Here is a 57,274-nt window from a genome sequence, read left to right on the forward strand (position 1 = left end):
AGCCGGCATAGGCGGATTCTCGTTTGGCAGGCAAGACGGAGGGAAAGGCCTCGAGGGAGTCAACGATCTCCACCTGGGCCTCATCATTGTGACGGGCACGCTCCAGCAGGGTCGGCAGGGCCGCCATGTTGTGGGTGCCAAAGACAGCGTCCACCCACGGTGCGTGATCGAGGACAGTGTCCTTATCTTTCTGCGCCAAGCAGCCACCGACGGCAATTTGCATGCCGGGGTGGTTCTCCTTGGTCTTCTTCAACGCGCCTAGTGTTCCATACAAGCGCTTATCAGCGTTTTCACGGACCGCGCAGGTGTTGAATACGACAAGATCGGGTTCGACGTCAACAGGTGCGGCGATGTAGCCGGCCTCTTCGAGAAGGCCGGAAATGCGCTCGGAATCATGCACGTTCATCTGGCAGCCAAAGGTGCGCACCTCATAGGTGCGGGGCTGGTGTTCAGTTACAGGGGTGCTCACGTGGGGACATTCTAACGGCCACGTCCCACTACTCCTAATGCCTCGCACAGCCCCAAGCGTTATGCATTCGTTACCTAAAGGACCACCATCCCCTATCTCCACACCCTATTCTTCTACCTATGATCCAGTTCACTTTCACTAAGGGGGTGTGGCATGCCTGACACGCGGCGTCCCATGATTGAAATCTCCGGAGTCAACAAATACTTCGACGATTACCACGCTCTCCGCGATATCAACTTGGAGATCGACCGCGGAGAGGTGGTCGTCGTCCTCGGCCCCTCCGGTTCGGGAAAATCCACGCTCTGTCGCACGATCAACCGCCTCGAAACCATCGAGGAAGGGAGCATCTCTATCGACAGCACCCAGCTCCCAGAAGAAGGCCGTGAGCTAGCCAAGCTGCGCGCCGACGTGGGCATGGTCTTCCAGCAGTTCAATCTCTTTCCACACAAGACCATCAAGGACAACGTCACCTTGGGGCCGATCAAGGTTCGCAAGATGAAGAAGTCGGAGGCTGAGGACCTCGCCATGCAGCTGCTGGAACGCGTGGGTATTGCCAATCAGGCAGAGAAATACCCTGCCCAGCTTTCTGGTGGCCAGCAGCAACGCGTGGCTATTGCACGCGCTTTGGCCATGCGCCCCAAGGTCATGTTGTTCGACGAACCTACGTCCGCGCTGGACCCAGAAATGGTCAATGAGGTCCTCGACGTCATGACTGACCTCGCTAAGGAAGGCATGACCATGGTCGTGGTCACCCACGAAATGGGCTTCGCGCGCCGGGCTGCTGACCGCATCCTCTTCATGGCGGACGGCAGCATCGTCGAAGATACCGACCCTGAATCTTTCTTCACCAACCCGCAGTCGGATCGCGCCAAGGACTTCCTCGGCAAGATTCTTCAGCACTGACCGTCACTACCTCCACTACCCCACACAACTTTCCATCTCACTCTATTCAAGGAGAATCTCATGTCCCGCACCTTTACCCGCGTCACCGCCACTGTTGCTGCCCTCGCTGCTTCGAGCTCACTGCTCGTTGCCTGTGGTGGCGATTCCGCTGATTCCGCCGGTGGCGGCGAAGGCCTGCTTGCACACATCGAGGCAGGTAACGTCACGCTCGGAACCAAGTTCGACCAGCCAGGTTTGGGCCTGCGCGAGGGCGATGGCTCCATGACCGGTCTCGATGTGGACATCGCGACCTATGTGGTAAACCACATCGCCGAGGCCAATGGCTGGGAAGAGCCAGAGATCGAATGGCGTGAGACGCCGTCTGCGCAGCGTGAGACCCTCATTGAGAACGGTGAGGTCGACCTCATCACCGCCACGTATTCCATCAATGCCTCACGCGCCGAAAAGGTCAACTTCGCAGGCCCTTACCTCGTTACGCACCAGGCACTGCTTACCCAGGAAGACAACTCGGACATCACCGGTCTTGACGGCCTCGACGGCAAGATTCTCTGCTCAGTAACCGGCTCGACTCCAGCCCAGAAAGTCAAGGAAGCTCTCCCCAGCGTTCAGCTGCAAGAGTACGACACCTACTCCTCCTGTGTGGAGGCTCTAAGCCAGGGCAACGTGGACGCCATGACGACGGATGCCACGATTCTCAATGGTTACGCGGCTCAGAACCCGGGCAAGTTCAAGGTGGTGGAGCTGGACAAGGACGGCAAGCCGTTCACTGATGAATACTACGGTGCGGGTCTAAAGAAGGACGACCAGGAAGCTACCGACGCCGTCAATAAGGCATTGGAGGAGCTGCATTCCTCCGGTGAATTCGACAAGCTCGTGTCGAAGAACTTGGACAAGGGCGAGGGTATCGACGAAGCCACCATCGGTGACCTTTCCTTCCTCGAATCCTAAGCACTAGTCACTTACGCCTTCCCGTAGTCTGCGCCGAGGCCACTCTGTTCCTCGGCGCAGACGTATTCCTAGGAGAATCTTATGGACTCCATGTGGGCTGCTCTTGGCCCTAATCTTTGGCCGGCCTTTTGGCTCACCATCCAACTGACTTTCTGGTCCGCCATTGGCGCGATGATTCTGGGCACCATTCTCACCGCAATGCGTGTCTCCCCGGTCAGCATTTTGCGGTGGATTGCCACTACATACATCACAATGGTGCGCAATACCCCACTCACGCTCATTATTCTGTTCTGTTCTTTTGGTCTTTACCAAAACCTGGGCTTAGCGCTGGCAAGTAGGGATTCTTCGACATTCCTTGTGGACAATAACTTCCGCCTCGCCATCTTGGGCTTCATCCTCTACACCTCAGCTTTCGTAGCGGAGTCGCTGCGCTCCGGCATCAACACCGTGGACTTTGGTCAGGCTGAGGCAGCTCGTTCATTGGGCCTAAGCTTTACACAGACGTTCAGCACCATCATTTTCCCGCAAGCGGTCCGCGCAGCGATTGTCCCACTGGGCAACACGCTTATCGCGCTCACTAAGAACACAACTATCGCCTCAGTGATTGGCGTAGCCGAAGCGTCACTGCTCATGAAGTCCACGATTGAGATGCATGCGAGCCAGCTGTTCCTCATCTTCTTCATCTTCGCGGTCGGCTTTATCCTCCTCACCCTGCCCATGGGACTGGGGCTGGGCAAGCTTTCTGAGACTCTGGCGGTGAAGAAATAATGTCTGTACGTGCAACAGTGCTTTACGACGCCCCTGGTCCCAAAGGCAAGCGTCGCAACCTCATCTACACCATTATCACCTTCGTACTTTCTGCAGCGGTTCTTTATTGGGTGCTGTCCACCCTGCATGAGCGTGGCCAGCTCGCGTCCGAGTTATGGTCCCCGTTTCTCAATAGTCAGACGTGGACGACGTACCTTATCCCTGGCTTACGAGGAACTATCTTCTCCGCAGTGGCCTCGATCATTTTCGCCATCATCTTCGGCGTGATTTTCGGGCTCGGCCGCTTGAGTGAAAACGTCATCATCCGCACTGTGTGTGGTGTGGTCGTCGAATTCTTCCGCGCCATTCCCGTGCTGTTGCTCATGATTTTTGCCTACCAGCTTTCTGCCATTTACGACGTCGTGCCGTCTAAGCACCTAGCATTCAGCGCCGTAGTCTTTGCCCTGACTCTGTACAACGGCTCGGTGGTGGCAGAGATTCTTCGCTCGGGCATTAAGTCCCTGCCCAAGGGCCAAACGGAGGCTGCCCGCGCACTAGGCCTTTCGCACAACCAAACGATGTTCACCATCCTGCTCCCGCAGGCCGTGGCCGCTATGCTGCCGGCATTGATTTCGCAGATGATCATCGCGCTCAAGGACTCTGCCTTGGGCTACCAGATTGGCTACGTCGAGGTGGTGCGCTCCGGTATCCAATCGGCGTCCTATAACAAGAACTACCTAGCCTCGCTCGTTGTCGTCGCCATCATCATGATTCTCATCAACTGGGGGCTCAGCCTTCTGGCCGAGCGCATCGAGCGCCAGCTGCGCGCTGGTCGTGCCCGCAAAAACATTGTGGCGAAGGTCCCTGAGCAGCCGGACCAAGGCCTCGATACCAAGGACAACGTCAACGTGGACTGGCACTCGAAGGGTTACACGGAAATCCGCAACCCCGCCGAGTAAACCTGTTGTTCTACAGCAGTTAGCGGGGTGCGGCTCAGGTCAGTTCAGCGATGCGGGCATCCAACGCCTCGATGGATATCCGCATCGTCAGGCTGTGGCTGTAGCCGCGGCGTGCCAGCGTCCCCACTATTCGTCTGAGGAACTTTTCGCGCTCATGCCGGTCCGCAGGCACCTTCTTGAGCGTCCGCGCCTTCTTCTCCGCCACCTTGCGGGCAATTGCTTCTTCCGATTCCTCGGTGATGTGTTCCAAAGCCACCGCACGGTCAGCAGCATCGACGCCTTTATCCTTGAGCTCCATGTTCAAGGCGCGTGCAGATTTACCACGACGCACATGCCGTTGACGTACCCACTCGCGTGCGAAGCTCTCGTCATTAATAAGGCCCACACCCGCAAGATCATCAAGGACCGCATCGATAACATCCGGCTCGAACTCTGCCGCAAGGAGGCGTTCGCGTAGTTCTTCGCGCGAACGCGCCCGCTGGTCAAGAAGCCGTAGTGCTCGGGAGCGCACTGAGGCCTTTGCCTCCTCGGCCTCGGCATCAATGAGCTGTCCGCCCGCAGCACCCGATTCATAGTCTTCGAGTGCTTGGCGCAGCTTCTCTATCTTCTCCAGTGAGGGTTGGACCATCTCCGACGCGGCTTAGTCGTCGTCGAAGTCGACGTTCGGAACCAAGCCGACGGACTCATCAGTCAGCGGATCATCTGCGCCAGGAACATCCATGGCTACGTCATCCCCAGCCTCAGCAGCAGCGGACCCCACGCCAAGCTTGACGAAGATCTTCTTCTCAATCTCATCCGCCAAGTCTGGGTTCTCCTTCAGGAAATTGCGGGCCTTCTCCTTGCCTTGGCCCAGTTGGTCGCCTTCATAGGTGAACCACGAACCAGACTTCTTGATGAAACCGTGCTCGACGCCCAGATCAATGATGGAGGATTCGCGTGAAATACCTTCGCCATACATGATGTCGAATTCCGCAATCTTAAACGGCGGGGAAACCTTGTTCTTCACGATCTTCAGTTTGGTGCGGTTACCAATGGCGTCTTGACCATCCTTCAGAGTCTGAATGCGGCGAATGTCGCAGCGCACAGAGGCGTAGAACTTCAGCGCCTTGCCACCGGTGGTGGTCTCCGGCGAGCCGAACATCACGCCAATCTTCTCACGCAGCTGGTTAATGAAGATGGCGGTCGTCCCAGAGTTGTACAGTGCACCGGTCATCTTGCGCAGTGCTTGGGACATCAGGCGAGCCTGCAAGCCCACATGGCTGTCACCCATCTCGCCCTCGATCTCCGCCTTCGGCGTCAGTGCTGCTACGGAGTCAATGACGATGATGTCAATAGCGCCGGAACGCACGAGCATGTCCGCAATTTCCAGTGCCTGTTCACCCGTGTCCGGCTGAGAAACCAACAGGTTGTCTGTATCCACACCCAACAGACGTGCATACTCAGGATCGAGGGCGTGCTCAGCATCGATGAAAGCCGCGATACCGCCTTCCTTTTGTGCGGAGGCAATAGCGTGCAGAGCCACCGTGGTTTTACCAGAGGACTCAGGACCATAAATCTCCACGATTCGTCCGCGCGGGAATCCTCCCACACCCAAGGCAATATCGATGGCAGTGTTACCGGAAGAAATAGCCCGGATTGGCGGGCGGTCATCGTCGCCCAAGCGCATAACAGCGCCCTTGCCGAAATCCTTTTCAATCATGGACATTGCGGCGTCAAGGGCTTTCTGACGATCGTCACCCTTGCTTGCTGCCGAGGACTTCTTCTTCGTAGCCATTTACTTCCTCACTACTTTGTCGAGTGTTTTACGATGAGCGATAACTGGTGTGATAGCTGATTTTTAGTGTGGTTTTCGTGCCGCTGACGCGGGAGCCACCAATTTAGACTGCCGCACAGAGGCTTCGGTTCCCAGGTTTGTCAACAACTGCGGTTTCGCTTTTGTTTCACACCACGACGGTACTCTAACGCCCCTAGCGGACTCCCCTCACACAATACACACACAAGTGTTCGATTTGCGACTCTCATCCCTGGCATGTCGAACTACTATTGCTTCACCCAGGGGCCATCCTGTTCGGAGCGCACAAAGGTCACTTCTTCGCTTGCCGGCAGCACGGCAACAACACCGCCCATGTTTCGACACACGTCAAGATCGTCTTCGGGAGCGAAAGTGGTGACATACTTGGAAAATCCCGAGCCTTCAGTGTCGCGATAAATCTCCACGGTGCCACGGGATGGTGGATACCACTCATCATCTTCATCAGAGCCTCCCTGCCAGGTTCCGCCACTCGCTTCATCAACATCGGATTCAGTGGCACCTGAGCAAATAAAAATCACGCGCTGATACTGGGTATCGAAGATATCACCGACAGGCATCGTGACTTCTCCCACTTCACCGTCGGCAACGCCTGCAGCCGCATCGATATTCTCGATCACGTTTGCAGAGTTGATAAGCGAACACCCCGACATCACAGCGGAAACCACCACGATGACTGCACCGCCGCACACTGCCTTGCTTGCCCGTAATTTATTCATGCCCGAAGAGTACCCCATATGGGGTAGTTTCGTCGGCCAAAAGTCAAGCTTGAACAGTGTTCAAAACAGTCCATTTGCTGCTAACTTCTCCTACTAGATAAACTTTGGCCCATGAAAAAGAATTCTGTCGCTCTCGACATCGCTTACGTCGCAGTCTTTACCGCACTCATCATCGTTTTCGCGTTTGTGTCTATCCCCACCCCAACCACGGGCGTGCCGATCGTCATCCAAAACGCCGTGATTATTCTTGCCGGCCTCGTCCTAGGAGGTCGCCGTGGCTTCTTCGTAGGCCTCCTCTTTATGGCCCTCGGCCTTGTGGGCCTACCAATCTTGGCCGGTGGCCGCAGCGCGCTCAGCGCCATCGCTGGCCCAACTGTGGGATACCTTATCGGCTACATCATTGCCCCCGCCATCGCGGGACTCATCGCCTACCGCGCACCGCGGAATAAAGGCGGCATGATGCTCACGCTCGCTATCGCCGGCATCATTGGCCTTGCTATCCAGTATCTCTGCGGCAGCCTCGGTCTCATGGTTCGCTCTGATATGTCCTTTGGTGCCGCAATTGTGGCCCAGGGACCTTTCATCGTCCCAGACCTCATCAAGGTGGCCGTCGTGGTCGCCATTGCGTCCGGTGTCCACGCGGCTTTCCCGGATCTCATGGGGCGTCGTGCTCAGAAACCACAGCCACACACCCAGAACTAAGCTGCCGCCGTGCCTCAGATTGATTTTCACAACGTCTCCGTTTCCTTCGACGATAAGAAGGTCCTTGATAGCGTTTCGATGACGTTAAACGAGCAGCGTATCGGCATCATCGGCGCCAATGGCGGCGGCAAATCTACCCTCGTTCGCCTCATCAATGGCCTCGGGGAGCCTACGGAAGGCAGCGTGCTGGTGGACGGGGTGGACGTCGCCAAGCACGGCAAAGACGTTCGCCGCAAGGTGGGCTTCGTCTTCTCTGATGCAGAGAACCAAATCGTCATGCCCAATGTACGGGATGACGTGGATTTTTCGCTGCGCAGGCTCAAGTTATCCAAAGAGGAACGAGCTGCGCGGGTTGATGCTGTACTTGATCGCTTTGGATTGACCCCACTGTCTGACCAATCTCCCCATACGCTGTCGGGCGGACAAAAGCAGCTGCTCGCCCTCGCTGCCGTCCTCGTCATGGAACCCACCGTCATCATTGCCGATGAACCCACGACATTGCTGGATTTACGTAACCGCGACCGCATTCGCCGCGAATTCAACAGCCTTCAACAGCAACTGATTGTGGTAACCCACGACCTGGACTTTCTCTCAGACTTCGACCGCGTGCTATGCATCGATAATCATCACATCGCCGCTGATGGCCCTCCCGATGAGGTCATCCCCTTTTACACCAATCTCATGGCCTCACGCCCGCTCTAGGATCATGCCCAAGAACATCCCACTCGGCTTTTATGTCGACGCAGACACGATTATTCACCGCATCCCTGCTGCGGTGAAGTTCCTTACCCTTATCGCCTTCATCCTCGTCACCTCGTTAGCAGTGAAGACGGTTGCGTGGGCAGCCTTAAGCCTTGCTATTCCTCTTGTGTTCTTCCCCGTCGCTCGTATCCCCCTCCGGGTGGCAGTAGGTCAGCTCGCTCCCCCGCTCTATTTATTGGTTGCGCTCGCGGCTTTTCAGTGGTGGCAAAAAGATCTCACCTCGGCAGCGATCATGTTTCTTACGATCTATGCGGCCGTCACTGCGGCCGTGCTGCTCACCCTCACCACGAAGGTTTCGGAGATGATGGATTCCTTCGACCGCGCTCTCGCACCTCTTGGCAAACTGGGTGTGCCCGTAGAGAACATCACGCTGGCAATGTCTCTCACCATCCGCCTCCTGCCACTCATGCTTGGCACTGTCCTCGAAGTACTTGACGCACGAAAAGCCCGGGGTGCCACGGCCTCACTGACCGCATTCGGTACCCCGGTTATCATTCGTTCTATTCGCCGCGCCCGCGCTATGGGCGAGGCCCTTCACGCACGCGGCGTCGGCGACTAGAAAATCTCAGCTCTTACTCGCCACGCAGCTCACGCAGGCGGGCCTGGACAGCATCATCGGCCGCGCTCGGCTGGGCGTTGTTCTCACCCGCACCAATAGCCTGCTGAGAGTTGCCCTCCACAGCCTTGGTGTTATTCATCTCTGCGCGAATCTGCTCGAGGCGCGAGTGGCCAGCAAGTTGCACACCTGCCTGCTCGATTTCCTGCATGCGGTTAGATACGGAGTTCTCAGCCAGCTCTGCCTGGCCCAGCGCCTTGGAGTAACGGCGCTCGATCTTGTCGCGCACGGCATCGAGGGACGGAGAATTGCCGTTAGCAGTAAGCTCGTTCATCGAGTTCAGCGACTCGGACACCTTCTCCTGCATCTTGGCCTGCTCCAGCTGGGACAGCAGCTTCGAGCGCTCATTGACCTTCTCACGCAAGGCCATGCCATTGCGCTCGACTGCCTTCTTAGCCTGATCTGCCTGCTGCAGTGCCTGATCGTGCAGCTTCTTCGTGTCTTCCACGGACTGTTCTGCAGTCACGAGCTGGGCGGCGAAAGCCTCAGCGGCATTCTCGTACTCCGTAGCCTTCTGTACATCGCCCTCAGCGCGGGCCTTGTCCGCGAGGTTCAGGGCATTGCGGGTATTCTGCTGCAGCTTCTCAATTTCGCTCAAGCGACGGTTGAGCTGCATCTCCAGCTGACGCTGGTTACCAATGACCGCAGCTGCCTGCTGGGACAGCTCTTGGTGCTGACGCTGCGCTTCTTCGATGGCCTGCTCGATCTGTACCTTCGGATCCGCGTTCTCCTCAATCTTGGAATCGAAGAGAGCCATCAAGTACTTCCACGCCTTTACGAATGGGTTCGCCATGACAGAAGATGCCTTTCTCAGCAGTTAGGAATGTTCACGTTGATAATTTACGCCACTCACCGAGTGGATGTTCTACCCGCCCAATAGTAGCGAAGCCAATGGAAATGCGTCGCCGATTAAATCCAGATGTGGGATTGGACTTAAAGTTCCGATGCAGCCGGCGCAGTGGAGGCTAGCTCTTCATCCATCGACGGCAATGCCATGTATCCGGCTGCCTCAATGAGGACATCAGACACGCTGACATCGAGCGCATGGCACACCGATGCCAGAAGCTCAGAGGAAACCTCTTTGCGTCCGCGCTCCAACTCCGAAAGGTACCCCGGGGACACACGTGCCACACCTGCGAGTTCACGCAAGGTCACGCCTTTATCTGCACGGAAGGCTCGCAGCGTCAACCCCAGCGCCTCACGAAGAAGCGGCTCTGGAGCTCGCTCTGCGGTCCGCGCTACTGCCGGAGTGGGTTTTTCAAGAAGTGCAACTGAAGTGTTCATCACTCGGTATAACGGCCGAGCGCCTCATCTTGTTCCCAAAATCGCCTACTTTTCTTGAATAGTTGATAGAAGCAGGCTCAAGGCCGACTCCACGGCGGCCGAACGAATGGCGTTTCTTTCCCCCTCATCGAGTTCGATGAGAACGCCGCGCTTAACGACGTCCCTCCGGTACAGCCCCACATACACCGTCCCCGCAGGTTTTCCCTCCTGCAGGTCTGGCCCAGCCACGCCGGTAAGCCCGATGCCCCAGTCAGCGCCGGTTTCCATACACGCTGCGTGTGCCATCTCCACGGCCGTGTCTGCGGAGACAACTCCCTGTTCTTCGAGGCGGTCTACCGACGTGTGAAGGAAGTGCGCCTTCACCTCAGTGGCATACGTGACCAACCCGCCGCGCAAAACTGCAGACGCCCCAGGCACGCTAGCTACACTCGCCGCTGCGAGACCGGCAGTGAGGGACTCACAGAACGCCACTGTCTCCCCGCGTTCGCGAAGTATTGCGACAAGGTCGCTCTCAACGCCCATTGGCTTGCCCTGCCTTGTTTTCTTTGTAGCCGTCGACGAGGTACTGAATACCTGTGACGACGGTGACGATGACAGCGGCAATCATAACGATAAAGCTGGGGAGGTCCATCCAGCTGGGCAGCGGGCACAGGTAGAGTGCTACCGCCAATGTCTGCAGTGCCGTCTTGAGCTTTCCGCCTTGGGAAGCCGGCACGACCTTACCTTGACGCAGCAGGACGAAGCGCCAGATCGTAATGCCAAACTCACGAACAAGAATCAGAACGGTCACCCACACCGGCAACACGCCAATGATGTTGAGGCACACAAAGGCCGCGGTCATGAGCGCCTTATCCGCAATGGGATCAGCGATCTTTCCAAAGTTGGTGACAAGACCCCGCGACCGCGCAATATCACCGTCCAGCTTGTCCGTGATCATAAGAAGCACGAAACAGCCGAAGGCCCACCAGTCGTGCCCGCCAAGCACGAGCCACACGAAGAGCGGGATGAAAAGGATACGCACACTCGTCAGGATGTTAGGCAGGTTCCAATTGGATACCTCGGGGTTAACATCCGTGGCATGAGATTGGTTTTGCGCATCCTGGGAATTCTTCACGCCCATCATCCTACCGTGAGCACCTCGTACTCAGTGCCACATCGTCACAATCGAGGTATCACGGCCTCCCCCACACGCTTAACCGCCTTCTCGCGTATGCGGGGCGCACTAGCATGGACTACATGAAGTATTTCGCAGTGTCCTATGAGTACAACCCCAAGAACCCGATCATCGCCCAGACCCGACCTCAGCACCGCGAGTTCATCGGCGCGTTGCACGAGAAGGGCCAAATCTGTGGTTCCGGCCCGTTCACCGATTCCAAGGGTGGCGCACTCATCGTGCTCCAATTTGAAGATGAGTCCATCGAGGTAGCTCAGGTCATCGAGCTCATGGACCAGGATCCCTTCTACACGGAAGGCGCGGTCACCGGCCGAGCCTTCCGCGAGTGGAACCCAGTCATTAATTCCTTCTAGGTCCCACGTCGAGTCGGTCTTACCTGGAGCGTCGGTCTTGGCTGACACGCCTCATTAGGGCAGCTCAGACTTAGGAAGCTCGTCCGCCTTGCCAACGAGCTCGCCTTCATGGTTGCGAACAATCTTGTTGCCAAAGTCATCCCAGTCATAGTGGTTGTGGGAAATTACCACACCACCTTGGGCTTGATCGCGCTTGTCTTTCCACACCGAAAGCAACACCGTGATGCCGAGAACTCCGACGATGACCAAAAGTGAGGTAAGAGTCGTAATTTCCGGAACCGCGCTGACGTTTTCGCCACCATTGATAAACGGCAGGTTGTTTTCGTGCAGGGCGTGGAACAGCAGCTTGACGCCGATGAAGAGCAGGATAATACCCAGGCCATAAGGCAGGTAAACAAGGCGGTCCAGCAAGCCATCAATGAGGAAGAACATCTGGCGCAGACCCATCAGGGCAAACGCGTTGGTGGTGAATACCAGGAAGGGCTCCGACGTAATGCCATAGATGGCGGGGATGGAGTCGAAGGCAAACATGACGTCGATAAGCCCGATGGCCGCCAAGGCCACAAAGAGCGGGGTCAGAGCAAACTTGCCCTTCTTTTCACCGGACTCTTCTCGGTGAGTGAGTTTGTCGCCGTGGTAGCGCGGGGTCACGTGTACCACCTTGCGCAGCCACTTAACCACCAGCATGTCATTGGGATCGGTCTCAGGCGTGCCATTTATCTCATCAATGAGCAGCTTCACCGCTGTATAGATGAGGAAGATTGCGAAGATGTAGAAGACATCAGACCAGGCAGCGATGATAGCCGCGCCCATCAAAATGAAGGCGAGTCGGAAGATCAGCGCCAGCACGATGCCAATGAGCAGCACCTTCTGCTGGTACCTGCGGGGAATTTTGAAGGAACCCATGATGAGAGAGAAGACAAACAGGTTGTCCACACTCAGCGCCTGTTCCGTTACCCAACCGGTATAGAACTGCGCTGCATGTTCGCTATCCCACAACACCCACACGACGCCGCCAAAGACGACGGCCATCGCCATGTAAAACAGGGTCCAGCCGCCGGATTCCTTAATGGTCGGCTCATGTGGTGAACGAACATGACTGTAGAAATCGAAGATAAAGAAGCCCAGGATCACAGCGATGGTGATGGCCCAGACCCACAGTGGTACGTGCATAGTGCCCTATCCCTCCGGTCGGCGTGGCTACAAAGACCGGAGGTCTCCCCCGCTAGCAGCCTCCATACAGGGCGTTACCAGCCGACGCGACCGGGAACTGTCTCGCAGTTGCCGTGTTGACGATCAGCGCCGAAGAGTGGGGTACTCCCCTCCAAGACTTGTCCTATCCTACACGTAATCTAGAACGCGCCTGCAGAGGGGTTGGCGTTGATCTGAACGGTGCGCGTGTCGTCGTCGCTAGACGCTTCGGTACTCTCACCGTCAGCCTCGGCGTCCTGAATCTCCTTCGGAGCCTCGGCAGGATCAGCGCCCTTGATCATCCAGATGATGGTGTCGAGCTCCTCCGGCTTCACTAGCACCTCACGTGCCTTGGAGCCCTCGGACGGGCCGACCACACCGCGGGATTCCATGAGATCCATAAGGCGACCGGCCTTGGCGAAGCCGATACGCAACTTGCGCTGCAGCATCGACGTCGAGCCCAGCTGGGAGGTGACCACTAGGTCGACGGCCTCGAGGAGGTCGTCCATGTCCTTGCCGATCTCCTCGTCGATCTCCTTCTTAGCCTCGGAGGTCTTGTCGTCCGTCACGCCCTCGGTGTAGTTCGGGGTGCCCTGAGCCTTGGCGGCGTCGACAACCGCCTGCACCTCGTCGTCGGAAACGAAGGCACCCTGCATACGCACCGGGCGTCCGCCCTGCGGGATGAAGAGGCCATCGCCCATACCAATGAGCTTCTCTGCGCCTCCCTGGTCCAGGATGACGCGGGAGTCCGTCAGCGAGGAGGTTGCGAACGCCAGACGGGAGGGCACGTTGGTCTTGATAAGGCCCGTCACCACGTCCACGGACGGACGCTGCGTCGCCAGCACCAGGTGGATGCCAGCCGCACGCGCCTTCTGAGTGATGCGGACGATGGAATCCTCAATCTCCTTCGGAGCCGTCATCATGAGGTCAGCCAACTCGTCGACAACGCAGACGATGTACGGGTAGGGGCGCATCTCTCGCTGCGATCCAGCCGGTGCCTGGTACTCGCCGCTGCGAACCTTGCGGTTGAAGTCCTCGATCTTGCGCACGCGAGCTGCCTGCATATCCATATAGCGCTGCTCCATCTCCTCCACCAGCCACTGCAGTGCGGCCGCAGCCTTCTTCGGCTGCGTAATGATCGGAGTGATGAGGTGCGGAATACCCTCGTACGGCGTGAGCTCCACCATCTTCGGGTCAACGAGGATGAGGCGCACGTCTTCCGGCGTCGCGCGCGTGAGCAACGAGACGAGCATGGAATTCACGAATGCCGATTTACCGGAACCAGTAGCACCGGCGACAAGCAAGTGCGGCATCTTCTTCACGGAGAAGGACGTGTACTCGCCTTCGATATCCTTGCCCAAACCAATGAGCATGGGGTCGTGGTCAGCGCGTAAGGCTGGGGAATCGAGCACATCGCGCAGGCGCACCATCTCACGATCAGCATTCGGCACCTCGATACCCACGGCGGACTTGCCCGGAATCGGCGTCAGCAGGCGCAGGTTGTCCGTCGCCACGGCATAAGCCAAGTTGGACTGCAGGTTCGTGATCTTGGAAACTTTCACACCTGGGCCCAGCTCAATCTCGTAGCGCGTAACTGTCGGTCCACGGCTAAAGCCAGTGACCTGGGCGTTGACCTTGAATTCCTCGAAGACCTCAGTGATGGCCTCGATAATGCGGTCGTTGGCTTCGGTACGAGCCTTGGCTGGCTTACCGGCAGTGAGCAAGTCCGTCGTCGGGACGTCGTAGCCTCCGCCGAGTGCTGTGTCTTCAGCACCGCTCGGTTCTGCCGGGGTTTCCTGCTGTACCGGCGGCTCTTCATCTACCTTGGCGCCGGTCGTTGCATCGCGTCCAGAACGCTGCTGGAAGAGGCGCACTGCCTCGGAATGCGCGTCGGACACGACATCACCGCTAGCGGCAGCCTTTTGGGCCGCGCTTGCCGACGTCCCCGCTGCCGCCGCACCGAGCGCTGCGCCAGCCGCCCCGCCGACATCCACGCGCGGACGCTTCTTGGGGGCAGGCTTCGGTGCCGGAGCAGATTCAGGCTCTGGTTCCGGAACTGCAGGGAACTCGTCTGTGTCATCAATCTGAGCCGTGCGCTCAGAGTCGAAGGACGGACGGCCGTGTTGGATCGGTTCTTGCTGAACCGGCTCGTTCTGCACAGGCTTTGCGGACGCCGCGGAATCGAAGGACACCGTGGCATGCTCGTCCGGCTCCGCTACAGGGTAGGCCTGTACCGGGCGCGGACGCGGTCGAGGACGCGGAGTATAAGACTGGCGTTCGGGGCGCTCGCGCCCCTCGGCAATCGCATCGATGTCATCGGTGACGTAGCCGTAATCATCCTCGGGGACGTCGTCAAGCAGCTCCTCTTCCCTGCCCTGCTTGCGGTTACGAATACCATCCACTAGGCCGGAGAACTGCGCTGCTACGAAGTCATAGGCTTCACGCAGGGTAATGCCCGTGACATTGAGAGCTCCATAAACGATGAGCAGGAACAACAGAGGCACGGCCACGTAGCTGGAGAAAGCCGCAACGAGCAGCTCACCGATTCCGAAGCCAATGGCGCCGCCTGCTTCACCGGCCGCATTATTCTTCCACGTTAGGTCTGGGAGACCAGCAAAAATATGAATCAGACTGAGCATGCACACGATGATGAGCGACGTTCCGCCCACGACACGCGGCTTAAAATGTCCGGCAGGGCCTGAAAAATCCATCATGAGCGCGATGGCGACCGCCAGGAGGCCCACAGGCAGGACATACGCACCCGCGCCAATGACGTAGCGCACGGCATCGGTCAGGTATTCACCGATGATGCCCGCGACCTGGAACCACGTGGCACAGGCCAGGATGATGGCGATGCCGATGAGCACTAGGGCCACAGCATCCGGGTTCGAGATGCGAATGCTCTTCTCCGTTGACGTCGGGCGATCCATGACAGTGGTAGCTGCGTCCCCATCAACGTCGCGCGCGCGGGTCACTTTGCTCTTCTTCGACGCTGCCTTAGCTGCTGCTTCATGTGTGGTGTTCGTAGCCTTCTTGTTTTTCGCGCGCCCAGAAATTGCCCCTGGCTCCCTCAACTCGTCGTAATCCTCGTACGCTTCTGCTTCATAAGCGTCATAGGCATCATAGTCACCGTCGTAGACATTCTCGTCTCGGTCACTGTAATCAGCCGGTTTCAAACCAGCCAAGCCATGGCCGACGCCTCTCGCCATGCCACCCATTCCGCGGGCGGTTGCGCCAAAAACGGTTCCTAAGCCTCGCCCTACGGCACGAAAGGCGCTGCCGGTCCTCTCTTCGGAGGTCTCAGCAGCGCGAGTTGCAGACGTCAGCGAGTAATTGCTTCGGCCGGACGGCCGCGAGCGATCAGCGGCGCGACCTCGACCGGAAGCGCGAGACGGAGCGTTTTTGACAGACATGTCTGCCACTCTAGTAGCAAATGCACCATTAACAACATAAGCCACACGCGTGTGGCGGAATTTCCAGCGGGTTCAGTCTAGAGACTTGACCTTGTGATGGCGCTCTTCTCCCCCACAATCTCGACGTGAGCAGCATCGCGTCCAAACGCCCACAACAAGATTTCGGACACGGTGCCACGCACACGAACGACAGCGTCGCCCTGCTCCGCGACACCATGTTTATCCGCTGCCACGATGGGCGGGAAACCACTCGGCTCTAGTACCACGGGAAGACTCGACTGTGATAGCAACCCTGCCCCCATCGTCTTCAAGGTAAGAAGCAGTTCTTTCTGCGCAGCATGGGAAAATTCACGCGCTTCGGTACGTCCATTCGCGCGGCGAATGTCCTCGTGATGCACAAAGTGCTCAGCCGAATTAACTAGCTTGTCGGCGTAGCGGAAAGGGTTAAGTTTGCTTGCCCCACTCCCCCAGTCATCCACCAGCTCGTCATAATCGCGTTTGAGCGCTTCCTCCGTCGCCTTATCCAAGCGCGAAGAGAGAGCCGGCACGAAGAGCCCAGCGGAAGCATCAAGACGGTTTTCGCGCACCCACAAGTGTGCGGCGAGGTCGCGGGTAGTCCACCCTTCACACAGCGTGGGCGCGTCGGGGCCTAACTCATGAAACAGCGCCACCATCTTGGCGCGCTCAGCAGATGAAAACGACATGCGCCCCAGCATACCTACCGATGGCAGGAACGCTGGGGCGCAATCGTCGCTGTTTTAGAGCGACTCGCGGGAGGCTTGTACCTCTTCGTCGTCCGGCAACAGGATATCCGAGTTGGTCGGAACGATCGTCGGCAGGATAACCGGCTCACGCTTGTACTTCGAAGACATGAGCTTCGCTACCTTGCGGCGAATCTTCTGCACCATACGGTAGGTATCGTTCTCACCCTCTGCGGCGAGATCGTTCATGGTATCCTCCACCATCTCTGCGACCTCCGGCACGATGCCGCGGTCGTCATCAGAGAAACCAGTAGTGGAGACCGTTGGGTGCTCGAGCAGACGCGAGGTGCGGTTGTCGATCACACAGGTAATCGACACCACGCCTCCTGCACCCAAGTTGGTGCGGTCTGCCAAGGTGTCCGCGTCGACGTCACCCATGGACACACCATCGACGTAGAGGTTGCCCACCGGGATCTGGCCGACGACCTCGGCGCGGCCATTGCGCAGGTCAACCACAACACCATTCTGGGCAAGGACTACGCGATCACGGGCAACACCCGTGGAGATTGCGAGCTCCTTGTTCGCGCGCAGGTGGCGCCATTCGCCGTGAACCGGCATGGCGTTCTTCGGACGTGCTGCGTTGTACAGGAACAGCAGCTCACCACCGTAGCCGTGGCCGGAGGCGTGAACCTTGGCCTCCTTATTGGTGATGACCTCAGCACCAATCTGGGACAGCATGTTGATGACTCCGAATACTGCCTCCTCGTTACCCGGAATGAGGGAGGAGGAGAAGATGATGAGGTCACCATCACGGACCGTGATCTGACGGTGCTCGCGACGAGCCATGCGGGACAAAGCAGCCATCGGCTCGCCCTGGGTACCCGTGGTGATGAGCAGAACCTTGTGCGGAGCCATCTTGGCTGCCTCATCGATCGGGATGATGGTGCCGCGCGGAACCTTGAGGAAGCCCATCTTTTCCGCGATCTCCATGTTGCGCATCATGGAACGGCCGTTGAATGCGACCTTTCGGCCGGCAGCCACGGCGGCGTCGATAGCCGCCTGCACGCGGTACACGTTCGACGCGAAGGACGCGATGATCACGCGCTGCTTGGCTCCAGAAACCAAACGCTTAAAGGTTGCCGGAATGTCACCTTCAGAGGCAGAAACACCCGGGATGTTGGCGTTGGTGGAGTCACACAGCATGAGGTCCACGCCCTCATCGCCGTAACGCGACAGTGCCGGGAGGTCAGTCGGGCGGTTATCCAACGGAGTCTGGTCCAGTTTGATATCACCGGTGTGAATGATATTGCCGGCCGGGGTACCCAGCATGACACCAAGCGCGTCCGGGACCGAGTGGTTCACTGCCCAGAAGCGGCAGCGGAACGGGCCGTAGTTCACATCAGATTTCTCGTTGACTTCAACGAACTTCGGCTTCTGGCGGTGCTCCTTACACTTTGCAGCGATGAGCGCGATGGTGAAGCGCGACGCCACGATCGGGATATCCGGGCGCAGCTTCAAAAGCCACGGGATAGCGCCAATGTGATCCTCGTGTGCGTGGGTCACCACGAGGGCCTTAACCTTGTGAATCTTCTTCTCAATCGGACCAAAGTCCGGCAGGATGAGATCCACGCCTGGCTCACCGGAGGACGGGAAGAGCACACCACAGTCGATGATGAGCAGTTCATCTTGGTACTCAAAGACGGTCATGTTGCGACCGATCTCAGAGATACCACCCAGAGCGTAAATGCGCAGGGCATCCTTTTGCTGCTTCGGAGGTTCCGGCAAACGCTTGGTCAGGTCCGCGCCCTGCATGGATTTAGGCACATTGCGGCGACCACGGTTGTTATTGCGGTTGCGGCCGTTGTTGCGGCCACCATTGTTGTTGCCGTTGTTGCCGTTGTTGTTAGCGCCGCCATTGCCACCGCGACCACGGCCACGGCCGCCGCGGGAACCACGGGAGCGGGAACGGCGGTTGCCGTCCTCAGAATTCGAGTTATTCGAGTTATCAGACTCGTTCGAATTAGTGCCAGTCGCAGCCGATTCATTCGGCGCTTGGAAAACCGGCGAAGCCGCCTCATTCGAGGCGGTCTCAGTCTCCGCAGGCGGACCCGCCTTGCGGGTTACCTTGCGGGAACGGTTACGGGATTCAGTCATTCTTAAAGGACTCCAGCCTTCTCCAAATCGTGGCGGAGAGCCTCAACCTCCTCCGCGTCAGCCGCGGATACCGGAAGGCGAGGGTCCCCTACTTCAATACCCTGCAGACGCAGGGCAGCCTTAACAAGAGTTGCTCCGCCCAGACGGCTTTGCGCCTGGATGAGCGGGGTTAAAGTTTTCGCGTTAATCTCTCGTGCACGTGCGATATCGCCTTCATCGAAGGCCACGTAGAGATCAGCCAGGGCGCGCGGTGCAAGGTGACCAATCACGGAAATGACTCCTGAAGCACCAAGGGCAAGCCAAGGCAGGTTGAGGCCATCATCCCCGGAGTACCATGCCAAACCGGTCTCCTGGATAAGCGGTGCGGCCGCAACAAGGTCGCCTTTAGCGTCCTTGACGGCCTGAATGTTCGGCACGTCCGCGAGACGGAGAATCGTCTCCGTTTCAATCGGGATGCCCGAGCGGCCAGGAATGTCGTACAGACAAATCGGAAGATCCACGGCGTTAGCCACGGCAGTGAAGTGCGCGTACACACCAGCCTGGGAGGGCTTGGAGTAGTACGGGGTAACAACCAAAAGGCTATCCGCACCTGCATCAGCAAAGGCGCGTGCCGCCTCGACGCTGGTAGCGGTGTTGTTGGTTCCCGCACCAGCACAGAGGGTGGCTCGGTCCCCTACCTCTTCCTTCACAGCCGCAAACAGCTCCAGCTTTTCATCCAACGACGTCGTAGGTGACTCACCCGTAGTACCCGAGAGGATGAGCGAGTCGACGCCGTTATCAACAAGATGAGCTGCTAGGCGACGCCCTGCAGACACGTCCAGCGCACCGTCCTGGTCAAACGGGGTGACCATCGCTACGCCCACGCGTCCGAAAGTGTCGACGCCTGTCTGTGCTGTCATACCTGTGCTCATAGGCGTCAAGATTACCCGCTTTGCACCTTATTAGCTGAATCGGGGCGTTGCGCGAGTCTTAAATTTCTCCTTAGGCGTAAGGACTCGACGCCATTTCGGTGCCATCGCTCAGGGTGGTGATATTGAAATCGTCGAAAAGCACCGGCGATTGCTTCCTCAACAGCTTCAGACATGCCACCGCTAGCTGCCGCATCTCCGTATCCGCCTGTTCCGTCGCCCGCGCGCCGATAAAGTGACGCCACGCCCGGTAGTTGCCGGTCACGACGATGCGAGACTCCGTCAGGTTGGGTAGCACTGCACGGGCGGCCTGGCGTGCCTGCTTCTTGCGCAGCAATGCATTCGGTTCCTGCTCGAGCTTCGATTCAAGAGCATCGAGAAGCTCTTCGTAGACGAAACGCGCATCATCGGCTGCCTGCAGAGTCAATCGGGTAAGTTGTTCATCCTCCGCAATGAGTTTCGGCAGCACCACTTCAGCCTCTTCAGAATGAACAAAGCGCTGCGAGAGTTGCGAAAAAGAGAAATGTCGGTGCCGAACTAGCTCGTGCGTTGCCGAACGCGACAAGCCGCGGATATACAGCGTCGCGGTTGCGTGCTCGAGCAGCGCATGATGCCCAACCTCGAGGATGTGATGCAGATAAGCCTGGTTCGAAGCAGTACGTGGGTTCGGCTTGTCGAAGGACTCATAACAAGCTCGCCCAGCGAACTCGACAAGAGCCTCGCTTTCCGACGCCTCCCCGTCCACCTCCCAGTCCACTCCCTGCGGCGCGTGGAAAGCAGTGGCCGCGATGAGCTGGACATCAAGCTCAGTGACCTTAGCCATTACAGCTCCAAGTACTTTTCCAGGCCCACGGTAAGCCCCGGGTGGGACGCGATTTCCCGCACACCCACGAGCACGCCTGGAGTGAAAGAGGAACGGTCATAAGAGTCCTGCCGGATGGTCAGGGACTGACCTTGAGTGCCGAAAATTACCTCTTCGTGCGCCACCATTCCTTGCATACGGACTGCGTGAACATGGACGCCGTCAACATCCGCGCCGCGCGCTCCGTCGAGGGACTGCTCGGTCTTGTCCGGCATTGCATCCAATCCAGCCTCTTTGCGAGCCTTCGCAATGCCCTGTGCGGTATGAACCGCGGTGCCGGACGGCGCATCGAGCTTGTTCGGGTGGTGATACTCAACCACCTCAGCGCTGTCGAAGAATTTTGCAGCTTGTGCCGCGAAGACCATGGTCAGCACAGCCGAAATAGCAAAGTTCGGAGCGATCAACACGTGGCCCGCACCGTCTCCCTTTGTCCATTCCTCCACTTGCGCCAGACGCTCGGCGTCGAAGCCCGTGGTCCCCACGACGGCGTGAATGCCATGCTGAGTACAGAATTCAAGGTTGCCCATAACGGAAGCAGGCTGGGTGAAGTCAACGGCTACCTGCGCGCCAGCTTCGACTAGCTTCTCAAGCGGAGTATCGCGATCGATTTCAGCAACAAGCTCCAGATCCTCTGCAGCGTTGACACCCTCCACGATTGCTTGTCCCACGCGGCCCTTAGCGCCGAGGACACCCACCTTGATAGTCATTCACAATCCCTTCATCTCTGTTCGTTCTGTTAGCCATGACCAGTCTATCCCTGTCGACATCTAGGGCTCAGAACGGGGCACGCGGCGCTAACTCCCCTCGCCTACACCATTCACCTACCCCCGTTGTTGTGTATGAGTAAAACCTATATCCCCAGCTCGACAAGAGTCGAACGCATAACCTAAAGCGCCACTTGACACCCCCACGTATCTTGATTTGTGAAGTTTATCCCCGCAGGCTATAGACCTGATGCGGTGACACCACTAGGATTGGGTGTAGAACACTTCTTCTAACTAGATCATTTTCGGGGATACGCCAATGAGCACCACCACCATCCGCCCGGACGCCTTTTTTAGTATTACCAACCCTCATAACCCACACGCCGTTGCCCGCAGCATTGCCAGGAAAGCCACCTACCAGGCCTGGCTTAGTGGCAAACCCCAACTTGAAGACGATATCGACACCACCGCACTCAGCCTCGTCAACACCTGGGCACTAACCGAAGGACACATCAAAGCAGGACTAAGAGCCCTCCACCGCCTGGATACCCTGCCGAAGGTCAAGGCCTTGCAAGAAGAGCACTATGTGCTTGATATCGAATCCCTTATCGCTATTGACCAACCCATGTCAGCCCTTGCCGGGCCTACTACTGCCACACTAGCGCTCATTGATGGCATGCTGGCAGACTATTTCACCCCCACCAAACCCAACCAGGCCTTTCCTACTCGTAGTCAAATTCGCCGCAAAGTCCGCGACTTATGCAAAGCACTCGATGACACCATCGCCTATCGGGACACCCGCCCGAAAGACACCTACACGTTCTACTCCAACGGCACTACAGCGTGGCTTGAACTTGGAGTCGATGAGAACACCGGCATCAAACTCGATGCCTTCATCCGCAAAACCGCCGCCCACGAAGGCCTAAGCCTTACCGAGGCCGTAAAGAAACTTCTCAGCGGTGAAATCACCCCACCGGCAACCGTTATCCTCAATACTTATAGAGCCTGCGATGTTGACAACGCCCCAACCTATATTGAGGGCTTTGGGTGGAAAGCCACCCCCATGCCACACGATAAACAACGCGACCTGACAAAACCTAGTGAGGAAACAGATTCCTATCGCCCAGGTGTGGGAATGCGCAAAGAAGTCGAAGGCAGAGACGGCACCTGCCGCATCAACGGATGCACTGAACCAGCCCACCACACCCAGCTTGACCACCGGCACAACTATGCCGATGGTGGTGCCACTCACCCCAGTAACTTGGCGTGTTTGTGCCAGAAGCATCACAACATGAAAACCGATGGCACTCTTCACTACCTTCTGGACCCAAATAGCGGGGATATCATCTGGCTATTTCAAAACGGCACCTGGTGCATCACCGAACCAGAAGGACCCCTAGCACCTAAACAAAAACGCTGGGCCCAAACAGTAGGCCAACACATCACCACCACCCGCACACGCATAAGAGAAGAAGCTCAAAGACTCAAACAAGCCCTCGACGACTACCACCAACAACAAACCCAAGCACAAGAAACAGAAGCTCAAACCGGCGAGAACACCGACCCCACCGACGACATCCCCTTCTAAACCCCAGCCGTCGAATCAAACGACGAAGATAAGACTCACCCCCGCACAACCTCGGTCGTCGAATCAAACGACGAAGACAATCCGAAAACTTGCTCAATAGCTCAGGACTCGAAAACGTCTCGTCGAATCAAACGACGAAGGGTCGCGGGAGCCGAGGGCCGGAGGGAGATAGAGAAAAGCCTCCCTAACGGTAAAAAGTCGGCGCAGATTCTTGGGCGGAACTTTTAAGAGTTAGGGAGACTAGCCGGCCAGAGAATGCCCCGCGGGGTCCAGCGGGGTTAGGCAGTGATGCCCACGTGCTGCTGCTCGTTATGATGGTCTAGGAAGCTGGATCCTGCTGTCACAGCTGAAGGGAAAATATGACTCGCTCTATTGGACCGACCACCGTCATCGGGGTCATCATTGCCGGATGTGCGTTGATCATCAGCGCATGCTCTGATGGTGGTTCGCACACCACAAATTCACCTGCTTTTAGTTCGGTTGAATCCAGTCCGCGAGTTTCTGAAGCTCCAGCCAGTGACAAAGTGACCCCAAAGGACTCGGGAGCGCAAAGCAGCTCGGAGGCGATGACTGCAGCACAGTTTGCGGGCATGGGTACAGCAGCGCTGGAAAATCAGCACCACATGCCCGAACGGCTGGGAGATCTCACGCCAACTAATGTGCGCGTAGGTGCCCATGATGGGTTTACCCGCGTAGTCATTGATCTTGAAGGGGACGGTGAACCGGGCTGGTTTACCACCTACACGGAAAGCCCAACTCAGCAAGCCTCCGGTTACCCGGTTGAGGCAAAAGGAAACATTTTTCTCGACCTCGGAATCGAGGGTACTCCTTGGCCATCTACGCCTGAGCTTGAGGAACGGCATATTCAGCAGGGAACTACTCCTGGAACTGGAATCGTGAGCGAAGTGGTCTACACCAGCTCATTTGAGTCACAATCGCAATTCATCGTCGGTCTGCAGAAGAGGACGCCGTACTCGGTGACATTTCTCGAGGCCCCCAAACGACTTGTACTTGATTTCCAGGACTAGCAGCTAGCACCCAACAAGCTAAGAGCCCCGCCCTCGCAGCCCATGAACGAGCTGGAGAGCGGGGCTCTGGCTTATGCGGTTTGGGAATTAGTCTTCCTCAACCGGAACCAGGGAAATCTTGCCGCGGTTATCGATGTCCGCGATTTCGACCTGGATCTTGTCGCCGACGTTGACCACGTCTTCGACCTTTTCGATACGCTCATCGCCGCCCAGCTTCGAGATGTGCACCAAGCCGTCGCGGCCCGGGGTCAGGGATACGAAGGCGCCGAAAGCGACAGTCTTCACCACGGTGCCAAGGAAGCGCTCGCCTACTTTGGGAAGCTGCGGGTTGGCAATGCTGTTGACGCGCTCGATGGCAGCCTCAGCGGCCTCGCCGGTAGCAGCAGACACGTAGACGGTACCGTCCTCCTCGATAGAGACATCAGCACCGGTTTCCTCAGTAATGGTGTTGATGGTCTTACCCTTCGGACCGATGAGCTCACCAATCTTGTTGACCGGGATGGTCACCGAGGTGATACGCGGGGCAAGGCCGGACATCTCGTCCGGTCCCTCGATAACCTCAGCCATGGTTTCGAGGATGGCGGAACGGGCATCGCGGGCCTGCTCGAGAGCGTCGGCAAGCACGTGCGAAGGAATGCCATCCAGCTTGGTATCCAGCTGCAGAGCGGTGATGAACTCGGAGGTACCTGCGACCTTAAAGTCCATGTCGCCGAAAGCGTCCTCGGCGCCGAGGATATCGGTCAGCGCAACGAACTTCTCCTTACCCTTGACCTCACCGGAGACAAGGCCCATAGCGATACCAGCCACCGGAGCCTTGAGCGGAACACCTGCGTTGTACAGGGACAAGGTGGAGGCACACACCGAACCCATGGAAGTTGAACCGTTGGAGCCCAAAGCCTCGGAGACCTGGCGGATAGCGTAAGGGAACTCCTCACGGGACGGGATAACCGGCAGCAAGGCACGCTCAGCCAGGGCACCGTGACCAATCTCGCGGCGCTTCGGGGAACCCACGCGGCCGGTCTCACCCGTGGAGTATGGCGGGAAGTTGTAGTGGTGCATGTAGCGCTTGGACTCCACCGGGGTCAGGGAGTCAATCTGCTGCTCCATCTTGAGCATGTCCAGGGTGGTGACACCTAGGATCTGAGTCTCGCCACGCTCAAACAGTGAGGAACCATGGGCACGCGGGATAAGGTCCACCTCCACGCCGAGGTCACGCAGGTCAGTCACACCACGACCATCAATGCGGAAGCCCTCAGTGAGAATCTTGTTACGGACGATATCCTTCATCACAGCGTTGAAGGCGTTGCGGATCTGCTTGGAGGCATCCGCTTCCTCAAGGTCATCGAACTCGTCAAGGAGATCGGCTTCGACCTGCTCCATGTACTCGTTCGTTGCATCATCACGGTCTTGCTTACCCGGGATGGTGAGCAGCTTCTGCAGCTTCTTGGAGGCTGCCTTCTCCACTGCCTCGTATACATCCTCGCTGTAGGCCGGGAAAAGCGGGAACTCCTGGGTCTCCTTCGCGGCGCGCTCAGCCAGACCTGCCTGAGCCTCACACAGCGTCTTAATGAAGGGCTTGGCAGCTTCCAAGCCCTCGGCCACGGTGGATTCCTGGGGCGCCGGAGCGCCTTCCTTAATGCGTTCAGCCACGTTCACGCCGGCGCCTGCCTCCACCATCATGATGGCGACATCGTCCTTGTTGCCCTTCTTGACAATGCGGCCGGCAACGACCATCTCAAACAGGGCGCGCTCATGCTGCTCATTGTTCGGGAAGGCTACCCACTGGCCCTTCGGGTGCTTGTCATCAGCAATGAGTGCCATGCGCACACCGCCCACAGGACCGGAGACCGGCAGGCCGGAGAGCTGAGTAGAGGCAGAAGCGCCATTAATGGCAACAACGTCGTAGTACTCTTCCGGGTCCATTGAGAGAACCGTGACGACAACCTGGACCTCGTTGCGCAGGCCCTTCACAAAGGTCGGACGCAACGGGCGGTCAATAAGGCGGCATGCCAGGATAGCCTCAGTGGAGGGGCGGCCCTCCCGGCGGAAGAAGGAGCCCGGGATCTTGCCCGCTGCGTACATGCGCTCCTCGACGTCCACGGTCAGCGGGAAGAAGTCGAAACCTTCGCGTGGCTGGTTGGACGCGGTGGTGGTGGACAGGAGCATGGTGTCCTCGTCCAGATAGGTGGTCACGGAACCGCCGGCCTGACGGGCGAGCTGGCCCGTCTCAAAGCGAATGGTGCGGGTACCAAAGTCGCCATTATCCAGGGTGGCGATGGCTTCGGTAATGCCATAATCATCGTCGATAGCGAACTCGACGGTGTTGTTGGCAGTGTGCTTGGTGTTTTTGGCGTTTCTAGCGCTCATGTTTGTGACTCTCCTTGGAGGTGTCCTGGCGATCTTCGGTGCCGCCTCTTCGATTCGGTATTTCTGACAACGTCCAAGGATTTTACCAGATGGCATAAGAAAACCCCCGCAGGGATGCGGGGGTTGAATTGGTGCGTGCTTAGCGACGCAGACCCAGACGAGAAATCAGGTCACGGTAACGATCAACGTCGTTGGACTCCAGGTACTTCAGGAGGCCGCGACGACGACCCACCATGAGCAGCAGGCCACGACGGGAGTGGTGGTCGTGCTTGTGGCCCTTGAGGTGCTCGGTCAGGTTGTTGATGCGGGAGGTCAGCAGGGCAACCTGTGCCTCGGTGGAACCGGTATCGGTCTCGTGCAGGCCGAACTCCTTGAGGATTTCTGCCTTCTTCTCGGTGGTCAAAGCCATGGAAAAATCTCCTATTGTATTTCAGTCCACATGAAATAATGCGCGATGAAGCGCTGCTAGTGACTACTGTGGACCGCAGTCAGCAAGCCAAAGTAGAAGTATAGAGGCTGGTGAGCTTCGACATCAAATCATCAACGAAGCGCGGAGCATCCACTCCGACCGCGACGCGAGTCGTAGCAGGAGCAGAGAGGCGTTCGGAGTCGCCGATAGTGCGCCCATTCTCCTCGCACCGAAGGTTGAGATCGATGCACTCAACAAACGACGGATCAGCGGCGACAGCTACGGCAAGGGGGTCGTGGAGCCCACAGCCACCTAAGTGCGGCGATGTCGTGGCATAGGCACCGATGTAATAGTCCACGATGTCGGCATATACCCGCCCTACATGGGTAGTGCGCCACTGCGCGGTGTGTTCTGTAGTGAGAAGCGTGCGCAGCGTGACGTCGAGCCCCACCATGGTGAGGTCCTGTGCATGACGGAACAAATAATCTGTGGCCTGCGGATCTTGGAAGACGTTGGCCTCCGCGTAGGGAGTGACATTGCCCGGCACGGTAAGCGCTCCGCCCATCATGACAATGCGAGCGTTGCGCGCGAAATCCGGGTCCTTCTGCATGGCAGCCGCAATGCTTGTCGACGGCCCCGTGGGCACAATCACCAGTTCTTCCCCATGTTCCTGGACAGATTGGATGAGGAAATCCACAGCGTCGCCCTGTGCGGTACGCCGCGGCGGGGGCAGCAGGATCTCACCGAGGCCATTGCGCCCGTGGATAAAGGCGGAAATCGGCGCTACGGTGAATCCCTCCCTCGTTGGCCCGGTATAGACGGGGACGTTGTCAGCACCGAGCAGCTCCAAGAGGGCACGTGCATTGCGCACGCCAAGCTCTACAGGCACATTGCCATAGGTTCCGGTAATACCGATGAGGTCGAGGTCGGGGTGCGCCAGGGCATATGCCAAGGCCAAGGCGTCATCGATGCCGGTATCGAGGTCGAGGATGATCTTCATTTAGGACTCCTGGGCAAGAATCTCACGCACACGTGCGACGTCGCGCTTCATGGCGGTGAGCAGCTCATCAACAGAGCTGAATTTTTCCATGTCGCGTACATGATCCACGAAGTGGGCGGTGGCCTCGTGCCCGTATAGGTCAGCATCACGGTCGAGGACGAAGGACTCCACCGAGCGCTCTTCATCCCCGAACGTGGGATTCGTGCCCACAGAAATAGCTGCCGGGTAGGGCACGCCTGGCTCCATATCGCCCTCAACCGGTGCATCGGTGGGCTCAATGACAAACCACCCCGCGTAGACACCATCGGCTGGAATGGCAACGGACTCTGGGAAGTACTGGTTGGCCGTCGGAAAGCCCAGCTCCTTGCCACCACGCCCGGCGCCGCGGACGACGGGACCGGTCACCGAGAAGTGGCGCCCCAACGCCCAATTCGCGCGGGAAATATCGCCGCGATCAAGTGCGGCACGAATATTCGTCGAGCAGATGCGCTCGCCGTCGTCGTTCAGCAGCGGCACGATATCGACATCGAATCCGAACTCAGCGCCAAACTCTGCCAGAGCACTCGCCGTACCCGCAGCCCCGGCACCAAAAGTGAAGTTCTCCCCCACCACAATATGCTTCGAATGCAGGTCGCCAACGAGCAAGTCTTCCACGTACTGACGGGGCTCAACGCCGCGCAATTCCTGAGTGAAGTCGACAACGAGCACAGCGTCGATGCCCATCTCTTCAGCCAACTGCATCCGGCGCTCAAAAGTAACCACGGCCAGCGGTGCACGTTCTGGGAGGAAAACCGACACCGGGTGCGGATCGAAAGTCACCATTACTGCGCGGTAGTCATTGGCACGCGCATGGTCGACGGCCCTAGTAATGAGCTGCTGGTGGCCGCGGTGCACACCATCGAAGACGCCAATCGTCACCGTGGTCGGCCCGAGGTCCGCGGGGATGTTATCGATTCCGTACCAAATATCCACGAGCACCATGCTATCCCACAACTGCCTGTGGCTTAGACTACAGGGCATGACTGATCCGCTCGCACGTTCCGGCCTCGTGGTCGTCGATAAGCCCGCAGGTATGACCTCCCACGATGTGGTGGGAAAACTCCGCCGCTATTTCCACACACGCAAAGTTGGTCATGCGGGCACACTCGACCCCATGGCCACCGGCGTGCTGGTAGTGGGGTTGGAGCGAGGTACCAAATTCCTAGCCCACATGGTCGCTTCAACGAAGGCTTATGACGCAACGATTCGCCTGGGTATGGCAACCCACACCGACGATGCGGAAGGAGAACGCACCTGGGGCGAATCAGCAGGAAACCTGAGCGAGGAAAGCATTGTCCAGGAGATCAGCAATCTCACTGGTGACATCATGCAGCGCCCCGCCGCCGTCTCTGCCATCAAAATTGATGGCAAGCGCGCGCATGAGAGAGTACGTGCCGGCGAAGATGTGGAGATTCCCGCTCGCCCGGTGACAGTAAGCCGCTTCGATGTCACGGAACTGCGCCGCGAGGGTGACTTCGTTGACCTTGACGTGTCCGTGTCTTGTTCTTCGGGCACCTACATTCGTTCCCTCGCCCGCGACCTCGGTGAGGCCCTCGGTGTGGGCGGTCACCTTACTGCGCTGCGCCGCACTGAGGTGGGGCCTTTTACGCTTGACGACGCCCTCCCCCTCTCCACCCTTGAAGAAAACCCCGTGTTGTCCTTGTCTCTCGATGAAGCGCTGGCTCGCAGCTACCCAGTACTCGACGTCACTGAGGACGAAGCTCAGGCCCTTGCTTTGGGCAAGTGGCTGCAGCCGCGTGGGTTAAAAGGAACCTATGCCGCCGTCGATCCAGAAGGCCGTTCTATTGCACTGGTAAAGGAAAAGGGCAAGCGCTTAGCCACTGTGTTTGTGGCGCGTCCGTCGACGCTTTAAGCGCCCCCGCTACTTATCGAAGTTGAGTGCGGGCACGGAGGTAGCCACGATGACGTAGCCTTCCCGGATAATCCAACGCCCAGTGATAAACGGCACCGGAGTGGGCCGCGCCAAGATATAGGAGATGAGCGTGCCGTCAAGGCGCAGATCGATTTCGGCTTGGTCGAAGTCGAGCCAGCGCCGCGTCATGGGGAACCACGTTTTATACGTGGCCTCCTTGGCACAGAACAACAACCGGTCGGGGCACGTAACACCAGCTTCCTGCAGCCGGGTTAACTGCGGCATCTCCCCTGCCCGGGCGATCATGGTCAAAACATGTTCCGGCAGCGGCTCAGCAGGTTCGGCATCGAGGCCCATCGAGCGCACGTGGGTCGTAGGTGCAGCTACCGCAGCGCGCAAGCCCTCTGTATGCGTCATCGAACCTGTAAATCCTTCAGGCCACAACGGCATGCCACGCTCCCCGCGGAGAATGGGCTCGGCGCGGGTGTAGTTCAATTCTTCAAGGGCGCGGTGAGCACACCAGCGGGCATCACCAAACTCAGCCTTGCGGATGTCAACAGCTTGGGAGACCACCGAACGCTCCTCTGGGGAGAGGTGGTTGTAGTTGAGCAGGTCCGTCAACGAGTCATCGGTACGCACGTAGCAGTAGCGAGCGGATTCCGGGAACAGGAAAGGTTCAAGCATGATCTGCCCTCCCCGTCCTTTCATCTATCGCTAATACTGGATACGGCCACGGCTGCAGCTCTCCATGCGCTTGCCATTCGCGTGGATACCCTAACGACACCTCGATGTGATCTACACCGTCAATGTTGGTGCGGTTCGGCATGTGGAGGTGGCCGTAGATAACAGCCTTGGCATTGTAGCGCCGTGGCCAGGCCCTCGTGTGGCGGGTACCGCACCACAAAGCCACCTCGGGCCAGCGCATGTACAACGTTGGTTCCTGGACCAAAGGCCAATGGTTAACCAGAACGGTTTCTCCCTCCACACGGGAGAGCCGCTTGATGGAATAGGCCAAGCGGTCCCAGCACCAAGCGCGGACATCCACAAAAGGCGCGATGGCGAACTCATCTGTCATAACAATCTGTTTTTGCTTGGCGCTAGCCAGCGCGTGCTCGACCGTAGTTCCGGGTGGGCGGAAGCTGTAATCGTAGAGAGTAAACAGCGGAACAATGGTGACCCCGCCAAACACCGGAAAAGGATCCTCAGGGGTAATGACACCAATTTCGCGGCAGCCTTCAACGAGACGGTCATATTTATCCCGGCCCTTATAAAGGTCTTGCCCTCGTGAAAATAGCTCATGGTTACCGGGAGCCCAGATAACGGTGGCATAGCGATTCTTCAGGCGAGCGAGGGTGCTGAGAACCAAGTCGATTCGCTCGGCCACGTCGCCCGCCACGATGAGCCAGTCACGGGGATCGGGAGGAACCAGCTCATCAATGCGGTCTCCGTTAATGCGTACGGCGGCATGGAGATCGGAGACGGCCCACAGGGTGGTCATGGCGCCTCCTTCACACGAATATTCCCTCTACTTTTACCACAGGGTTAGACCCGTGCCCACCGCATCGAGTAGAAGCGCCAGATCACGCCTACCATGCGGATAAGGATAAATGCTGCAATGCCGCCCCAGACCCCAGCCAAACCGGCATTGAGGGCATAGGCCAACCACACTCCAGGTAGGAAGCCCAAGAGTACAGACGCCAGTGTCAGCGTGCGAAGGAAGGCGGCATCCCCCGCCCCCAAGAGCACACCATCGAGAGCGAAGACCACTCCGCCGATCACGACAAGGAAGGTCATGACCCACCAAGGGCCAGAAATAACGTCAAGAACTTCTGGGCTGTTGGTGAAAATACGCGGGATAAATCCGGAACCCAGTGCCAGGACGGCGGCAAGAGCTAGAGAGAATGATGTGGAGTACACCGTCACCTTCGTGCCCACCATGCGGGCATAGCGCGCAGAACCGGCACCCAAAGCAGCGCCAGTTAGCGCTTGGGCCGCAATGGCAAGAGAGTCCAGCACGAGGGCAAGGAAGTTCCACATCTGCATCATGATCTGATGTGCGGCAAGTTGCGCAGTGCCAATTCGGGAAGCCACCGCCGCCGCGGAAAGAAAAGCCACTTGGAAGCTCATTGACCGCACAATGAGGTCGCGGCCAAGGACCAATTGGCGGCGCACGACGTGCCACTTCACCTCCCATGAGCCTGTGTGCTCACGGCGCAGTTCCCACAGGAAGAAGGCAGCAATGATGCCCATTCCCATCACCGTGGCAGCGGCCGAGCCCGGCAACCCCCACAAATGAACGAAAATGGGTACCGCGATGGCCCCCGGGATCATGCCAGCAAGGGTGAAGTACAGGGGCTTGCGAGTATCTTGCACTCCTCGCATCCAGCCATTGCCGGCCATCTCAATGAGCGTGAGAGGAATAGCGAAGGCCGCGATGCGCAGCCATTGAGCTGTTCCCTTCGCGGTGTCCGGATTACCGGTCAACCAGGTGGCGAAGACACCCGCGAAGAGCCACATGATGGTCGCCAAAATCATGCCGACGCCCACTGCAACCCACGTGGCCTGTACACCTTCGGCTACTGCTTCCTCGCGTCGTCCTGCACCGAACAGGCGCGACGACCGTGCGGTCGTGCCATAAGAAAGGAAGGTGAGCTGGGTCGTGACGACCGAATGCAGCGTGGCCGCCGCGCCTAGCGACGCCAACTGTGAGGCACCAAGCCGTCCCACGACTGCGGTATCAAGCAGAAGGTAGAGCGGCATAGCCGCAAGAACACCAAGTGCGGGAATAGCGAGGCGGAAAACCTCGGCCGCGGTTACCTTGACTGGTGGCTCTGGCGTCATTTAGGTCAGTACACCTACCAGCTGCGCGGTGACCTCTTCGGGAGTTCCGTGCGCGGTATAGCCGGCAGCTGGAACGTGTCCTCCGCCGCCGAAGGTGAGGGCCACTTCCGCACAGTTGACGGCGGACGATCGCAGAGACACCGCCCATACCTGTGGCGCCTGTTCTTTAAAGACGACGCCGATATCGGTGCCTTTCAAGGCACGGACGTAATCCACGAAGGACTCAATAGCAGAATCTGCGTGGGAGATGACTTCCTCATACGGCACGAAAAGCACGGCGAGGCGGTGCTCGCCTGCCTCCTGGATAGTGAGCCCCGAAAGCACCCGGCCGATCATCTGGAGGTCATCGGCAGTATTGGAATCCATGAGCTCAAGCGCGATGTTCTTGGTATCAAGCCCATAGAGCATAAGGCGCGCGGCAATGTCATGCATGGCTGGGCGCCCCCACCGGAAGTTTCCAGTATCGGTCACGAGCCCCGCATACAGGCAGTGCGCGATAACCCGGTCAATCTGGACGGAGATTCTATCGAGGATATCCAGCAACACGACCGTCGTGGACTCGCATACCGGATCCACCACGTTAATCGAGCCGAAGCCCTCGTTCGAGGAGTGGTGGTCGATGCACAGAACACGGCCGGCGGCGGCCAACTCTTCGATGCTGTCCGCTACCGAGCCCGTACGGTCCAACGAGCCACAGTCCAGGGTGACGTACAGGTCATAGCCCGTAGGAAGCTCGTCTACCAACTCGATCTCATCCACGGTCGGAATAGAAAAAAGGTTGGCGGAAATATCACGACGCTGACCAATGACCGTGCGGGTTTGCTTACCACGTTGGCGCAGGGCAAGAGTTAGCGCCGCTGCCGAACCTACTGCATCAGCATCGGGGCGCAGATGTGTAATGATGCAGACACTGCTGGCTTGGACCAGCGCATCTACTGCAGCTTCGTAGTTGGTCCGTGACACTTAGTCCTCTTCCCTATCCGAGGTCTTGTACGGGTTAGCATCACCGGCCGGCTTCGCGTTCTCCTTCAACTTCGCCAGCTCCTCGTCGCGAGCGCGGGCACGAGCAAGGAGGTCCTCCATGTGCGCCGAAGCCTCCGGAACGGTATCAAGCTCGAAGGAAAGCGTCGGAGTAAACCGCACGGAGAGCTGGTCGCCCATAATCTTGCGAAGCTGGCCCTTGGCTCGGTTGAGGGCTTCAGCAGCTTGGTCAAAGTCAGGCTCCGCGTCAATATCTTTACCGCGAACGGTGTAGAACACGGTGGCATCATGCAGGTCACCGGTTACGCGGGCGTCGGTGATAGTCACCAATTCAAGGCGGCGATCTTTGATCTGGCGTTCGATAGCGCTGGCCACGATGGCCTGGATGCGCTTGGCCATGCGGGCGGCACGTGCGTGATCAACCATGGTGATGCTCCTTTGAGTTCTGTTCGTGATAACTAGTCTAGGATACCGATCCGACACGGCCTGCCGAAACCGCACGCAAAGAACGACGAAGCCCAGCCAGAAAGACTGGCTGGGCTTCAATCACGGGCGAACTTGTTGCACGCGATTAGTCGCGTGGGACCTCGACCTCTTCGTAGGCCTGGATGATATCGCCTACCTGGATATCCGGGTAGGACAGGACCATACCGCACTCGTATCCGGCATTGATCTCGTTGGCATCATCCTTTTCGTGACGCAGCGACTCAATCTTCGCATCACTGGTGACGACGTTGCCGTCACGCACGAGGCGAACCTTGCCGTTGCGCTTGACCTTGCCCTCGGTAACCATGCAACCAGCAATGGTGCCGACAGCGGAGGACTTAAACAGTGCGCGAATCTCTGCGGAGCCGGTATCGCGCTCCTCGTAGATGGGCTTGAGCATGCCCTTGAGAGCAGCTTCGACCTCTTCGATAGCGCGGTAAATCACCGTGTAGTAGCGCACATCGACGCCCTCGGCGTTTGCTTCCTCGGTGGCCTTACCCTCAGCGCGGACGTTGAAGGCAATAATGACGGCATCGGAAGCGGCTGCCAAGGAAACGTTGGTCTGAGTGACGGCACCAACACCACGGTCGATGATGTTGAGCTGTACCTCGTCGTCGACGTCGATCTCCAGAAGCGCATCCTCGAGGGCTTCGACGGAACCGGCGTTGTCGCCCTTGAGAATAAGGTTGAGCGTCGACGTTTCCTTGAGCACTGCATCCAGATCCTCGAGGGACACGCGCTTGCGCGCCTTGGCCTGCAGAGCGGAGCGCTTGCGGGCGTCACGCTGCGCTGCGATCTGACGTGCCACGCGGTCATCTTCAACGACAAGCAGGTTGTCACCAGCGCCAGGCACGCCATTGAGACCTTGCACCTGAACCGGTCGGGACGGGCCTGCCTCTTCGACGTCATGACCGAACTCATCCAGCATGCGGCGCACACGGCCGTGCGAGTCACCGACAACGATGGAGTCACCAATGCGCAGCGTACCGCGCTGGATGATGACAGTAGCCACCGGGCCACGGCCACGGTCGAGGTGTGCCTCGATAGCAGCGCCCTGGGCGTCCATGTCCGGGTTCGCGGTGAGCTCCAGCGCGGCGTCAGCAGTCAGGATGACTGCCTCCAGCAACTCATCAATGTTGATGTTGTTCTTAGCGGAGATGTCCACGAACATGGTGTCGCCACCGTACTCTTCAGGTACGAGGCCATATTCGGTGAGCTGACCACGAATCTTGTCGGGAGATGCCTCTGGCTTATCAATCTTGTTCACTGCCACCACAACCGGGATATCCGCGGCCTTGGCGTGGTTGATTGCCTCGATGGTCTGCGGCATCACGCCGTCATCAGCAGCAACCACCAGGATGGCCAAGTCGGTGGACTTGGCACCGCGGGCACGCATCGCCGTGAAGGCCTCGTGACCAGGGGTATCCAGGAAGGTAATGGTACGTTCGCCATCTTCCAGCTCTACGGTGGTCTGGTAAGCACCAATGCCCTGGGTAATGCCGCCGGCCTCATCCGCACCTTCGTTGGTCTTACGGATGGTATCGAGCAGGCGGGTCTTGCCGTGGTCAACGTGACCCATGACGGTCACGACCGGCGGGCGCTTCTCCAGAGCCTCTTCGCCGCCCTCGTCCTCACCAAACTGGAGGTCGAAAGACTCGAGCAGCTCACGGTCCTCGTCCTCTGGGGAGACGACCTGAACCTCGTAGTTAATCTCAGAGCCGAGCAGCTGCAGGGTGTCCTCGGACACGGAGGCCGTTGCAGTCACCATTTCACCAAGGTTGAACAGTGCCTGTACCAATGCTGCCGGATCGGCACCGATCTTCTCAGCGAAGTCCGCCAGGGAAGCACCGCGACGCAGGCGTACAACCTTGCCGCCACCGTCAGGCAGACGTACGCCGCCTACCTCGTGCTTCTGCTGCTCTTCAAACTCATGGCGCTTCTGACGCTTCGACTTCTTGCCACGACGAGGAGCGCCACCAGGACGGCCGAACGCACCGGCAGTGCCGCCGCGACGACCGCCGCGACCACCACGGAAGCCACCAGGGCCGCCGCCGGGTCCACCGTGGCCCGGGCCACCGCGACCACCACGGCCACGACCGCCGCCACCGCCACCCGGCGCCTTCGACGGCATGCTGGCCGGGTTCGGGTGAGACGGCATCATGGCCGGCGACGGACGGCGACCTCCGCCGCCCTTGTTGCCTTCACCCTGCGGGCGTCCGCCGCCCTTGCCACCGCGTGCATCGCCCGGCTTAGCGCCCGGACGCTGCCCCTTGGAGCCACCCGGACGGGGTCCAGGGCTGGGGCGATCGCTGGAGCCACCCGTGGAGAACGGGTTGTTGGCTACGCGGCGGGTACCGCCCGGCTTCGGCATAGAACGCGGCGTAGCGCGTTCGCCACTCTTAGCCGAGCTCTTCTGCTGAGCGCCCGGCTTCGGAGCGCCACCCGGCTTGGGTGCGTTTGCCCCCGGCTTCGGGGTTCCGCCTGGCTTCGGTGCAGATGCGCCCGGTTTCGGTGCAGCCGCACCCGGCTTCGGAGTACCGCCCGGCTTAGGGCTATGTGCTCCTGGCTTCGGGGTCGCACCTGGCTTCGGCGCGGGCTTAGAAGACTGGTTGTCTGCCGGCTTCTTCGCGGCAGGCTTCTTCGCACTCGAGCCGGATGCGGCGGGCTTATCCTTCTTCTCCCCGCCCTGGTCTTCCTTAGCTTCGTAGTGCGCACGCATCTTCTTAACCACCGGTGGTTCGATGGTCGAAGACGCGGTTTTAACGAACTCGCCCTGTTCCTTCAGCGTGGCGAGTAGTTCCTTGCTGGTTACACCGAGCTGCTTTGCCAGCTCGTGTACACGTAGCTTTCCGGGCACTTGTCTCCTCTTTAATCGTCCTAGGAGCCAAGGCCGCAGAAATACGGCTTGACCCCTAGTTAATGGCTATGGACTTTCATCGCTGATGCTGCTTCATGGTTGTGCGCTCATCAGTGTTCGGTCTTCCTTTTTAACTCTGGGCCGCACGGGCTAGTGCCCGCCGACTGCACCTGCTGCTGTGCAGCAAGGTACTCACGTACGTGACCTGCATCCACATCAGTGGACAATCGGAGCGCGCGCCTGAAGGCACGGGTTCGCTCCGCCAGCGCTACTGCTTCCAGATTCGGCGTAATCCACGCTCCCCTTCCGGGAAGCCTGCGGCGCGGGTCTGGAACAACACGGCGACCTTCAGGATCGTCCCTATCGGCGACAACTCTGAGCAGTTCCGTGTCGGGATGCTTCTGGCGCGTGGCGATACAAGTACGGAGCCGTTGTCCCTGAGACATCCAACTCCTTACGTTGCGCCACCACTGTTACTACGCCACAGCATTCCTGCATGTGGGCCGTTGTCTAGTCTACGCGAAAATGAGCCAAACCTTTAATTCCGGCGCGGATTAATCGCGTGCAGCGTCCGAGTGAATATCGATCTTCCATCCGGTCAGACGTGCTGCGAGGCGGGCGTTCTGGCCTTCCTTGCCAATGGCCAGCGAGAGCTGGTAGTCCGGCACGGTGACCTTAGCCACCTGCGCCTCTTGATCTAGGACCTCCACGCGGACAACCTTGGACGGTGCCAAGGCATTGCCTACGTAAATGGCGGGGTCCTCGTTGAAATCGATAATGTCGATCTTCTCGCCGCCGATTTCACGCATGATGTTGCTTACGCGTGCACCTTTCGGCCCGATGCACGCACCTTTGGCGTTGAGCCCCTTAGCGTGTCCCACAACGGACACCTTGGAACGGTGTCCAGCTTCGCGGGCGATGGCGATAAGCTCTACGGCGCCGTCAGCAACTTCTGGGATCTCCAGCTCGAAGAGGCCACGCACCAGTTCTGGGTGCGTACGCGACAACGTGATTTGGACCTTCGCACCATTACGGTTGACACCCACGACATAGGCCTTCACACGGTCGCCGTGCTCGAGTTTTTCACCCGGCAGCTGTTCAGCTGGCAGCAAAATAGCGTCCTGCGAATCATGCTCGGTGCCCAATTGCACCACGACGACGCCTCGCTTATTGGCGTGGATATCGCGCTGCACCACGCCCGATACTACGGTTCCGATGAGCTCAGAGTAGGAGTCGTAGGTACGCTCGGCCTCGTCCTCGCGCAGTTTACGCAGGATGGCATCACGCACTGCCTGGGCACCGATGCGTCCGAAATTCTCTGGGGTGTCATCGTATTCGCTGATGACCTCACCAGTCTCCGGATCGCTCTCGGTGACGATGACAGTCACAGCACCGCTGTCAGCATCGATGTCCACGCGGGACTTCGTGCCGGCCGCCTTGGTCTCGGCAGACTCAGTGCGGTAATCCAGATAGGAATACAAAAGGGCACCCGCGATGGCTTCGAGCAGGTCCTTGACGGGGACGCCACGCTCGCGCTGAATTGTACGGAGTGCCTCTAGGTCAATATTCACTTATTAATCCTCTCGGGTTGCCGAGTTCTGCTCGGCGAAGTCAAACGTCTGCATAGCCGCCTCCAGCTCCTGTGCCGAAGGTTGAGCAAATTCAATTTCTACCACCGCGCGGGTGATGTTTTCCAATCGCTGGGTCTGGTACTGCACCTCCTTCTTCACAGTCGTGATGAGCGCCACTGATTCTTCATCGTCGGATACGGCGCCGATGCGGGCGACGTGGGTGGTATCGGGGGCGTCGACAAGCGCAAAGCCCACGAGACGCTGACGGTTACGGCGCCAATGTCGGGCAGCAGTGAGTGGGAAATCCACGCCTGGAGTTGAGACCTCAAGGGTGTATCCAGCACCAAAGTTGAGCTCACCGGCTTCTTCCTTCGCATCGAACAACGCAGAAATCTCCTGCGACAGCTCCTCAATAACATCAGAGCTTGGGCGCTCGTCACCGTCGACACGGATGATGACCTGTGATTTCTTTCCTGCCCGCGTGGTCTTCACGTCCTCGACGTCAAGGCCCCGACGTGCGGCGACCGGCTGCAGGATGTCAGTAAGTTGTGCGGGTGTTGGGAATGCCATGCGCTCTAGACTAGGCCACGCGGGTAGGGTCTATCGCGTGAACCGCCGAGTAGTAGTACCTGCCTTGTTCCTCTGTGCCGCGCCATGGCTGAGTGGCTGCCAAGCCACCGATGCCGTCGTCGATTATTTTGGGCCGCACGCTGACCCAGCCTTGGCCTCGCTGGCGCAGGCAGCAAGCGCTGATGCTGAGGCACTGAAGGAGCTCGATACCGATGCCGCGTCGCTGCGCGCGCAGCAAGCTGAGGAGCTCTACGCGGAGATTGATCGACTGTGTGGCCGCAATGAGGAGGGCGAGGCCCCGCGCTCCTGCGAGGTTGACCACGATGTCGAGCCGCGAGAAGCTGACGATGTTTCGGCCGTGCTTGGCGACGCCTGCGCGGCCACCGAGGAGCAGATCAACCACGTCGCACCCGAGTCCCGAGCACTTGTCGTTGCCCAAGCCATTGCTCTCGAAGCGCGGACCGGGGAGGAACCGGGGGAAGCGCCTGAGCTCACCACCGCGGAGCAGGATCAGGCAGCGAAGCTACTCGAGTGGGAATACCAGCAGGTGTATGCCCTTGACTTTGCGCGCTCTTATGTCACCGCCGATCTGGAGGAGACCATTGACGAGCGCCTCTCCCTGCATGAGCGCCGCGTCCTAGAGCTGCAAACAGCCTTAGAAAAGCTCGGCGCCGTACCTCAGCCCGCGGCGGCCTATGATTCTCCTGATGGTGCATTACCTCACGATGGCGACTCAGCACGCGACTTCATCGACACCATAGCCCACAATGACACTCTGAAGTGGACCGATGCTGCCACGCGGGCCGCGGCGACTGCAGAAAGCGATAGCAAGGCTGAAGCCACATCCGCCTGGCGGCGGTGGCTTATCGCAGTTGCGGCGCAATCGCACCGCTTCCACACCGCCTAAGCGCGTGGCCTAGTTCTTGTCCGCGTACAGCGACCAGGCGTAGCGCATAACAGGAATCTGCAGCGGCAAGCGCACCGCGTGATAGATCTTCTTGCCAGTGGACGCCTTGCCACTCGAAAGATCCTTGTACGCCTGATAGAAGTTCGCAGGCCACACCGCTGCCAGCAAAGCAAAGGCGGACAGGCCACCAAGCTTGCGCGTCGAGGGGTTGGCCAGCAGCCCACCGGTCACCACCTCCCAAGCACCAGAGGTGAAGTTGTAGAAGCGAGCCGACCCCGGCAACTGCGGCGGAATGATCGACTCGAAAGGCTCCGGCTTAGCGAAGTGCATGATGCCCATGGCGGAAAGTGCTCCGGCCATCGGGTACGTCAGTGCGGGTTTGTGTGAACTCATGCCCGCAAGCGTACGCTTCCTGTCAGCTAGCCGCGGATGAGCTCGGTGAGGGTATCCACGATCTCGTCAGCCGGAACCTCGCGGGTCTCTCCACCGCGGATGCGCAGCTCAATAATGCCGTCGGCGAAGGAGCGACCAAGGATTGCAATATAGGGCATGCCGAGTAGTTCGGCGTCCTTGAACTTCACGCCTGGGGAGACCTTGGGGCGATCGTCGAAAAGCACCTCGATGCCCGCACGGTCCAAATCCTCCACAAGCTTCTGACCGGCTTCCATGGCGGCAGCGTCCTTATTAGCCACAGCCACGTGCACCTGGTACGGGGCTACGGCCACAGGCCAGTTGAGGCCCTTCTCATCGTGGCGCTGCTCTGCCAAAACAGCGAGCATTCGGGTCACGCCGATGCCGTAGGAACCCATGGTGGGAACGGCGCGCTTGCCGTTCTCATCGAGAATCTGCACGTCAAAGGCTTCGGTGTACTTGCGACCCAACTGGAAAATGTGGCCCAGCTCAATGCCGCGCTCCAGGGTCAGCGTGCCCTGGCCATTCGGGGCAGGGTCGCCTTCCTTGACCTCGGCGGCCTCAATGAACTCGTCCACGGTGAAGTCACGGCCAGCCACGCAGCTGACGACGTGGCGGTTCGGGGCATCTGCGCCGGTAATCCAGGACGTACCGGAAACCACGCGCGGATCAGCATAAACCTTGACGCCGTTGGCGTTGAGCGCGCGCGGGCCAACGTAGCCCTTGACCAGGAAGGAATTCTTCTTGAAGTCGCCGTCGCCCGCCAGCTCGAACTCAGCCGGCTCGAGTGCAGCCTCAAGGCGCTTCTCATCGAGACCGCGGTCACCTGGGATGAGAACGGCAGCTAGCTCCCATTCCTTCTCTTCTTCCGTGGCCGCGGGGCCGGCTACCTTGATCATCATGCACTTGAGGGTGTCCGCTGCGGTGACCTCGCGGCCGTCGACAGTAATGCCAGCACCCTGTGCCCACTCCACCAGAGACTCAATGGTCTCAGCGTCCGGGGTGTCATGCTCCTGCGCTTCCGGCACACCATCGAAGGGGATTTCTTCCGGCGCCTGGGTTACTACTGCTTCCACGTTGGCGGCGTAGTCGCCTTCGGTAGAGCGCACGAAAGTATCTTCGCCAACCTCGGAAACAGCCAGGAACTCTTCGGAGGCGGAACCACCCATAGCACCGGAGGTAGCCTTGCAGATCGCGTAATCGATCTCGAGGCGGTCGAAGATGTTCTGGTAGGCCTTGCGGTGACGGGCATAGGATTCATCGAGGCCCTCGTCCGTCATGTCGAAGGAATAAGAATCCTTCATGGTGAACTCTCGTCCGCGAAGCACGCCGGCACGGGGGCGCTCCTCATCGCGGTACTTCGTCTGAATTTGGTAAAGCGTGACTGGGAAATCCTTGTAGGAGGAGTACATATCCTTCACCGCGGTGGTGAACATCTCCTCGTGCGTGGGGCCCAGCAGCATGTCCGCGCCCTTGCGGTCCTTGAGTCGAAAGAGATTATCGCCGTATTCCGTCCAACGGTTGGAGGCCTCATAAGGCTCACGCGGCAGCAGGGCTGGGAAGAGAACTTCTTGACCGCCGATGGCGTTCATCTCCTCACGGATAACGTCCTCAATCTTGCGCATGGCGCGAAGACCAAGCGGCAGCCACGTGTACACGCCCGGCGCGACGCGGCGCACGTAACCTGCACGGACGAGAAGCTTGTGGCTGGGTACTTCGGCATCAGCCGGATCCTCACGAAGAGTGCGGAGGAAAAGCTCAGAAAGACGTGTAATCATGGTTGCTCAGTCTACATCGCTAGCATGTAGCCATGCTGATCATCCTCCCTCCATCTGAGACAAAGGCCCACGGCGGCAACGGCGCTGCCCTCAACTGGGATGGGCTCTCCTTCCCAGCGCTCAATCCCATTCGGCGTGAGATTGCCGCCAAGCTACAGTCTCTCGACGTTGATGAGGCCCTCGAGGTACTGAAGATTTCGGAGAAATTACGCGCGGAGGCCGAATCCAACCGCCAGTTGGAGACCTCGCCCACCATGCCTGCACTGGAGCGCTTTACTGGCGTGCTGTACGACGCCCTCGATGCCCCTTCCCTTCCCCCAGAAGCGCGGCGCTACCTCGCCGTGGGTGATGCCTTATTTGGTCTGGTGCGCGCCGATGACCTCATCCCGCACTACCGGCTCTCCGGCGGCACGAAGTTGGGTGGGAAGACTCTTAAGTCACACTGGGGTACTGCCATTAGCGACGAGCTGCGCGCGCTTGCCGCCGAGGAACTTGTCATCGACATGCGTTCTGGTACTTACCAGCAGCTGGGCAAGCTCAAGGAGGCCGCTACAGTCCGGGTGGAGTCCGTCCAAGAAGATGGTTCACGCAAGGTGGTCTCCCACTTCAACAAGCACTACAAGGGGGAACTCGCTCGAGTACTCGCGCTCCACGGCAGCGAGATGGAGTCCATCGACGATGCAGCACGCATTGCTGAGGCTGCTGGCATGAGCACTGAGCTTCGTGGCAGCGAGCTAGTCCTCGTGGTCTGACTTATCCATTTATCCATTTATCCAGCCCCTGCAATTTATCCATTTATCCATTTATCCAGCTGGGGTATCATTAGCCACATGACTGGAAACCCGTTTCGTCCTACATTCGGCGCCAGCCCCCTAAAATGGGCTGGCCGCAACGCGGTGCTCGATGACTTTCGAGCAGGGCTCAATGGCGGCGTGGGAAACCCAAATCGCGCCATGCTCATCAGCGGCCACCGCGGGATGGGAAAAACTGTTTTGCTTACCGAACTCGAGGATATAGCCGCACAGCAGGGTTGGGTCATCATCAGAGTGAGCGGACGCAGCGACTCTATCAAGGAACTCGTCGAATCCATTATTCCCTCCAAAATCCAAGAACTTACTTCCCCTTCAACTCGCCGTATCAAAGAAATTCGTATCGCGGGCGTCGGCGGTATAGGCACCGAAGAAACGAGTGTTCCACCAGTGCCAACGCTCGAATCGAAGCTCAGAGAACTATCCGGCCACCTTCATGAAAGCGGCATCCTCATCACTATGGACGAGGTTCAAGACGCTGACCCATCAGATCTCGAGCGCATCGCCGTAGCCTTTCAGCACCTCGTACGTGACGAATTCACCGTGGCTATAGTCATGGCGGGTCTCACTGCTGGCGTGGACCAACTCTTACACTTGCCCGGAACTACATTTTTGCGCCGCGCCCGACGTTTCCGACTAGGACCAGTAAACTCTTCTGCCACGCTTGCCGCATTCACGGACACTTCTGCCCTTACGCATATCCACTTCGATGCCGACGCAGCTGTAACCGCCTCCAACGCCAGCCACGGCTACCCTTTCCTCATCCAGCTCATTGGCTATCTAGCGTGGAAGTCAGCAGCAGCTGCCAACCATGCTGTGATCACCACAGCGACGGTGAAGGATATTATCCCTGAAGCAGTCTCGATGATGGGCGAGCAAGTTCATGACCCCGCAGTACGCGCACTAACACCTCGGCAAATGGACTATCTTTACGCTTTAGCACGCGTGGCAGACAACGCGGGGGAAGCCCTATCCCGAGCGGTGGCTGAAGAATTGGAGTCTTCAACGACGTCGACTAGCGAAGTGAGGGCTCGCCTCCTAGAACAGGGGCTTATCGATGCTCCTCGCCACGGCACGGTCGCACTGGGGCTGCCCTATCTGCGTGAGTATTTAAGCTCTGGTGGTGAGCAAACGCTCGTAGATTGACGCGCTACACCAACGGGTTATAGCGCAAACTGTTGCGCTTAAGCTCGCACTCCGTGGCAATGGCGATGCCGGAAGCAATTTCGCCTCGTTCGCGCAGGCGGAAAAGCGCATCCACGACGCGGTCTCGCAGACCCCAAGGATCGATGGTGTTGATATAGACCTTGGTGCCGCCCTCAAATCCGGCGAGTGTGGATACGCGCAGCTTGATCATGACGCGCCACGGCTGTGGCAAGTCCACGCTGGGTGGTCGGTGGTGCCACTCTTCGTTGCAGGCCACGTCTGGTCCGACTGCCGCATGCGCGGCGTGGATGAGATCCGACATGCCGCGAACCTCTCCTGGGGTTTGTTCCCATGGCTCGCACCGCGCTGACTTGGAGTACACCTCCAACGTGGGATAGCGGTGACCAAAACCTGCGAAGAGCACTGCATACTCGTTTTCTGCGATAACGAGATTGCGTTTGGCGGCGTAGCCTACTGCCCAGTCGTTGTACATGTTTGGGTGCCCGCGCAAGATCGCGTTCTCCTGGTTAGCGGCCATGCCTAGTGCGTCGATAGCCACAAGCTGCTTGTGCAAGTGGTCAAAGGACGCGCCGGCCGGAGCTAGCCAGTTCTGGAAGACGGACACGTAAGACGCGTAGCGGTTGCGCTGGTAGAGCTCACGGGTCGACTCCGCAGTAAAGGTCGTGAGCAAAAAGTGCTCATCAGGACTCAGCGTGCCCGAGGATGCCAGCTGGCTATCGTCCGTGGCACCGTCGACGAAGTGGCGCGAGCCGATAATGACGTCGTGACAGCCGCCAAAGAAGCCGTCGGCGAGGGCGAACAGGGATTCGTCGTCAAGCTCTGCGTCCTTACCCGCGGCCGTGAGCTTTGTGCGCACGACGTTCAGTACGTGCGCACGCCCGGCCTCATCGGCCTCGTAGCGTTCTTTGTGTCGCGCCACGTCGACGTCCATGGTGAAACCATAATTGTCATGCCAATAGTCGTAGGAGACGATTTCAAACAAGTTCGGAACGCGTCTGAAGGCTGGACGTGAACTATCGAGCTCATGCGGCAAAAGGCCGCGCTGAATCTCCCCGGAGGAAAGGATGCGGGACTTCTCAGGTGGGGTATCCAGCATGCGGCCGGAGCAAAAGGCACAGGTGTGAGAAAAAGCGTCAGCGGTCAACGGTTGCGGGTCGTGTGCTGGGCGCGTGAACGGGCGGTTACCGCGACCTGGCACCGTCCACACCTCGGTTCCGGAAAAGGGGTTGACCTGTTTTACGGTGCCATCCGCCATGGTCTGGATTGGCTCGACGCGGCTAAAGAGTGCTTGGCTCATGCAGCCCAGCGTAGACCTCCGCAGATATCCGTGCGACTAGACTGGGAGCCTATGCAGCACCGATTCTTCGAAGTAGATGTCTTTGCCACCGGCCCATTCAGTGGCAACCCGTTGGCCGTCATTGCTGATGCAGACGGCTTAAGTACCGAAGAGATGCAGCGCATCGCGCACTGGACCAACTTCTCAGAAACCACCTTCCTGTGCTCACCCACCGATCCGGCTGCCGATTACCTTGTCAGGATCTTCACTCCCTACGAGGAATTCCCTTTCGCTGGTCACCCGACGTTGGGCAGCGCACGCGTCGCGGCGGAACTCTCCGGCAAGAGTGGAACTTTGGTGCAGGAATGCGGAGTGGGCCTGGTGACTGTTCGCCAGGAAGAAGGCCGCTTTGCCTTCGCTACCCCACCTCTCGTGCGGGAGGGAGCGTTGTCAGAAAAGGAACTAGGCGAGGCAGTGTCGGCATTGGGTATCTCCACAGACGAGGTGGTTGATTCCGGGTGGGTCGACAACGGCCCCGGCTGGCGCCTTGTCCAACTCGCCTCCGCTGATGCCGTGCGCGCTCTTAATCCCACGCCGACCCCAGGCGTCAAGGTTGGTGTCGTGGGGCTTAACTCCAGCACCAATAACGCCGAGGCCCCAGCCTATGAGGTCCGCGCCATCACTGCCCAGTTCGAGGACCCCGTCACCGGTTCCTTCAACGGCGGTGCAGCACAGTTCTTGCGTGCGAAGAACGCCGTTCCCGCGCAGTACACGGCGACCCAGGGTAGCCAGGTGGGCCGCAATGGCCGCGTCTTCATCGAGGATGACGGCACGAGTATCTGGGTTGGCGGCGAAGCCCACGTGCGGGTGCGCGGAACACTGGAGTCCAAGAATGCCTGACTCAACTCTCCCCTTTGAGCTCCACCATGACTTCGCCGCCCACCTACCCAGCATGGTTGCCGCTGCCCGCGGCGAAGAACAGCCGGCGGCACGTCTCATAGCCCTCAATGAGGAGCTCGCCGTCGAGCTGGGCCTCGACCCTGACTGGCTGCGCAGCGACCAGGGCCTCGAATTCCTTCTTGGGCGAGGCCCAGACACTGCCCATGCCATGGCTTATGCTGGGTTCCAGTTTGGCCAGTACAACCCCTCCATGGGTGATGGTCGCGCGCTTCTTCTCGGCGAAATCAGCGGACCCACTGCCCCACAGAACCCAACCGGCCTATGGGACCTCCATGCCAAAGGAACCGGCCTTACCCCTTACTCGCGCTACGGTTCCGACGGCCGCGGCACCCTGCGTTCCATGTTGCGCGAGTACCTCTTCTCTGAAGCTATGCATGCGCTCGGTGTGCCAACGACGCGGTCATTAGCTGTTATCGCCACTGGGCGGCCCATCCAACGCCAGACTGTTGAGGAAGCCGGCGTGCTCGTGCGCGTCGCATCGAGCCACATTCGCATCGGTTCCTTTCACTTCGCTGCCCACTCCCAGCAGCCAGGGTTGCTGCAAAAGCTCGCGGATTACACAATTGCACGCCACTACCCCGGTACGGGTTATCGTGAACTCTTCACTCGCGTCATGGATGCGCAAGCAGCCACCGTGGCTGGTTGGATGCAGTTAGGCTTCATCCACGGTGTCATGAATACCGATAACGCCACGCTCTCTGGTGAAACTATCGACTATGGCCCCTGCGCCTTCATCGAAAACTACGACCTTAACGAGTGTTTTAGTTCCATTGATACGCAGGGCCGCTATCGTTTTGGCCGCCAGCCGGACATGGTGGGCTGGAACTTGGCGCGTCTGGTGGAGTCGCTGCTGCCGCTTGTCGACGCCTCCCCCGACAACGCCCTCACCTGGGCGCAGGAGGCTATCGACTCCTTTGGCAAGCGCTATGAACAGGCTCGCCGGGAGGAAGCCTCACAACGGCTACAGATGCCGGACGCGCTTTTCACCGACTACACCACAGCGCTCACCACCGCCGGGCCGGACCTCACGCTTGCGCACCGCGCCCTCGTGGCTGCCGCCGCTGGGGACCACGCAGCGGCGTACGAGCTCTTTGGGGACGAGGGGTTCGTCGATCGGTATTGCGCTAGCTCCCCCGATGTCGCGACACTCGAAGGATCCGTTCCACGCGTGGTTCCTCGCCCACGACTCGTGGAAGAGGCACTCGCGGACACGACCGAGTTTGCTCGCTTCTACCACGCCGCAACCCACCCCTACGATGCGGCACCTGAGTATGAGAAGCCTGGTGGTACCGAAGGCTATCTCACGTTCTGCGGCACGTAGAAACACACCAACGAGTAAACACACCGCCGCCCCGAGGTCTCCGCAGGAAAGGAAACGGAGTCTCGGGGCGCCGGTGCGTCTCTATCTCTCACTGCCACGCTCCCAGTCGGTTTCTCAGGCCGACCGCCCCGCGTGGCTGGGGTTCTCTCTATCTCTCGCATGCGCTCTCTCAAACGCACAACATAAGTATGGAGCTTGTGCCTTGAGGAAGCATTCCATCGCACTGAACGCTTCCTGCGAGTTACTGAGAGTTAGCTGAACACCTAGTTCTGCTCAAGCTGCAGGGTCTTCTGGGTATACTCCCACATCTCGTTGTAGAGCTTCTTGTCCTTGGAGAGCTTGACGCCGTAGGACGGGATCATTTCCTGAATCTTGTCGCCCCACTGGATCATGTGCTCGCCGAAGCAGCGCTCGAGCAGCTCGACCATCACGGCCGGCGTGATCGACGCGCCCGGGGAAGCACCGAGCAGACCGGCGATATTGCCCTCTGGGTTGTTGATAAGGGTAGTACCGAACTCGAGGGAGCCGAACTGCGGTGCACCGGCAGGCTTAATGACCTGAACGCGCTGGCCGGCAACGACGGTCTCCCAATCGTTCGGATCGGCATTCGGGACGTATTCCTTGAGGGTTTCGACGCGCTTGTCGAAGTCCTTGAGAACCTCCGACACGAGGTACTTTGTCAAACCGAACTCCTGGGCAGCAACACCCAGGTAGGAGGTCAGATTGTCAGGACGGATGGACTTGAACAGGTCCAGGTAAGAGCCCTTCTTGAGGAACTTCGGGGACCAGCCGCCATACGGGCCGAACAGAAGGCCCTTTTCACCGTCGATAACACGGGTGTCCAGGTGCGGCACGGACATCGGCGGAGCGCCGACAGCCGCCTTGCCGTATACCTTGGCGTTGTGCTGCTCCACCAATTCCGGGTTCTTGGAGCGCAGCCACAGACCAGACACCGGGAAACCAGCGAAGCCGGAGACCTCACGCACGCCTGCCTTGCGCAGAAGGTCCAGAGCGTAACCACCAGCGCCCACGAAGACGAACTTGGCGTGCACAGCCTCATAGTCACCGGTGTGCAGGTTCTTGGCCGTCACGCGCCACTTGGAGCCATCACGCTTGATGTCAACCACCTCGTGGCCGTAGCGGATCTCAGTACCAGCGGCCTTCGCTGCGGTAAAGAACTGCTTAGCAAGTGCGCCAAAGTTGACGTCGGTACCAGCATCGGTCCACGAAATAGCCACCTTCTGTGCATTGAAGTCACGGCCCTCAGACATGAGCGGAAGATTCTCCTGGAAGGTGGCATCATCGTCACTAAACTGCATGTTCGGGAACATGTGGTTGTCCTTGAGCGCATCGAAGCGGCGCTTGAGGTAATCCACCTGAATGGAACCCTGCGCAAAGGACACATGCGGAACCTGGTTGATGAACGCACGTGGGTCCGTAAGAATGCCGTTGTTGAGCTGGTGAGACCAGAACTGGCGAGAAATCTGGAACTTCTCGTTAATGTTCATAGCCTTGGAAACGTCAATGCGGCCGTTTTTCTCCGGGGTGTAATTCAACTCGCACAGTGCAGAGTGACCGGTACCGGCGTTGTTCCACGGGGAGGACGACTCAAGCGCGGGACCATCGAGGCGCTCAAAGACCATCTGGGTCCAGCTCGGCTCAAGTTCACGGAGCATGGCACCGAGGGTGGCGCTCATAATACCCGCACCGATGAGGGCAACCTCAACCTCGTCTACTACTTGTGCTGTCTTCTTGTCGGAGGACACTGTACTTAATACCTCTTTGAGTCGATATATTCGATGTGGTCAAGTGCCCTGAGCAGGAACTACACAGGGCGGGATGAAAAAGCGCTCGACGATGCTAGAAACCAAGCTGGCACGCAGGTCCACACCTGGTAGACCCGTCAAGCATTACCTTCACCTTACGCCCCTTGTGATGAAATAGGCATTCCTAAGGAAAGAAATGCCCGATTCGCTGCGAGTTACCCCTTTTGTGGTGCACGCCATACGCCTGTGCAGACCCAGCCCACAGCACCAAGGTAGTTTGACGCCCTATTATGTGGGCCATGACTATTAATAATCGCGCATGGACCGACGACATACTTGGACCGGATTTCCAATCCACCCCACTTGAGCTCGGCGTTGACCCCGATGGTGAGGGGGACGTGCGCGCTACGCTGGTGCGCTACTGCCCCGGCGACGAGGAATCTGCCGCTCACGATGATCGCCCAGCCATCGTGTGGGTCCACGGCATGACGGATTATTTCTTTCACACCCACGTCGCCGAATACTTCTATGAGCTGGGCTATGCCTTTTATGCCGTGGATCTGCGCAAGTGCGGACGCTCCCGGCAGGAAGGCCAAGCCTGGCATTACATTAGCGACCTCCGGTATTACGACGCCGACCTGAACGCAGCGCTCGATTCCCTCCCCAACCCCTCCGTGGTCATTTTGGGACACTCAACAGCAGGCACGATTGTTGCCTTGTGGCTCGACCGACTGCGCCGTACCGACTCCGCGCGGTTCGCGCGAATTGCGGGCGTTATTCTTAACAGCCCTTGGTTGGCCATGATGGGAATTTCGGATACTGCCTATGAAGCTGCCAAGCACGTGGTTTACGCTGGCGCGAGAATTGCTCCGCGATTAGCCATTCCCGGCGGCGACCTCACTGCGTATGGCGAATCGGTACATGCGAGCCACCATGGCGACTGGGATTATGACCTGGCGCTGAAGCCCCTAGGTGGGCACGAGAAATACCTCGGCTGGCTGGCAGCCGTCTTCCGCGGTTTCGACGCTATCCACTCCGGCCACGTCAACATTGGCGTGCCGCTGCTGACGATGACCTCTCACAGGTCGGAATTGGGCAAGGAGTATTCGGAATCGTCGAATACGGCAGACACGGTCGTCGATACGCGCCAGAGCCAGCGCTGGGCCAAGGAACTGAGTCCTCACTACTCCCTCCACGTGGTCCGCAATGGCCGTCACGACCTTTTCCTCTCCCAGCCCGAGCCGCTTGACGACGCCCTCTCCACCTCCGCCGAGTGGCTGCGCACTGTCGTGCCGGCTGAGTAGTCAGCGGTTGCCTAGAATGGCGCCATGACTTCCGCACAACACTTCGACCTCGTCATCATCGGTACCGGATCGGGAAATTCCATCCCTTCTCCAGAGTTTGATGACAAGAGCATTGCCATCATCGAGAAGGGAACCTTCGGCGGTACCTGCCTCAACGTCGGGTGCATTCCCACCAAAATGTACGTGTACGCCGCCGACGTGGCTCTCGCCGCACGTGAAAGCGAGCGCCTCGGGGTCAGCGCGCATGTGGACTCCGTGGATTGGGACGCTATTGTCTCCCGCGTCTTCCATAAACGCATCGACCAGATTGCCCAAGGCGGCGAGGCCTACCGCCGTGGCGAGGAGACGCCGAACATTACGGTCTTTGACCAACACGCTCGGTTTATTGGCCCGAAGACGCTGCGCTGCGGTGAGGACACTATTACTGGCGATCAGATTGTCATTGCCACCGGATCACGTCCAGTACTCCCCGAGCCATATGCCAGCGCCGATGCCCCTGTCCACACCAACGAAGACATTATGCGCCTGAAGAAGCAGCCGAAGAGCCTCATCGTCGTCGGCGGCGGGTATATCGCCATGGAGTTTGCCCACGTCTTTGATGGCTTGGGCACCAAGGTCACCGTGGTCAATCGTTCTGAGAAGCTCCTACGCTTCCTCGATGAGGATCTGAGCACGCGTTTCAATGACATCGCCCGTAAGCGTTTCGACGTCCACATCGGCACCGGCACCGCTCTCGAATCCACAGACACCGGCGTGCGCCTCACGCTTGATGACGGCACCGTTTTAGAGGCAGAGGCAATTCTCGTCGCCACCGGACGACAGCCCAATGGCGACCAAATGGATCTGGCCGAAGGCGGCATCGACATGCATGAGGATGGGCGCATCAAGGTCGATGACTTCGGACGCACCACGTGCGAGGGCGTGTGGGCGTTGGGTGATGTTTCCTCGCCCTACATGCTCAAGCATGTGGCTAACGCTGAACAGCGCGCAGTGCAGCACAATCTCCTCCATCCGGAAGACTTACGGCCCATGCCGCACGAGCACGTTCCCTCCGCTATCTTTACCCATCCTCAGATAGCCACTGTCGGCCTTACTGAGGCCCAGGCGCGCGACACGGGCTTTGACATCGCCGTCAAGGTTCAGAACTTCGGAGATGTCGCTTATGGCTGGGCCATGGAGGATTCCACGGGCGTGTGCAAGCTCGTGGCTGACCGGGCAACCGGAAAGCTTCTCGGAGCGCACCTCATGGGACCCCAGGCTTCCACGCTGATCCAGCAACTCATCACCGCAATGGCCTACGACATCGATCTGCGCGACTTTGCACGTTCGCAATATTGGATCCATCCGGCTCTACCAGAAGTCGTGGAAAATGCTGTATTAGGTCTGGAATGGTAATTAGATTCAGGAATGTGATGCATTTCACTTTAGACTCAATGCCATCCAGCCTAATCAGCTAAACCGCACCGTAAGGCACTCTTTACACAGACAACATCTCACAGCTCGCATCCAGTTACCTACTTATTTTGGGGGTAGACGGCCCGCCAAAAAGAAGGAATATCACAACTGACGTGCATTTTGGGTGGCCGTTGGCTACGTTTTATACAGACACCGGAACGAGTCGATGCTCTCACCGGCTCAGTGTGTTTTGGGGATACCAAACTCATCCCTATCCCAGTGAATCGAGGCCCCTCCGTTTGGATGCCTTGCACGTACGACATTAAGGACATTTGATATGCGTATCCGCAATGCAGCCCTCGCCGGCGCTACCGCTCTCGCAGTTGCCTTTGGCGGCTCCACCGTTGCCACCGCAGCCACCTTCGATGGTTCCAACACCACCGAAGCCATCGACGACGCTAAGGGCGGTCAGCCTTACGACAAGCCGGAGGGCTCCCTGTCCTCTGAGGTCGGTGGCTGGTTCAACAAGTCTGAGGACGACAACATCGGCACCCCGGCTAACGGCCGTGCCCTCTTCGGCTCCTCCAAGTCCGAGTACGGTAACTCCGACGAGTCCCGTCCGCTCGAGACCTTCGAGGGCCAGCCGACTTGGGCTAAGACCGCTTACGGTGTTGGCCTCTCCGGCGCCATCGCATCCGTTATCGGCCTCATCGGTATCGTTTACAACTTCTTCGTTCACGGCCCGTCCTTCTAAGACGTCCGACTCACTCACACTTTCCGAAAGGCTTAAACTTCATGCGTAACTTCCGCACTGCCGCCGTTGCTGCTGCAACCGCCGCTTCCGTTGCTTTCGCTGGCACCTCCGTTGCTTTCGCAGCAGAGACCGAGAAGGACACCTCCCTGTCCTCCGTCCTGTCCTCCGCTAACGACAAGGTTAAGGAAGACGACAGCGATGCGACCCTGTCCTCCAAGTGGGGCGACGCTACCGACGCTGACACCGACGTTACTGGTGCCGACCTGTTCGGTGAGAACGTTGCTGACGACACCACCAACCCGGACTGGGCTATCGCTGCTCGCGAGGGTCTGTACGCTTCCATTGGCACCGCAGTTGCTGGCGCCCTGATCGCTGCCTACAACTTCGCTGTGTACAACAACATCGTTCCGGCACACGTTCTGGATCCGTTCTTCCGCCGCTAATTCTTTAGCGCCGTAAATTGCGCCCCACTCCTTTTCGGAGCGGGGCGCTTTTGCTCTTTAAGGCCCACAGAGCTAGGGCCCTAACTGACGCAGATCTTGCACCCGCCGAGATCTGGCGGATCTGCGTCGGTTAGGGCCCTTGGGCTACTTAGTTGGTGTGGTGTGCGACCAACTAGTCAAGCTCACCCGGCAGGGTGAGGATCTCGTTGCCGTCCTCAGTGATGACGATGGTGTGCTCGAACTGTGCCGTGAACTTGCCATCGGTGTTTTGTACGGTCCAGCCGTTATCCCAGATTTCATAGTCAAGGGAGCCAAGGTTAATCATCGGCTCAATGGTCAAGGTCATGCCCGGCTCCAGGATGTCGCGGTAGGTCATGGAGTCGTAGTGCAGGACGACGAGTCCATTGTGGAAGGTTGGGCCCACACCGTGGCCAGTAAAGTCCGTCACCACGTTGTAGCCAAAGCGCTTGGCATAAGACTCGATGACGCGGCCAATAACATTAATCTCACGGCCAGCCTTCGCCACCTTGATGCCGCGCATCATGGCTTCCTTGGTACGCTCCACCAGCAGCTTGTGCTCCTCAGAAACGTTGCCGGCCAAGAAGGTGGCGTTCGTATCACCATGGACACCGTTCTTGTAAGCGGTGACGTCAATATTGACAATGTCGCCGTCCTCAATCACCGTCGTATCCGGGATACCGTGGCAGACAATCTCGTTGAGGGACACACAGCACGACTTCGGGAAACCCAGGTAGCCCAGCGTGGAGGGGTAAGCACCGTGGTCACACATGTACTCGTGAGCCACGCGGTCCACCTCATCCGTAGTAACACCAGGTGCTACGGCCTTGCCAGCTTCTTGGAGGGCGTTGGCAGCAATGCGAGATGCCTCGCGCATTGCTTCGATGACCTCCGGGGTCTGAATGAAGGGCTCGCCTTGAGCCTCCTGTACGGTGTCCTTCCACACGTACTCAGGACGCTCAATGTCCTTCGGAACTGTACGGATAGGAGTGTCTTTTTCTTGCTTCAGCTTCGCGCGCGTAGTCATGACTACCCATGGTAGCCCTCTGGACTCAAGGCTCACAAAGGCGGCTGCTGTTCCCCGGCCACGGGTACGTCGCCGTGGCCTTCAGCGCGATACTCATCAAGACGCTGGAGGAAATTATCCGTGATGTTGACCGAGATTGTCGAACCTCCGCCCAGCACAACGAGCGTGGCGAACGCGATGTCATCATCACGATATCCGGTAAACCATGCATGCGATCCTTCGTTGATTTCCGCCTCACCGGTCTTGCCGTAGATAGTGCCCCCGGCTTGCATACCCGCAGCTGTACCGCCCACGACCACTTGGCGCATCATGTCGCGTACTTGGTTAATCGTTTCTGGATTGGGCGGTTCGACCTGTTCAGAGGCCTTTGTCTTGTGAGACTCAATAAGTGTTGGTGTGGGCGTCTTGCCCGCCGCGACGGTAGAGGACACGAGCGCCATGCCAAAAGGAGAAGCAAGGTCAAGGCCCTGGCCATAACCCGCCTCGGTACGGTCTAGAGGCGTCTCCCCTTCCGGAATGGAACCCGTCATTGTTGACAGGCCAGGAATCTCATAGTCGATGCCCAGACCATACTGCTTGCCAACCTTCTGCAGCTCGCCCTCATCCATATTCGTTGAGATTTCGGCGAAGGTAGTGTTGCACGATTGAGCAAAGGCTTGGCGCAGCGGCACCGACCCCAGCGAGAAACCGTTGTAGTTCGTCACAACGCGCCCGTACAGGTCCATGGTTCCGGGACACGGCACGATGGAGTCGGGGTTGAGGCCGTGCTTATCGACGCCCGCCGCGGCCGTAATGATCTTAAACACCGAGCCTGGGGGGAACTGGCCCTGCAGGGCAATATCGCCCTTCTTGTCGGCTTCAGGTGTCTGGGCCACAGCGAGAATCTCGCCGGTCGAGGGACGCATGGCCACAATCATCGCTTCATACTCGGAGCGTAGGTTTACTGCTTCCTGGGCCGCGCGCTGCACGTCATAGTCCAGCGATACCTTGATAGACGGGGCAGCTTCGGGTTCGTGATACTCGACATCAGACAGCGCTGCGCCATGTTCATTGACCACGGAAACGGACCACCCGTTGGTGCCATTGACCTCCTCGGAGACCAAGGAACGGACACGGGAGAGAATGTCTGGTGCGAGACCAGTATCGCGGGTTATGAGTGCCGGCTCTTCATTGAAGCGAATGCCCTTTTGGTTCTCCAACGCCGAACGCACGCGGTCTACTTGGGCATCAGTGAGCATGGCAACGGAGTAGGAACCGTCGACCCCTTCCAGCTTTTTGCTGAGCTCACCTGCATCGATTTCGGGAATCGAATCATCATCACGGTGGGCTTGGCTCAAAGCACTCGAGATCTTGGCCGCGACTGGGCGCACATCACCCGCCGCATCAGTGTCGACAACCAAGCGGTACTGCAGTCCCGGAGACATGAGTTCCACACCGTCGGAGGAGACCACGCCTGCCCGCTTCGGGGCAATAGAGCGCAGCTCAAGGTGCTGGTGAGCACCCAAATCGGGATGCACAATGCTGGGCTGCCAGCGCACCGTCCATTCTTTATCCTTGCGGGTCAAGGCCATGGACGTGTCATAGCGCAAAGTACGGTCACGCGGCAGGGTCCATGTCACGGAATAATGAGCGGTGGCGCGGGCGTCCTCTTGTTCCACGCCAGTCAGCTCCACGTCGAGCCCCTCTGCTTGGAGGCCAGCGAAGGTGGCATCGAGGGTTGAGGTGGCGGTCGAGGGATCGTCGATAAGCGCGACGAGTTCCTCGTTGTTGCGGGTCTCCATGTCCTCGAGGAACTGCTCGGCCACAGGCTCCGCCGAGACCGGCTTCGGGGTGCAGGCAACCACTGAGGACGCCGCGATACTTGCTGCGCCCAGCAGCGCCACCAACCTCTTCATGTTTGGGCAGCGTAGCAGGTGGAGGCGACACTACGGTCGCCCCACACCGCGAAAGGTGCCTACTGAGTGACGCGAACCTCAGCCTTGGCGCCCTCGACGGCTTCAAGGCCCTGCTCCTCCGCGAGGCGCATCGCTTCCTCAATGAGGGTTTCCACGATCTTGGACTCGGGCACAGTTTTGATGACCTCGCCCTTGACGAAGATCTGCCCCTTACCGTTGCCGGACGCCACACCGAGATCAGCGTCGCGCGCCTCACCCGGTCCGTTCACCACGCAGCCCATGACGGCCACGCGCAGCGGGAACTCCATACCGTCAAGGCCCTCAGTGACCTCGTTGGCCAGCTTGTACACGTCTACCTGGGCACGGCCACACGACGGGCAGGAAACAATCTCCAGTTTGCGTGGGCGCAGGTTAAGTGACTGCAGAATTTGGTCGCCGACCTTGATCTCCTCGACCGGGTCAGCGGACAGGGATACGCGGATAGTGTCACCGATGCCTTCCGCCAACAAAGCACCGAAAGCAACGGAGGACTTGATGGTGCCCTGGAAGGCCGGGCCCGCCTCAGTGACTCCGAGGTGCAGCGGATAGTCGCACTGAGCAGCCAGCTGACGGTAGGCCTCCACCATGATGACTGGATCATTGTGCTTAACGGAGATGGCAATGTCACCGTAGCCGTGCTCCTCGAAAAGGCTCGCCTCCCACAGCGCAGACTCTACGAGTGCTTCCGGGGTAGCCTTGCCGTACTTGTCCATGATGCGCTTGTCCAGCGAACCAGCATTGACGCCGATGCGGATCGGGATTCCCGCGTCACCGGCAGCCTTGGCTACTTCCTTGACGCGGCCATCAAATTCCTTGATGTTGCCCGGATTGACGCGAACCGCTGCACATCCGGCGTCAATCGCAGCAAAGATGTACTTGGGCTGGAAGTGGATATCGGCAATAACCGGGATAGGAGACTTCTTCGCAATCGCCGGCAGGGCCTCAGCATCTACCGTCTTCGGGCAGGCCACGCGAACAATGTCACAGCCGCTAGCGGTAAGCTGCGCGATCTGCT

General features: G+C 58.7%; 55 protein-coding genes (2 of these 55 running past the window's edge). 20 read left to right on the forward strand and 35 right to left on the reverse strand.

Features of this window, described 5'->3' with window-relative positions; genetic code table 11:
* On the reverse strand, positions 1-469 hold the beginning of the coding sequence (miaB, locus tag I6J26_RS01320; RefSeq protein ID WP_115022549.1) for a tRNA (N6-isopentenyl adenosine(37)-C2)-methylthiotransferase MiaB. 1,067 nt of this gene lie to the left of the window's left edge; the window shows 469 of its 1,536 coding nt (coding positions 1-469); it begins with the start codon at positions 467-469; its stop codon lies beyond the left edge, outside the window.
* A 174-nt stretch (positions 470-643) separates the two neighbouring features.
* Between miaB and gluA the strand changes: the two genes are divergently transcribed.
* The 4 genes from gluA to I6J26_RS01340 all read left to right on the forward strand — a co-directional run bounded on the left by gluA (position 644) and on the right by I6J26_RS01340 (position 4,026).
* Complete coding sequence (gene gluA, locus I6J26_RS01325) at positions 644-1,372, forward strand: glutamate ABC transporter ATP-binding protein GluA (RefSeq protein ID WP_181815457.1); 729 nt, start codon at positions 644-646, stop codon at positions 1,370-1,372.
* Between the two features lie 60 nt (positions 1,373-1,432).
* Complete coding sequence (locus I6J26_RS01330) at positions 1,433-2,320, forward strand: glutamate ABC transporter substrate-binding protein (RefSeq protein WP_115022553.1); 888 nt, start codon at positions 1,433-1,435, stop codon at positions 2,318-2,320.
* A gap of 81 nt (positions 2,321-2,401) precedes the next feature.
* Positions 2,402-3,088: a glutamate ABC transporter permease GluC gene (gene gluC, locus I6J26_RS01335; RefSeq protein WP_115022556.1), complete on the forward strand. Its 687-nt coding sequence runs from the start codon at positions 2,402-2,404 to the stop codon at positions 3,086-3,088.
* Positions 3,088-4,026 carry an amino acid ABC transporter permease gene (locus I6J26_RS01340; RefSeq protein WP_115022558.1) on the forward strand — a complete coding sequence of 313 codons (939 nt, stop codon included), beginning with the start codon at positions 3,088-3,090 and terminating at the stop codon, positions 4,024-4,026. Before gluC ends, I6J26_RS01340 begins: the two co-directional genes overlap by 1 nt.
* 34 nt (positions 4,027-4,060) lie before the next feature.
* Here I6J26_RS01340 and recX read toward each other — a convergent pair whose 3' ends face one another.
* The 3 genes from recX to I6J26_RS01355 all read right to left on the reverse strand — a co-directional run bounded on the left by recX (position 4,061) and on the right by I6J26_RS01355 (position 6,555).
* Positions 4,061-4,654 (reverse strand): recombination regulator RecX, encoded by a 594-nt coding sequence (recX, locus tag I6J26_RS01345; RefSeq protein ID WP_115022559.1) that lies wholly within the window; start codon positions 4,652-4,654, stop codon positions 4,061-4,063.
* Between the two features lie 12 nt (positions 4,655-4,666).
* Complete coding sequence (gene recA / locus I6J26_RS01350) at positions 4,667-5,800, reverse strand: recombinase RecA (RefSeq protein WP_115022561.1); 1,134 nt, start codon at positions 5,798-5,800, stop codon at positions 4,667-4,669.
* Positions 5,801-6,066: 266 nt separating this feature from the next.
* The gene (locus tag I6J26_RS01355) at positions 6,067-6,555 is read right to left on the reverse strand and encodes a hypothetical protein (RefSeq protein WP_147279338.1); all 489 of its coding nucleotides are present in this window, start codon (positions 6,553-6,555) and stop codon (positions 6,067-6,069) included.
* Positions 6,556-6,666: 111 nt separating this feature from the next.
* Here I6J26_RS01355 and I6J26_RS01360 point away from each other — a divergent pair, with 111 nt between their 5' ends.
* Genes I6J26_RS01360 through I6J26_RS01370 form a run of 3 tightly spaced genes read left to right on the forward strand, consistent with a single transcriptional unit; the run spans position 6,667 to position 8,578 of the window.
* On the forward strand, positions 6,667-7,257 hold the full coding sequence (locus I6J26_RS01360) for a biotin transporter BioY (protein WP_115022566.1): 591 nt from the start codon (positions 6,667-6,669) through the stop codon (positions 7,255-7,257).
* A 9-nt stretch (positions 7,258-7,266) separates the two neighbouring features.
* The gene (locus I6J26_RS01365; RefSeq protein WP_115022569.1) at positions 7,267-7,959 is read left to right on the forward strand and encodes an energy-coupling factor ABC transporter ATP-binding protein; all 693 of its coding nucleotides are present in this window, start codon (positions 7,267-7,269) and stop codon (positions 7,957-7,959) included.
* 4 nt (positions 7,960-7,963) lie between these two features.
* On the forward strand, positions 7,964-8,578 hold the full coding sequence (locus tag I6J26_RS01370) for an energy-coupling factor transporter transmembrane component T family protein (protein WP_115022572.1): 615 nt from the start codon (positions 7,964-7,966) through the stop codon (positions 8,576-8,578).
* 13 nt (positions 8,579-8,591) lie between these two features.
* On the opposite strand, the gene I6J26_RS01375 is transcribed toward I6J26_RS01370, so the two are convergent.
* The 4 genes from I6J26_RS01375 to pgsA all read right to left on the reverse strand — a co-directional run bounded on the left by I6J26_RS01375 (position 8,592) and on the right by pgsA (position 11,039).
* Positions 8,592-9,428: a PspA/IM30 family protein gene (locus I6J26_RS01375; RefSeq protein WP_115022574.1), complete on the reverse strand. Its 837-nt coding sequence runs from the start codon at positions 9,426-9,428 to the stop codon at positions 8,592-8,594.
* 140 nt (positions 9,429-9,568) lie between these two features.
* Positions 9,569-9,919: a helix-turn-helix domain-containing protein gene (locus I6J26_RS01380; RefSeq protein WP_039675834.1), complete on the reverse strand. Its 351-nt coding sequence runs from the start codon at positions 9,917-9,919 to the stop codon at positions 9,569-9,571.
* 45 nt (positions 9,920-9,964) lie between these two features.
* On the reverse strand, positions 9,965-10,441 hold the full coding sequence (locus I6J26_RS01385) for a CinA family protein (RefSeq protein ID WP_115022577.1): 477 nt from the start codon (positions 10,439-10,441) through the stop codon (positions 9,965-9,967).
* Positions 10,431-11,039: a CDP-diacylglycerol--glycerol-3-phosphate 3-phosphatidyltransferase gene (gene pgsA / locus I6J26_RS01390; protein ID WP_181815458.1), complete on the reverse strand. Its 609-nt coding sequence runs from the start codon at positions 11,037-11,039 to the stop codon at positions 10,431-10,433. Before pgsA ends, I6J26_RS01385 begins: the two co-directional genes overlap by 11 nt.
* Before the next feature lie 116 nt (positions 11,040-11,155).
* Here pgsA and I6J26_RS01395 point away from each other — a divergent pair, with 116 nt between their 5' ends.
* Complete coding sequence (locus I6J26_RS01395) at positions 11,156-11,446, forward strand: YciI family protein (protein WP_115022582.1); 291 nt, start codon at positions 11,156-11,158, stop codon at positions 11,444-11,446.
* Between the two features lie 54 nt (positions 11,447-11,500).
* Here I6J26_RS01395 and I6J26_RS01400 read toward each other — a convergent pair whose 3' ends face one another.
* The 7 genes from I6J26_RS01400 to dapB form a co-directional block, all read right to left on the reverse strand.
* On the reverse strand, positions 11,501-12,619 hold the full coding sequence (locus I6J26_RS01400; protein WP_115022584.1) for a TerC family protein: 1,119 nt from the start codon (positions 12,617-12,619) through the stop codon (positions 11,501-11,503).
* A gap of 179 nt (positions 12,620-12,798) precedes the next feature.
* Positions 12,799-16,050 carry a DNA translocase FtsK gene (locus I6J26_RS01405; RefSeq protein WP_115022586.1) on the reverse strand — a complete coding sequence of 1,084 codons (3,252 nt, stop codon included), beginning with the start codon at positions 16,048-16,050 and terminating at the stop codon, positions 12,799-12,801.
* Positions 16,051-16,127: 77 nt separating this feature from the next.
* Entirely contained in the window at positions 16,128-16,766 is a 639-nt protein-coding gene (locus tag I6J26_RS01410) for a TIGR03085 family metal-binding protein (protein ID WP_115022589.1), read from the reverse strand.
* 42 nt (positions 16,767-16,808) lie between these two features.
* The gene (locus I6J26_RS01415; RefSeq protein ID WP_181815377.1) at positions 16,809-18,905 is read right to left on the reverse strand and encodes a ribonuclease J; all 2,097 of its coding nucleotides are present in this window, start codon (positions 18,903-18,905) and stop codon (positions 16,809-16,811) included.
* A 2-nt stretch (positions 18,906-18,907) separates the two neighbouring features.
* On the reverse strand, positions 18,908-19,816 hold the full coding sequence (gene dapA, locus I6J26_RS01420) for a 4-hydroxy-tetrahydrodipicolinate synthase (RefSeq protein WP_115022591.1): 909 nt from the start codon (positions 19,814-19,816) through the stop codon (positions 18,908-18,910).
* Positions 19,817-19,886: 70 nt separating this feature from the next.
* Entirely contained in the window at positions 19,887-20,636 is a 750-nt protein-coding gene (gene thyX / locus I6J26_RS01425) for an FAD-dependent thymidylate synthase (RefSeq protein ID WP_115022593.1), read from the reverse strand.
* Positions 20,636-21,382, reverse strand: coding sequence for a 4-hydroxy-tetrahydrodipicolinate reductase (gene dapB, locus I6J26_RS01430; protein ID WP_115022596.1), 747 nt, complete (start codon positions 21,380-21,382; stop codon positions 20,636-20,638). The genes thyX and dapB overlap by 1 nt, the downstream gene beginning before the upstream one ends.
* A 316-nt stretch (positions 21,383-21,698) precedes the next feature.
* Here dapB and I6J26_RS01435 point away from each other — a divergent pair, with 316 nt between their 5' ends.
* Positions 21,699-22,967: an HNH endonuclease signature motif containing protein gene (locus I6J26_RS01435; RefSeq protein WP_115022599.1), complete on the forward strand. Its 1,269-nt coding sequence runs from the start codon at positions 21,699-21,701 to the stop codon at positions 22,965-22,967.
* Between the two features lie 359 nt (positions 22,968-23,326).
* Entirely contained in the window at positions 23,327-23,995 is a 669-nt protein-coding gene (locus I6J26_RS01440) for an AMIN-like domain-containing (lipo)protein (protein WP_115022602.1), read from the forward strand.
* A gap of 87 nt (positions 23,996-24,082) precedes the next feature.
* Here I6J26_RS01440 and I6J26_RS01445 read toward each other — a convergent pair whose 3' ends face one another.
* From I6J26_RS01445 to I6J26_RS01460, 4 genes are all read right to left on the reverse strand, one after another.
* The gene (locus I6J26_RS01445; RefSeq protein WP_115022604.1) at positions 24,083-26,362 is read right to left on the reverse strand and encodes a polyribonucleotide nucleotidyltransferase; all 2,280 of its coding nucleotides are present in this window, start codon (positions 26,360-26,362) and stop codon (positions 24,083-24,085) included.
* Positions 26,363-26,501: 139 nt separating this feature from the next.
* Positions 26,502-26,771 carry a 30S ribosomal protein S15 gene (gene rpsO, locus I6J26_RS01450; RefSeq protein WP_039675855.1) on the reverse strand — a complete coding sequence of 90 codons (270 nt, stop codon included), beginning with the start codon at positions 26,769-26,771 and terminating at the stop codon, positions 26,502-26,504.
* Between the two features lie 79 nt (positions 26,772-26,850).
* On the reverse strand, positions 26,851-27,771 hold the full coding sequence (locus I6J26_RS01455; RefSeq protein WP_115022607.1) for a nucleoside hydrolase: 921 nt from the start codon (positions 27,769-27,771) through the stop codon (positions 26,851-26,853).
* Positions 27,772-28,752, reverse strand: coding sequence for a bifunctional riboflavin kinase/FAD synthetase (locus I6J26_RS01460; protein WP_115022609.1), 981 nt, complete (start codon positions 28,750-28,752; stop codon positions 27,772-27,774).
* A 37-nt stretch (positions 28,753-28,789) separates the two neighbouring features.
* Here I6J26_RS01460 and truB point away from each other — a divergent pair, with 37 nt between their 5' ends.
* A complete protein-coding gene (truB, locus tag I6J26_RS01465; RefSeq protein ID WP_115022612.1) occupies positions 28,790-29,683 on the forward strand; it encodes a tRNA pseudouridine(55) synthase TruB in 894 nt (297 codons plus the stop codon).
* Between the two features lie 9 nt (positions 29,684-29,692).
* Here the strand turns inward: truB and I6J26_RS01470 are convergent, their stop codons facing one another.
* The 9 genes from I6J26_RS01470 to rimP form a co-directional block, all read right to left on the reverse strand.
* Positions 29,693-30,367, reverse strand: coding sequence for a 4'-phosphopantetheinyl transferase family protein (locus tag I6J26_RS01470; RefSeq protein ID WP_115022614.1), 675 nt, complete (start codon positions 30,365-30,367; stop codon positions 29,693-29,695).
* A complete protein-coding gene (locus tag I6J26_RS01475; RefSeq protein ID WP_115022616.1) occupies positions 30,360-31,181 on the reverse strand; it encodes a metallophosphoesterase family protein in 822 nt (273 codons plus the stop codon). Before I6J26_RS01475 ends, I6J26_RS01470 begins: the two co-directional genes overlap by 8 nt.
* A gap of 44 nt (positions 31,182-31,225) precedes the next feature.
* Positions 31,226-32,524 (reverse strand): MATE family efflux transporter, encoded by a 1,299-nt coding sequence (locus tag I6J26_RS01480; RefSeq protein ID WP_115022619.1) that lies wholly within the window; start codon positions 32,522-32,524, stop codon positions 31,226-31,228.
* Positions 32,525-33,487 carry a DHH family phosphoesterase gene (locus tag I6J26_RS01485; RefSeq protein WP_115022621.1) on the reverse strand — a complete coding sequence of 321 codons (963 nt, stop codon included), beginning with the start codon at positions 33,485-33,487 and terminating at the stop codon, positions 32,525-32,527. It abuts the gene before it with no gap.
* A complete protein-coding gene (gene rbfA, locus I6J26_RS01490) occupies positions 33,488-33,931 on the reverse strand; it encodes a 30S ribosome-binding factor RbfA (RefSeq protein ID WP_115022622.1) in 444 nt (147 codons plus the stop codon).
* Between the two features lie 145 nt (positions 33,932-34,076).
* Positions 34,077-36,848: a translation initiation factor IF-2 gene (infB, locus tag I6J26_RS01495; RefSeq protein WP_115022625.1), complete on the reverse strand. Its 2,772-nt coding sequence runs from the start codon at positions 36,846-36,848 to the stop codon at positions 34,077-34,079.
* A 110-nt stretch (positions 36,849-36,958) separates the two neighbouring features.
* Positions 36,959-37,294 (reverse strand): YlxR family protein, encoded by a 336-nt coding sequence (locus I6J26_RS01500; protein ID WP_115022628.1) that lies wholly within the window; start codon positions 37,292-37,294, stop codon positions 36,959-36,961.
* A gap of 108 nt (positions 37,295-37,402) precedes the next feature.
* Positions 37,403-38,419: a transcription termination factor NusA gene (nusA, locus tag I6J26_RS01505; protein ID WP_115022630.1), complete on the reverse strand. Its 1,017-nt coding sequence runs from the start codon at positions 38,417-38,419 to the stop codon at positions 37,403-37,405.
* A gap of 3 nt (positions 38,420-38,422) precedes the next feature.
* Positions 38,423-38,989 carry a ribosome maturation factor RimP gene (gene rimP, locus I6J26_RS01510; RefSeq protein ID WP_115022633.1) on the reverse strand — a complete coding sequence of 189 codons (567 nt, stop codon included), beginning with the start codon at positions 38,987-38,989 and terminating at the stop codon, positions 38,423-38,425.
* A gap of 37 nt (positions 38,990-39,026) precedes the next feature.
* Here rimP and I6J26_RS01515 point away from each other — a divergent pair, with 37 nt between their 5' ends.
* Positions 39,027-39,896, forward strand: coding sequence for a hypothetical protein (locus I6J26_RS01515; protein ID WP_115022636.1), 870 nt, complete (start codon positions 39,027-39,029; stop codon positions 39,894-39,896).
* A gap of 9 nt (positions 39,897-39,905) precedes the next feature.
* Here the strand turns inward: I6J26_RS01515 and I6J26_RS01520 are convergent, their stop codons facing one another.
* Both I6J26_RS01520 and I6J26_RS01525 read right to left on the reverse strand, forming a co-directional pair.
* The gene (locus tag I6J26_RS01520) at positions 39,906-40,289 is read right to left on the reverse strand and encodes a DoxX family protein (protein WP_039675881.1); all 384 of its coding nucleotides are present in this window, start codon (positions 40,287-40,289) and stop codon (positions 39,906-39,908) included.
* Between the two features lie 26 nt (positions 40,290-40,315).
* A complete protein-coding gene (locus tag I6J26_RS01525) occupies positions 40,316-42,085 on the reverse strand; it encodes a proline--tRNA ligase (protein WP_115022638.1) in 1,770 nt (589 codons plus the stop codon).
* A 32-nt stretch (positions 42,086-42,117) separates the two neighbouring features.
* Between I6J26_RS01525 and yaaA the strand changes: the two genes are divergently transcribed.
* Together yaaA and I6J26_RS01535 are read left to right on the forward strand one after the other, a co-directional pair.
* Complete coding sequence (gene yaaA, locus I6J26_RS01530) at positions 42,118-42,837, forward strand: peroxide stress protein YaaA (RefSeq protein ID WP_115022641.1); 720 nt, start codon at positions 42,118-42,120, stop codon at positions 42,835-42,837.
* Between the two features lie 78 nt (positions 42,838-42,915).
* The gene (locus I6J26_RS01535) at positions 42,916-44,040 is read left to right on the forward strand and encodes an ATP-binding protein (RefSeq protein ID WP_115022644.1); all 1,125 of its coding nucleotides are present in this window, start codon (positions 42,916-42,918) and stop codon (positions 44,038-44,040) included.
* A gap of 4 nt (positions 44,041-44,044) precedes the next feature.
* On the opposite strand, the gene I6J26_RS01540 is transcribed toward I6J26_RS01535, so the two are convergent.
* The gene (locus I6J26_RS01540) at positions 44,045-45,358 is read right to left on the reverse strand and encodes a DUF4921 family protein (protein ID WP_181815379.1); all 1,314 of its coding nucleotides are present in this window, start codon (positions 45,356-45,358) and stop codon (positions 44,045-44,047) included.
* A 51-nt stretch (positions 45,359-45,409) separates the two neighbouring features.
* On the opposite strand from I6J26_RS01540, the gene I6J26_RS01545 reads away from it, so the two are divergent.
* Both I6J26_RS01545 and I6J26_RS01550 read left to right on the forward strand, forming a co-directional pair.
* On the forward strand, positions 45,410-46,237 hold the full coding sequence (locus tag I6J26_RS01545; RefSeq protein ID WP_115022646.1) for a PhzF family phenazine biosynthesis protein: 828 nt from the start codon (positions 45,410-45,412) through the stop codon (positions 46,235-46,237).
* Positions 46,230-47,618, forward strand: a complete 1,389-nt coding sequence (locus tag I6J26_RS01550) for a protein adenylyltransferase SelO family protein (protein ID WP_115022649.1) — start codon at positions 46,230-46,232, stop codon at positions 47,616-47,618. Before I6J26_RS01545 ends, I6J26_RS01550 begins: the two co-directional genes overlap by 8 nt.
* 263 nt (positions 47,619-47,881) lie before the next feature.
* Here I6J26_RS01550 and mqo read toward each other — a convergent pair whose 3' ends face one another.
* A complete protein-coding gene (mqo, locus tag I6J26_RS01555; RefSeq protein WP_115022652.1) occupies positions 47,882-49,384 on the reverse strand; it encodes a malate dehydrogenase (quinone) in 1,503 nt (500 codons plus the stop codon).
* Between the two features lie 299 nt (positions 49,385-49,683).
* On the opposite strand from mqo, the gene I6J26_RS01560 reads away from it, so the two are divergent.
* From I6J26_RS01560 to I6J26_RS01575, 4 genes are all read left to right on the forward strand, one after another.
* Positions 49,684-50,688, forward strand: a complete 1,005-nt coding sequence (locus tag I6J26_RS01560) for an alpha/beta hydrolase (RefSeq protein WP_115024387.1) — start codon at positions 49,684-49,686, stop codon at positions 50,686-50,688.
* A gap of 24 nt (positions 50,689-50,712) precedes the next feature.
* Entirely contained in the window at positions 50,713-52,083 is a 1,371-nt protein-coding gene (mtr, locus tag I6J26_RS01565; protein ID WP_115022655.1) for a mycothione reductase, read from the forward strand.
* A gap of 337 nt (positions 52,084-52,420) precedes the next feature.
* Positions 52,421-52,837: a hypothetical protein gene (locus tag I6J26_RS01570; protein WP_115022658.1), complete on the forward strand. Its 417-nt coding sequence runs from the start codon at positions 52,421-52,423 to the stop codon at positions 52,835-52,837.
* A gap of 41 nt (positions 52,838-52,878) precedes the next feature.
* On the forward strand, positions 52,879-53,280 hold the full coding sequence (locus tag I6J26_RS01575; RefSeq protein ID WP_115022661.1) for a hypothetical protein: 402 nt from the start codon (positions 52,879-52,881) through the stop codon (positions 53,278-53,280).
* A gap of 172 nt (positions 53,281-53,452) precedes the next feature.
* Here I6J26_RS01575 and map read toward each other — a convergent pair whose 3' ends face one another.
* The 3 genes in view from map to ispG are tightly spaced (at most 59 nt apart) and all read right to left on the reverse strand, a layout consistent with a single transcriptional unit that may run on beyond the window.
* Entirely contained in the window at positions 53,453-54,325 is an 873-nt protein-coding gene (gene map / locus I6J26_RS01580; RefSeq protein ID WP_115022662.1) for a type I methionyl aminopeptidase, read from the reverse strand.
* Positions 54,326-54,357: 32 nt separating this feature from the next.
* The gene (locus tag I6J26_RS01585) at positions 54,358-56,220 is read right to left on the reverse strand and encodes a penicillin-binding transpeptidase domain-containing protein (protein WP_115022665.1); all 1,863 of its coding nucleotides are present in this window, start codon (positions 56,218-56,220) and stop codon (positions 54,358-54,360) included.
* Between the two features lie 59 nt (positions 56,221-56,279).
* A protein-coding gene (gene ispG, locus I6J26_RS01590; RefSeq protein ID WP_115022667.1) for a flavodoxin-dependent (E)-4-hydroxy-3-methylbut-2-enyl-diphosphate synthase crosses the window boundary here: on the reverse strand, positions 56,280-57,274 show its 3' portion. 169 nt of this gene lie beyond the right edge of the window; only the last 995 of its 1,164 coding nucleotides appear in the window; the start codon falls outside the window, past its right edge — the gene reads right to left on this strand; its stop codon occupies positions 56,280-56,282.

This window comes from Corynebacterium minutissimum (genome assembly GCF_016889765.1).
In the GTDB taxonomy this organism is placed as follows: Bacteria; Actinomycetota; Actinomycetes; order Mycobacteriales; family Mycobacteriaceae; genus Corynebacterium; species Corynebacterium minutissimum_B.

Coding starts and splice junctions, on each gene's coding strand:
- recA (WP_115022561.1), bottom strand. CDS start 5,800: ATGGCTACGAAGAAGAAGTCCTCGGCAGCAAGCAAGGGTGACGATCGT.
- I6J26_RS01330 (WP_115022553.1), top strand. CDS start 1,433: ATGTCCCGCACCTTTACCCGCGTCACCGCCACTGTTGCTGCCCTCGCT.
- map (WP_115022662.1), bottom strand. CDS start 54,325: ATGACTACGCGCGCGAAGCTGAAGCAAGAAAAAGACACTCCTATCCGT.
- I6J26_RS01370 (WP_115022572.1), top strand. CDS start 7,964: ATGCCCAAGAACATCCCACTCGGCTTTTATGTCGACGCAGACACGATT.
- yaaA (WP_115022641.1), top strand. CDS start 42,118: ATGCTGATCATCCTCCCTCCATCTGAGACAAAGGCCCACGGCGGCAAC.
- I6J26_RS01455 (WP_115022607.1), bottom strand. CDS start 27,771: ATGAAGATCATCCTCGACCTCGATACCGGCATCGATGACGCCTTGGCC.
- I6J26_RS01570 (WP_115022658.1), top strand. CDS start 52,421: ATGCGTATCCGCAATGCAGCCCTCGCCGGCGCTACCGCTCTCGCAGTT.
- rpsO (WP_039675855.1), bottom strand. CDS start 26,771: ATGGCTTTGACCACCGAGAAGAAGGCAGAAATCCTCAAGGAGTTCGGC.
- I6J26_RS01445 (WP_115022604.1), bottom strand. CDS start 26,362: ATGAGCGCTAGAAACGCCAAAAACACCAAGCACACTGCCAACAACACC.
- I6J26_RS01380 (WP_039675834.1), bottom strand. CDS start 9,919: ATGAACACTTCAGTTGCACTTCTTGAAAAACCCACTCCGGCAGTAGCG.
- I6J26_RS01440 (WP_115022602.1), top strand. CDS start 23,327: ATGACTCGCTCTATTGGACCGACCACCGTCATCGGGGTCATCATTGCC.
- thyX (WP_115022593.1), bottom strand. CDS start 20,636: ATGGCTAAGGTCACTGAGCTTGATGTCCAGCTCATCGCGGCCACTGCT.
- gluA (WP_181815457.1), top strand. CDS start 644: ATGATTGAAATCTCCGGAGTCAACAAATACTTCGACGATTACCACGCT.
- truB (WP_115022612.1), top strand. CDS start 28,790: ATGACTGATCCGCTCGCACGTTCCGGCCTCGTGGTCGTCGATAAGCCC.
- I6J26_RS01405 (WP_115022586.1), bottom strand. CDS start 16,050: ATGTCTGTCAAAAACGCTCCGTCTCGCGCTTCCGGTCGAGGTCGCGCC.
- gluC (WP_115022556.1), top strand. CDS start 2,402: ATGGACTCCATGTGGGCTGCTCTTGGCCCTAATCTTTGGCCGGCCTTT.
- dapB (WP_115022596.1), bottom strand. CDS start 21,382: ATGACTATCAAGGTGGGTGTCCTCGGCGCTAAGGGCCGCGTGGGACAA.
- I6J26_RS01500 (WP_115022628.1), bottom strand. CDS start 37,294: ATGTCTCAGGGACAACGGCTCCGTACTTGTATCGCCACGCGCCAGAAG.
- I6J26_RS01475 (WP_115022616.1), bottom strand. CDS start 31,181: ATGACCACCCTGTGGGCCGTCTCCGATCTCCATGCCGCCGTACGCATT.
- I6J26_RS01410 (WP_115022589.1), bottom strand. CDS start 16,766: ATGCTGGGGCGCATGTCGTTTTCATCTGCTGAGCGCGCCAAGATGGTG.
- I6J26_RS01395 (WP_115022582.1), top strand. CDS start 11,156: ATGAAGTATTTCGCAGTGTCCTATGAGTACAACCCCAAGAACCCGATC.
- dapA (WP_115022591.1), bottom strand. CDS start 19,816: ATGAGCACAGGTATGACAGCACAGACAGGCGTCGACACTTTCGGACGC.
- I6J26_RS01585 (WP_115022665.1), bottom strand. CDS start 56,220: ATGAAGAGGTTGGTGGCGCTGCTGGGCGCAGCAAGTATCGCGGCGTCC.
- I6J26_RS01385 (WP_115022577.1), bottom strand. CDS start 10,441: ATGGGCGTTGAGAGCGACCTTGTCGCAATACTTCGCGAACGCGGGGAG.
- rbfA (WP_115022622.1), bottom strand. CDS start 33,931: ATGGTTGATCACGCACGTGCCGCCCGCATGGCCAAGCGCATCCAGGCC.
- I6J26_RS01525 (WP_115022638.1), bottom strand. CDS start 42,085: ATGATTACACGTCTTTCTGAGCTTTTCCTCCGCACTCTTCGTGAGGAT.
- I6J26_RS01520 (WP_039675881.1), bottom strand. CDS start 40,289: ATGAGTTCACACAAACCCGCACTGACGTACCCGATGGCCGGAGCACTT.
- I6J26_RS01575 (WP_115022661.1), top strand. CDS start 52,879: ATGCGTAACTTCCGCACTGCCGCCGTTGCTGCTGCAACCGCCGCTTCC.
- I6J26_RS01550 (WP_115022649.1), top strand. CDS start 46,230: ATGCCTGACTCAACTCTCCCCTTTGAGCTCCACCATGACTTCGCCGCC.
- I6J26_RS01540 (WP_181815379.1), bottom strand. CDS start 45,358: ATGAGCCAAGCACTCTTTAGCCGCGTCGAGCCAATCCAGACCATGGCG.
- I6J26_RS01360 (WP_115022566.1), top strand. CDS start 6,667: ATGAAAAAGAATTCTGTCGCTCTCGACATCGCTTACGTCGCAGTCTTT.
- recX (WP_115022559.1), bottom strand. CDS start 4,654: ATGGTCCAACCCTCACTGGAGAAGATAGAGAAGCTGCGCCAAGCACTC.
- pgsA (WP_181815458.1), bottom strand. CDS start 11,039: ATGGGCGTGAAGAATTCCCAGGATGCGCAAAACCAATCTCATGCCACG.
- I6J26_RS01560 (WP_115024387.1), top strand. CDS start 49,684: ATGACTATTAATAATCGCGCATGGACCGACGACATACTTGGACCGGAT.
- I6J26_RS01535 (WP_115022644.1), top strand. CDS start 42,916: ATGACTGGAAACCCGTTTCGTCCTACATTCGGCGCCAGCCCCCTAAAA.
- I6J26_RS01435 (WP_115022599.1), top strand. CDS start 21,699: ATGAGCACCACCACCATCCGCCCGGACGCCTTTTTTAGTATTACCAAC.
- I6J26_RS01375 (WP_115022574.1), bottom strand. CDS start 9,428: ATGGCGAACCCATTCGTAAAGGCGTGGAAGTACTTGATGGCTCTCTTC.
- I6J26_RS01340 (WP_115022558.1), top strand. CDS start 3,088: ATGTCTGTACGTGCAACAGTGCTTTACGACGCCCCTGGTCCCAAAGGC.
- I6J26_RS01460 (WP_115022609.1), bottom strand. CDS start 28,752: ATGGTGCTCGTGGATATTTGGTACGGAATCGATAACATCCCCGCGGAC.
- I6J26_RS01415 (WP_181815377.1), bottom strand. CDS start 18,905: ATGACTGAATCCCGTAACCGTTCCCGCAAGGTAACCCGCAAGGCGGGT.
- I6J26_RS01480 (WP_115022619.1), bottom strand. CDS start 32,524: ATGACGCCAGAGCCACCAGTCAAGGTAACCGCGGCCGAGGTTTTCCGC.
- I6J26_RS01355 (WP_147279338.1), bottom strand. CDS start 6,555: ATGAATAAATTACGGGCAAGCAAGGCAGTGTGCGGCGGTGCAGTCATC.
- I6J26_RS01400 (WP_115022584.1), bottom strand. CDS start 12,619: ATGCACGTACCACTGTGGGTCTGGGCCATCACCATCGCTGTGATCCTG.
- I6J26_RS01545 (WP_115022646.1), top strand. CDS start 45,410: ATGCAGCACCGATTCTTCGAAGTAGATGTCTTTGCCACCGGCCCATTC.
- rimP (WP_115022633.1), bottom strand. CDS start 38,989: ATGGCATTCCCAACACCCGCACAACTTACTGACATCCTGCAGCCGGTC.
- mtr (WP_115022655.1), top strand. CDS start 50,713: ATGACTTCCGCACAACACTTCGACCTCGTCATCATCGGTACCGGATCG.
- I6J26_RS01470 (WP_115022614.1), bottom strand. CDS start 30,367: ATGCTTGAACCTTTCCTGTTCCCGGAATCCGCTCGCTACTGCTACGTG.